The organism is Comamonas sp. 4034 (genome assembly GCF_050434545.1).
Lineage (GTDB): Bacteria > Pseudomonadota > Gammaproteobacteria > Burkholderiales > Burkholderiaceae_C > Comamonas > Comamonas odontotermitis.
Genome location: NZ_JBNDIT010000002.1, coordinates 281361 through 339031 on the forward strand (window position 1 = coordinate 281361; position 57671 = coordinate 339031).

Genomic DNA, 57671 nt, shown 5'->3' on the forward strand with positions numbered 1-57671 from the left:
CAGGCGCAACCAGTTTTCCGGCATGGGGGCAATGCCTTCGAGCACGGCAGCGATGGATTTGAGTGCGCTGGCCTCGCCTGCATAGCTGTCATCCTCACCCCAGACAACACCCAGCACTTCCCGTTTGCCCAGGGGCACACGCACCAGACTGCCGCGTGGCAGCAACTGTTCGCTGCGATAGCTCAGCAGTTCGCTGGCAGCGCTGATGGCGCTATGGGCAGGCGTATGGACGGCGACAAGAAGCAAGGGCACGGAATGCAGAGACAGGAGATGCGTGGGCGGAGCGGACCAAAGCACCAAGTGTAGGGCTTGGGACTTCTGATTTCAGGAGGACGCCAAGCGCGGTGCACCAGCCTAGGTATTTTTACCAGTTGTGCAACCCGGAGAAGGCATTGAGAAAATTGTAGGACAACTTACCCACAAGATAAATTTCAAGGTAAATCAACAATGGCCGATGCATTTGTGGATAACTTTGTTGACATACAAGCCGCCAACAGGTGCCCGAGTCACTAACACAGATTGTCACCCATGGCCTTTGCCTCGTTGACAAAATTTTTTATTTCTATTTTTCAATAAGTTATATACGCGCTCTAGGCATTTTCAAATTCACGCGCCTTGTTTTGTGCTAGTGGGTCTGCTTTCCACATTGTGTGCATAAGTGCTCGCTCACTGCACGGGTGGCGTGCAGCACGGCGCTGCTTCCAGCAGTCATTTATCCACAATTATTCTAGAAATAGCTGATTTATCCACCATAAATCATTGATATGTAAATAATTTATTGAGATTTTTCTCATTTTGATCAAGCTGTGTGCAAGCTTGTGGACACCTCCCTTCTTCTTGTGGGTAGTTGAATTTGTTTCTATAAAAATCAATGAGATATTTTGATTTTTCTTTAATCATGACGGTGGCCGAAATGTGTAGAGCCTGGCTGCTGCGCTGCCGCAGACTGCAGTTGTCGTTCTTCGGGCTGTGGTGGGGTGCTTCGTGGCCTCTGTGTTATCCCCGGTCAATGTGGGTTCGCTTCCGATATGATCATGCGTTGACGACCGCGTGCCCGGGCTACATCCGTTCATTGGCGGTTGGTTGCCGACCTGCGCACCTGGATAGATTTAGCACTCGCACATGGCACCTGTCATGTGCTGCTTTGCCACTTGACCCATGCCCCTGATTCGATCGATCTTGCATACGCTCTTCATGAGCCTGACGGTGATTCCGTTCACCCTGACCATTCTGCTGCTGCGCGTATGCGGTGCCAGCAGCATGGCGCGCTATACAGTGGCTCGGCGTTGGCTCAAGCTGTCGGCCGATAGCGCAGGCTGGTTCTGCGGTATCAAGGTGCGCATGCAGGGAATGGAGAATCTGCCGGTGCAGGGCCAGCCGGGGAGTGAAAAAGGCGTGGTGCTGCTGTGCAAGCACCAGTCCACGTTCGAGACTTTTCTGATGCCGGCCATCATGCCGGTACCGCTTGCCTATGTGTTCAAGAAAGAACTGCTGAAGATTCCGTTCTTCGGTTGGTCGATCGGCAGCCTGGACATGATCCACATTGACCGCAAGGACGGCAGCCGCGCCTTCCACAAGGTGGTGGAACAGGGCAAGCGCCTGCTGGGGCAGGGTATCTGGGTGATCATGTTTCCCGAAGGGACCCGCATTCCACGCGGCGAGACTGGCGACTACAAGACCGGCGCCACCCGCCTGGCCATCATGACGGGCGCGCAGGTGGTGCCGATTGCCGTGACCTCTGCCAAGTGCTGGCCGCGCAAGGCATTCGTGAAGAAACCGGGCACGGTGGATGTGTCGGTGGGCAAACCCATCGACAGCAAGGGCCGCAAGCATGACGAGTTGATGGCTGAGGTGGAATTCTGGATCGAGTCAGAAATGCGTCGCCTGGACCCGGAGGCCTATGTGGGCAAGCCGCCGTTGCCCGCGCGTGCGGAACGCGCCCCGGCTGCGTCTGCTGCCGATGCCTCTGCCGATTGATTTTTTACCGGAGAGAGTCCACTTGCCTGCCTGCGATACTTCAGTCTCGCTACAAAGAACTATAAAAACAATAGCTGCTAGCGCTTGTATTTCAAGCGCTGGTGGCTATTTTTTATCGCGATGCTGCTCCAGGAAAAAACGCGCGATGGTTCAAGACCTGCGGCTGGGCACTTCCAAGGGCGGAAAAGGGTATTTCTCACCGAAGTGGGCCAGGACAGCCGTGCAACGGAGGTGGGCATGATCGCGGATGTGCGCCGACTGGTGCAACTGGCGTTGGACCTGTGGGACCGCAGTGAGCCCAGGGCGCCTGCCGAGGCTGCGGCGGGGCAGGGCGGTACACGCCCATCCGTGCCTGTGGCGCCGCCGCCGGTGATCGACAGGTCTGTGGTGCCGTCACTGCAAAAAGTGCCCGATCTGGTGATTCCAGGTGTCCAGCCAGCGCCTGGTGCAGGTGTGGAGACGCCATCTGCGGTGTCTACGAAAACCGTGCCGCCCGAGCCTGAGCCAGAATCCTTATCACACACCCTGCTGCCACAGGCATTCGAGCACCCGGGGGCCAATCGCGCTGTGTTGTTGGGTGACACCCATATCGCCTACCTGCTCCAGCGCGCCAAGCGGCGCAGCATTGGCTTTCTGGTGGGGGAGGACGGCCTCGTGGTGCGTGCGCCGCGCTGGGTCACGCAGAATGGCATTGACGAAGCGCTGCAGGAGAAGGGGGCCTGGATTGTGCGCAAGCTGGGCGAAATGCAGCGCCGCCGCGCCCATAGCCTGAACGCCACCATCCGCTGGGAAGATGGTGCAACCCTGCCCTTTCTGGGGCAGCCGCTGCAACTGGTGATCGACAGCGAGCAGCGCGTGGCGCGTGCCGGTGCGGTATGGCGGGTGGAGAGCGAGCTACCCGGCAGTCCCTCGCGGCTGTACCTGGCCCTGCCGCGTGCAGCCGGGCGTGAGCAGATCCGGGATCTGGTGCAGGCCTGGTTCATGAAAAGTGCGCGCCAGCATTTTCTCTCGCGGCTCGCTCACTTTGCACCGCTTCTGCGTGTGCATTACACGAGCCTGCGGCTGTCGAGCGCTGAAACTCGCTGGGGCAGTGCCAAATCCGATGGCTCCATCCGGCTGAACTGGCGGCTGATGCACTACACGCCCGCCGTCATCGACTATGTGGTCGCGCACGAATTGGCCCATTTGCGTGTGATGGATCACAGCCCGCGCTTTTGGGACACTGTGGCCGAGGTAGTGCCCGATCACCGCGCACTGCGCGAGCAGCTCAAGTCGATTCCTGCGCCGCCCTGGGATCTGGCCGCATGAGCCAAATCTTGGCGAAGATTGGATGGAAAATAGTGATGAAGCGCAGCAGAAATGCGCAGATAGCTATCAAATTTGAAAATATTTTGCGCAAACAGCGGTGAACAATGCAGGCGGTGTATTCTCATCGGCAAGCATCTTGTTGAGACTTGGTTTGCGAGAACCGCATGGAGACCGTACCGCAATGACATTGACCACAGAGCAGCAAAAGATCCATCCCGCCAGCGGCTATGCTGGTGATATTGCGCCAGAGCTGGCATGGCAATGGGTGCAAAGCGGCGAAGCCGTGCTGGTGGATGTTCGCACCGATGCCGAGCGTGCCTGGGTGGGGCAGGTTCCAGGCGCCGTGCCCCTCGCCTGGAAGCAATGGCCAAGCATGGCGATGAACCCTGATTTTGACGCCCGGCTGCAGGAAGTGGCCGAGCAAGGCGCAGGTAAGAAAATCCTGTTACTGTGCCGCAGCGGCGTGCGCTCCGTTGCGGCTGCAAAGCGCGCTACCGAGCTGGGGTTCGCCGCATATAACATCCTTGAAGGCTTCGAGGGCGACGCAAACAGCCAAGGCCAACGGGGCGGGCTGGGCGGCTGGCGCCTGCATGGGCTGCCTTGGTTTCAGTAAAATCAAAGGCTTGGCTGATCAAGCGTGGCGAGGTGTAACCGCAGCACCAATAAAGGGCGTGCCGGCTTGTCTCGCCAGTAAACTTGGCCCCTCACCAATTAACGGAGTTTTACATTGACAGCTCGTGCTGGCAGCGCAGCTTCTGCTGCAGCCATGGTTGCCAGCGTTCGCACGCATTGGCCTTTGATCAGGAAGATGACGCGCCGCGATGTGAGCGAGCGCTATACGGGCTCGGTTGTGGGGTGGCTGTGGTCGCTCATCATTCCGCTGTGCATGCTGGTGATCTACACCTTTGTGTTCTCCGTGGTGTTCAAGGCGCGCTGGGGTGATCTGAACGAATCCAAGACGCAGTTTGCGATGGTGCTGTTTTCGGGCCTCATCGTGTATGGTTTTTTCTCCGACGTGTTCAACCGCGCCCCGCAGCTGATTCTGGGCAATGTCAACTACGTCAAGCGCGTGGTGTTTCCGCTTGAAATTCTGGTGATCGTGGCCGTGTGCTCGGCGCTGATCCAGTCGCTGGCCAGCCTGGTGGTACTGCTGCTGGCCTTGCTGGTGCTCAATGGCAGCGTGCCGCCCACGGCCTTGCTGCTGCCGCTGATCTGGCTGCCGCTGGTGTTGCTGACCCTGGGTGTGGGCTGGTTTTTTGCATCGCTGGGCGTTTTCGCGCGCGATCTCAAGCAGATCACCGGTGTGCTGACCACGATGCTGATGTTCATTTCTCCCATCTTTTTCCCCGTCAAGGCACTGCCGCCAGAGTTCCAGACCGTGATGTGGCTCAATCCGCTGACTTTTTTCATCGAGCAATCGCGCGAGGTGCTGATCTGGGGGCGTGCGCCGGATTGGGCCGCCTGGGCTGTCAGCGTGGTGGTCTGTGCCATTATGGCGTGGTTGGGCTTTGCCTGGTTCCAGAAGACGCGCAAAGGATTTGCCGATGTCCTCTGAAACGATGGCGCTGGAGATCGACGGCCTGGGCAAATGTTTCCACGTGTACGACAGGCCGGGCGATCGGCTGCGGCAGTTTGTGCTGCCACGCCTGTCGCGCATGGTGGGGCGTCCGGCGAAGGACTACTACCGCGAATTCTGGGCGCTGCACCACCTGGACCTGCGTGTGCGCAAGGGCGAGACGGTCGGCATCATTGGCCGCAATGGTTCCGGCAAGTCCACTTTGCTGCAGATGGTGTGCGGCACGCTGGAGCCAACTCGGGGCGAGGTGCGCACGCACGGCCGCATCGCGGCGCTGCTGGAGCTGGGCGCTGGCTTCAACCCCGAGTTTTCGGGCCGCGACAATGTCTACATGAATGCCGCGCTGCTGGGGCTGTCGGATGCGCAGATCACCGAGCGCTTCGATTCGATTGCGGCGTTTGCCGATATCGGTGAATTCATGGAGCAGCCGGTCAAGACCTATTCCAGCGGCATGTATGTGCGCCTCGCCTTTGCGGTGATCGCCCATGTGGATGCCGATATCCTGGTGGTGGACGAGGCGCTGGCGGTGGGCGATGCCGTGTTCACCCAGAAATGCATGCGCTTTCTGCGCAATTTCATGCAGCGCGGTACCTTGCTGTTCGTGAGCCACGACACGGCTGCAATCAAGAGCCTGTGCGACCGCGCGGTCTGGATCGACAAGGGCCGCGTGATGCAGGTAGGTCCGACCAAGGAAGTCTGCGACCGGTACATGCAGGCCTGCTATGAGGCAGAGCAGGGCGAGAGTGCCGCTGCAGGCGTGGCGGTGACGCGGGCCGAGGCGGTACAGCTGAGTTTTCATGACCAACGTCAAGATTTTTTCCGCAGCGAGCCCTTGCGCAACGATATCGAAGTGTTCCGCTTCAATCCCGAAGCCATGTCTTTCGGGTTGGGTGGTGCGCGCATCACTGATGTCTGGCTGATGGATGCGCAGCGCCGTCCCCTGCACTGGGTGGTGGGGGGCGAGCCTGTGACCTTGCGGGTGCAGGCGCAGTGCCTGCAGGCGTTGCAATCCCCGATCGTCGGTTTTGTCGTGAAGGACCGAACCGGCCAGGCTGTATTTGGCGACAACAGCTACCTCTCCTACCTGGGCCAGCCTGTGGCCTGCGCCGCAGGCCAGCAATTGCAGGCGGAATTCAGCTTTGACATGCCGCGCATGCCGGTGGGCCACTACGCCATCGATATTGCGCTGGCCGATGGCTCGCAGCACGACCACGTGCAGCACCACTGGATTCAGGATGCCGTGCACTTCAAATCCGAATCCACCAACGTGGCCACAGGCCTTTTGGGGATTCCGATGCGGAGCATCGCGCTGTGTGCAGGCGGCGACAACGAAAAGACTTCTTCGACATGAAACCAATGACCGATGTCCTGCGCGAGGACTCTGCGGATTACGACTGGCTGCTGCCCGCAGCCATGATGGAGCCCCATCACCTGACCCACCCCGCACCGTGGGCGGGCCATATTCCATTTGCGGCCTGGCTCATGGCGGTGGCCCGGCCAGATGTGCTGGTGGAGCTGGGTGCGTACTCCGGCATCTCGTACCTCGCCTTTTGCCAGGCCATTGCGGCGCAGCAATTGCCGACCCGTGCCTATGCGGTGGATACCTGGGAGGGCGACGCCCATGCGGGCGCCTATGGCGAGCACATCTATACCAGCCTGCGGCAGCACCACGACCCGCATTACCTGCGGTTTTCCACGCTGATGCGCATGCGCTTTGATGAGGCTCTGCGCAGCTTTGCCGATGGCAGTGTGGATCTGCTGCACATCGACGGCCTGCATACCTATGAAGCCGTTCGCCATGATTTCGAGAGCTGGTTGCCCAAGCTCAGCAAGCGCGGGGTTGTGCTTTTCCACGACAGCAATGTCTACCGGGATGACTTTGGCGTACACCAATTGTGGGCAGAGCTGAAGAATCGCTACCCCAGCCTGCACTTTCCGCACAGCAATGGCCTGGGGGTGTTGCTGGTGGGGCCCGAGCAACCCACGCTGCTGCGGTCACTCTGCAACCCGGCCCACACGGATCTCCAAAACCAGGTGCAGGCGGTGTTGGGCGCCCTTGGCGCGCGGTTTGAATGCCGGGCCGAGATGCAGGCGCTGAAGCACCAACTGGCCGGTGTCGAGCAGCAGGCGCAACAGTTGGAGGCAGCAGGCCAGCAGCGGCATGCCTGGATTGAAAAGCAGGACGGCGAGATCCGCACACTGGAGTTGGCACGCCAGCAGTGGCAAAGCCGAGCAGAGCAAGTGCAGGCGACGCTGGACGAGGCTGGCCGTCACATGCAGCAGCAGGTGCAGGCTCTGGAGCAGGATGCCGCACGCAAGCAGCAGCGTCTCGAGCAGCAGACCGCCCGGATGCGGGCCCTGGAGCTGGAGGGTGCCCAGAAGCAGTGGCAGATCGAGCAGCAAAGCCAGCAGATGCAGGCCATGGCGCGCCAGCTGACACCGCTGTGGCGGGTCAAGGATGTGCTGCGCTCGTTGAAAAGCGCGCTTTTCCGCCTCAAGCAGAAGCTCGCGCCATACGAGCCGGCCCTGGTGCGCAAGGTGCGGCACGCATTGCGCCGGCGCATTCAGCGCTCGCAAGGGGTGGTGCCACAAACGGTGCCGCTGCTGCCCGGTCGCAACAGACGGTACGGCGTGCTGGCCACCGCGCATACGCAGTTTGTTGCGCACGGCCTCGCGCAGGTGCTGCGCAAGGCGGGGTTCGAGGTGTCCGTGCTGCAGGAGGTTCCTCCCGAGGGCTATGTGCTGGACATGTACATCGTGGTGTGCCCGCAGATGTTCAGGCAATTGCCTCCGGGTGAAAAACGTATTGTGTTCCAGATGGAGCAGAGCGTCAGTCCGCGCTGGTTCACGCCAGAATACCTGTCGATCCTGGAGAACTCGCTGTCGGCCTGGGATTATGCGCCGGCCAACCTGGCCTTCCTGGAAGGCAAGGGCGTGCGCTACCCGCACACCTTCCTGGTGCCCATTGGCGGTGTGGCCGATTATTCGCTGGCATTGGAGGCCAGTGGCGAGCCTGCGCTGCAGCCTGCCGAGCCGGTGTGCGATGTGCTGTTCTACGGTGATGTCAATGCGCCGCGTCGCCAGGAGATGCTGCAGGAGCTGCAGCGCCATTTCACGGTCCGCATCGAAGGCAATCTGTTTGGTGACGCTTTGCGCCAGGCCGTGCGCCAGGCGCGCGTGGTGGTCAACATCCACTACTACGAAGGTGCATTGCTGGAGACCACGCGCATTTACGAGTGCCTGAGTCTGGGCACGCCGGTTGTGACGGAAAGCAGCGCCGACATTGACGTCTATCAGGAATTGGTAGGCAGCGGCGCGGTGTGTGTGGCGCCGGTTGGCGATGCGCAGGCGCTGGTGAAGGCGGTGGAACAACTGCTGCAGCAAATCACGATTGCACCGGCCGAGGTGCGCCAGGCCGTCGAGCAGGAGGTGCAGCGCAGCGCGCAGCAGTTCGAGTTCATGGCCTGCCGCGCCTTGTACGCGCTAGGCCGAATCGATACCGCCACTTGGGATGCCCTGACGCAGACCCAGCCGCTGCCGGGTGACTGCATGGTGCTGAGCATGCCCGAAACCCACCGCCGCCGCGCACATTTCGTGCAGGAGACCTTGCCCGGCCTCGCTCGCGATGTGGCGGTGTTTGATGGTGTGCGCCACAGCCCTGGATGGCTGGGCTGTGCCATGAGCTACCACTACCTTGCTCGCAAGGCGCTGCAGGCTGGCGTGCCACAAATTGAAGTGATGGAAGACGACGTGGAGATGCCGCCTGATTACGCGCTGCGCCGCGGCAAGGTCGATGCCTGGCTGCAGCAGCACGCTGGCGAATGGGACATTTTTGCGGGACTGATTGCCAAGATCCACCCCGACACCCAGGTGCTGGACGTTCAGCAGCGCGACGGTGAAACCTTTGTGGTGCTCGACCGCATGACCAGCATGGTGCACAACATCTACACCCAGCCGGCGCTGGAGGCATTGGCCCAGTGGGACGCCAACATCCGCGATCCGCACACCAACACCATTGATACCTATCTGCAGACCAAGGCGCAGATGCGTGTGGTGACGACCTTGCCTTTCCTGGTGGCGCACACGACCGAAATGGACTCGTCGCTGTGGGGCATCAACAACCAGGAGTATCTGGCGGTCATCTACAAGGCCGAACAGGACCTGCGCCAGTTGGTGGACCGGTTCCTGCAGTCCAGAGCCGCGTGACATCCATTCCAATAAAAAACCCGCGCAGGGGAAGCCCTGCGCGGGTTTTTTGATGGGCCTACCGGCTTTTACACTGCAGGGATGCGCAGCTTCTGGCCTGGGTAGATCTTGTTGGGGTCGCTCAACATCGGCTTGTTGGCTTCGAAGATCACCATGTACTTGTTGGCGTCGCCATACATCTTCTTGGAGATGCCCGAGAGAGTGTCGCCGGAGACCACGTCGTAGTACTTGGCTTCGGGTTCGGGGTTGGTGACGGTCATCTGGTTGTCCACATCGCTCACGCTCGAGACGTTGCCGCAGCACAGGGTCACCTTTTCCTTGGCGGCCTGGGTGGGGGCAGTGCCCGTCACGGTCACCTTGCCTGCGTCAAAGGCGACTTTCACGTCGGTCACGCCCAGATTCTGGGTACCGATGTACTTTTCGATGGCTGCGCCTGCGGTGGCGTTCAGGTCCTGAGGGGCGGCAGCGGCGTCCTTGCCTCCAAACAGTTTTTCACCGGCTTCCTTGATAAAGCTGAACAGTCCCATTGGTTGACTCCTTGAAGGTTGATTGCAGGAGCTGCCCAATATAAACGGCTTTGACGGCAACGCAATGTCAGCCAAGGGCGCTTGAAGAAAATTCACAGTACCCGCAGTGCTCACTACCGCTTGCAGCTGGGTATTTACCGTAGATGTTGCAAGTGCAACAAAGGATGAATGCAAAAAGGCTGATAATGCCGCCCATGCATTTTCTGGCCATTGACGTAGGGAACACGCGCCTCAAGTGGGCAATGTATGACGAGCCGAGCCCGGGTGCGGCCGTGCTCGCCCATGGCGTGGAGTTTTTGGACAACATCGAACGCCTGGCCGAAGGCAGCTGGGCGGAACTGCCCGAGCCCCGGCACATGCTGGGCTGCGTCGTGGCGGGCGATGTGGTGCGCCGCCGCGTTCAGGAGCAAATGGAAATCTGGGATGTCTCGCCCCATTGGGTGGTATCCACCACGCAAGAGGCGGGCCTGACCAATGGCTACGACCACCCGTCCCGGCTGGGAACAGACCGCTGGATTGCCATGATCGGCGCCTGGCACCACGTGTTGGCGCAGGGGCGGCAGCGGCCGGTGGTGGTGGTCATGGTGGGTACGGCCGTGACGGTGGAGGCCATCGATGCGAGCGGCAGGTTCCTGGGTGGCCTGATTCTGCCCGGCCACGGCATCATGCTGCGCGCGTTGGAAGCGGGTACCGCCGGCCTGCATGTGCCCACGGGCAATGTCTGCTCTTTCCCCACCAATACCAGCGATGCACTGACCAGCGGCGGCACTTACGCCATTGCGGGTGCCGTGGAGCGCATGGTGCAGCACGTGATTGCGCACTGCGGCGAAGAGCCGGCGTGTGTCATGACAGGCGGTGCGGGCTGGAAGATGATGCCCAGCATGACGCGCCCATTTGAACTGGTGGAAAACCTGATTTTCGATGGGTTGCTGCATATTGCGCAGAGCCGCTTCGGCTCCGCCTCCTGAGCGAAGAGCCGCAGAATCAAGGCTTTTGGGTCAGAAAACCATGTATAGCAAGCGCTGATTGCTGCAAAAATAGTAGCGATTTGCCGATTTGTAAGCCTGGTTACAACAGGGGCGCGGCTTTGCGGGCGCTGGCAGCCAGTCCATGGAGGGCGGTGCGATAATGGGCGGTTGTTGTTCACTACCCATATTGCCCATGATTCTCGTCACCGGAGGCGCCGGCTTTATCGGCTCGAATTTTGTGTTGGACTGGCTGGCAGGCTCCGAGGAGCCCGTGGTCAATCTCGACAAGCTGACATACGCAGGCAACCTGCACAATCTGCACAATCTGCAGGGTGATGACCGTCACATCTTCGTGCAAGGCGATATTGGCGATCGCGCGCTGCTGGACAAGCTGCTGGCCGAGCACAAGCCCCGCGCCATTGTGCACTTTGCAGCCGAAAGCCATGTGGACCGCTCGATCCACGGCCCTGAGGATTTCATCCAGACCAATGTGGTGGGAACCCTGCGCCTGCTGGAAGCTGCCCGTGCCTACTGGAATGGTCTGGAAGGCGATGCCAGGAGCGGTTTCCGCTTTCTGCACGTATCGACCGACGAAGTCTATGGCAGCCTGGAAAAGACCGACCCGGCCTTTACCGAGACCCACAATTTCGAGCCCAACAGCCCCTACAGTGCGAGCAAGGCCGCCAGCGACCACCTGGTGCGTGCCTGGTACCACACCTACGGCCTGCCGGTGCTCACCACCAACTGCTCCAATAACTACGGACCATATCATTTTCCGGAAAAGCTAATTCCGTTAATGATCGTGAATGCTCTGGCCGGTAAGAGCCTGCCGGTGTATGGCGATGGCATGCAGATCCGCGACTGGCTCTACGTGAAGGACCATTGCAGCGCGATCCGCCGCGTCCTGCAAGGCGGGCAGTTGGGCGAGACCTACAACGTCGGCGGCTGGAACGAAATGCCCAACATCGAAATCGTCCAGCGCGTGTGCAGCCTGCTCGACCAACTGCGTCCCCGCGCCGATGGCAAGCGCTACGCCGAACAGATCACCTACGTCAAGGATCGTCCGGGCCACGACCGCCGCTATGCCATCGACGCGCGCAAGCTCGAAAAGGAGCTGGGCTGGAAGCCTGCCGAAACCTTTGACAGCGGCATCCAGAAAACCGTGCAGTGGTACCTGGACAACCAGGCGTGGGTGCAGCAGGTGCAGTCTGGCGCCTATAAAGAGTGGGTCAACAAACAGTACGCTTGAGATTTGCTATGAAAACAGGACTGCTCGCGCTTGACAGCACTGTGCCAGCGGTTGTTTTTGTATTGATCAACAGCGAAAGGTAGTGGAATGAAGATTTTGTTGCTCGGCAAGAACGGTCAGGTCGGCTGGGAGCTGCAGCGCAGCCTGCAGCCCCTGGGCGAGCTGATCGCGCTGGATCGCAACAGCAGCCCGCTGTGCGGCGATCTGCTGCAGCCCGATGCGCTGGCCGAAGCCGTGCGGGTGATCAAGCCCGACGTCATCGTGAATGCTGCGGCCTATACCGCCGTCGACAAGGCGGAAAGCGACGTGGACGCAGCCCGCACCATCAATGCCGAAGCGTTGGGTGTGCTGGCGCGCGAGGCCAAGGCGCTGGGTGCCTGGCTGGTGCACTACAGCACCGACTATGTCTTTGACGGCAGCGGTACCAAACCTTGGCAGGAGAGCGATGCCACCGGCCCGCTTTCGGTCTATGGCCAGACTAAGCTGGAAGGCGAGCAGGCGATTGCCAAGAGCGGTGCCAAGCACCTTGTCTTCCGTACCAGCTGGGTCTACGCGGCGCGCGGCGGCAACTTTGCCAAGACCATGCTGCGCCTTGCGCAGGAGCGGGACAAGCTAGCGGTGATCGACGACCAATGGGGCGCGCCCACCGGGGCCGAGCTGATTGCCGATGTAACGGCCCATGCGCTGCGCACGGCCATGGCGGCCGGGCAGGACCTGAGCGGTATCTACCACCTGGTGGCAGGCGGCGAAACCACCTGGAACCGCTACGCCCAGTTTGTGCTGGCGCAGGCCCGGCAAATCAATCCGGCGCTTGGCATCACCGCGCGTGAGGTGCAGGCGGTGGCGACATCGGCTTTTCCGACGCCCGCCAAGCGTCCCAACAATTCTCGCTTGAATACCCAGAAATTGCAGCAGAGCTTTGGCTTGGCACTGCCTGACTGGCAGGTCGGCGTACAGCGCATGCTGCAGGAAATTTTGTAAATGACAACGCAACAACGCAAAGGCATCATCCTCGCGGGCGGCTCGGGCACCCGCCTGCACCCGGCAACTCTGGCTGTCAGCAAGCAATTGCTGCCGGTGTATGACAAGCCGATGATCTATTACCCGCTCACCACCTTGATGTTGGCCGGGATCAAGGAAATCCTGATCATCAGCACGCCGCAGGATACGCCACGCTTCGAGCAGTTGCTGGGCGACGGCAGCCAATGGGGCATCCGTCTGCAATACGCGGTGCAGCCCAGTCCCGATGGCCTGGCGCAGGCCTTCCTGATCGGTGAGTCGTTCCTGAATGGTGCGCCCAGCGCGCTGGTGCTGGGTGACAACATCTTCTACGGCCATGATTTCTACAAGCTGTTGGGCAGCGCCATGCAGCGCGGCAATGGCGCAAGTGTTTTTGCCTACCACGTGACCGACCCAGAGCGCTATGGCGTGGCCGAGTTCGACCAAGCGGGGCGGGTGTTGTCGCTGGAAGAAAAACCGGCCAAGCCCAAGAGCAATTACGCGGTCACCGGCCTGTATTTCTACGACGGCCAGGTGGTGGAACTGGCGAAAAGCCTCAAACCATCCCCGCGTGGCGAGCTGGAAATCACCGATCTGAACCGCCTGTACCTGGAAAAAGGCCAGCTCAGCGTCGAAATCATGGGCCGGGGCTATGCCTGGCTGGATACCGGCACGCACGACAGCCTGCTGGAGGCGGGCCAGTTCATTGCGACCCTGGAAAGCCGCCAGGGCCTGAAGATCGCCTGCCCGGAAGAGATTGCCTGGCGCAGCGGCTACATCAGCAGCGAGCAACTCGCGGCGCTTGCCAAGCCATTGGCCAAGAACGGCTACGGCCAGTACCTGAAGCGCCTGCTGCAAGAGGCGGGAGAGTGAGTGCGACATGCAAGTGATTGATACAAAGATTGCCGACGTCAAGATCATCGAGCCCAAGATTTTTGGTGATGCACGCGGTTTCTTCTATGAGAGCTTCAACCAGCAGGCTTTCGATGCGGCGGTGGGTGGGCACTACAATTTTGTGCAGGACAACCACAGCAAAAGCAGCCGTGGCGTGTTGCGCGGCCTGCACTACCAGTTACAGCAGGTACAGGGCAAGCTGGTACGGGTGACTCAAGGCTCCGTTCTGGATGTGGTGGTGGATATCCGCAAAAGCTCGCCAACCTTTGGCCAATGGGTGTCGGTAGAGTTGACGGAGGACAACAAACGTCAGCTGTGGGTGCCGCCGGGGCTGGCCCATGGATTTGTTGTATACAGCGAAACGGCAGAATTTCTCTATAAAACAACGGATTATTACGCGCCAGCGCACGAGCGCTGCATTGCATGGAATGATCCCGATCTGGCCATCGACTGGAATCTGGGTGATATCGTGCCGCAGCTGTCTGCCAAGGATCAGCAGGGCGTGGCCTTTGCCCGGGCTGAGGTTTTTGTCTGATCTTTGCAGTTCCTCCCAAATGTCTCCCATGCCTGCCTCCTACACTAGAGCGCCTATGGCATGGAGGGGCGGACCATTCGCCTGTGACAGGCCTTGAACAACGATAAGCATGACGACCAGCACTCTTCACGAGCCCACTTTTGCAACCGCCGCCGGCCAGGCTGATGCGGTGCGACCCCTGCTGGGCGAAATGCTGGTGCAGGCTGGCAAGCTCTCGCCGCGTGACCTAGAGCGAGCCTTGCAGGCGCAGCAGGAGATGGGCAGCCTCATCGGCCAGGTGCTGGTGCAACTGGGCCTGGTCTCAGAGATGGATCTGATGCAGACGCTGGCGCGCCAGCTGCAGATTCCCTTCACGCTCGGCGCGGACTTTCCGCCGGAATCCATCGAGGTGCCGGGCCTGCTGCCGGAGTTTCAGCATACCCAGCACGTGTTTCCTCTGAAACTGGAAAACGGCGTGCTGGATGTGGCCATGACGGCACCACAGGATCCGTTTGTCATCAAGGCGTTGCAGATGTCGACCGGGTTGGTGATCCAGCCCCATCTGGCGCTGGAAGCCGATATTGAAAAGGCATTGCAGGAGCCCGAGCCCGAAGTGGCCGAGGAGGACGATGACGGCCTGTTCGGCGACGGCGCGGATGTCGGCGATTTTGTCGAGCACCTGAAGGATCTGGCGAGCGAGGCGCCGGTAATTCGCCTGGTCAACAGCATCATCGGCAAGGTGACGGACCTGCGGGCTTCCGACATTCACCTGGAGCCCTTTGATGATGGCCTGCATGTGCGTTACCGCGTGGACGGCGTGATCCACCCGGGTGAGTTGGTGCCCCCACGCCTGTCGGCCGCCGTGGGGTCGCGCGTCAAGCTGATGGCGCATCTGGACATTGCCGAACGCCGCCTGCCGCAGGATGGCCGTATCAAGACCCGCGTCAAGGGTCGCGAGCTGGATTTGCGTGTCTCGACCGTGCCCACCGTGCATGGCGAAAGCATCGTGATGCGTGTGCTCGACCGCGCCAGCGTGCGCCTGCAGCTCGAAACCATGGGTTTTGCCAAGGACACCTTGGCCAAGTTCAACGATCTGCTGGCCCGCCCGCATGGCATCCTGCTGGTCACGGGGCCCACGGGCTCGGGCAAGACCACCACGTTGTATGCCGCCTTGTCCAAGATCGATGCCGAAGCCAACAAGATCATCACCGTGGAAGACCCGGTGGAGTACCAGCTCGAAGGCATCAACCAGATCCAGGTGCATTCGCAGATCAACCTGACCTTTGCCAACGCACTGCGCTCCATTCTGCGCCAGGATCCGGACATCATCATGATCGGTGAAATGCGTGACGGTGAAACCGCGCAGATTGCCGTGCAGTCCGCGCTGACCGGTCACCTGGTGCTGTCCACCCTGCACACCAATACTGCGGCGGGTGCCATCACCCGTATGCAAGACATGGGGGTGGAGAGCTACCTGATCACCTCTTCCGTCAACGGTGTGCTGGCGCAGCGCCTGGTGCGTACCCTGTGCAGCAACTGCAAGGAAGAATACGAGCCCGGCGAAGAAGTGCGCCAGCGATCCGGATTGGCGCGTTTCAGCCAGACTGGCCAGCCCATTTATCGCGCCGTTGGCTGCAACGTCTGCCGCCATACGGGCTACAAGGGGCGTACGGGCATTCACGAGCTGTTCGTGCTGGATGAGCCGATGCGAAACGCCATCAATGCGGGCAAGGATTCGAACGAGCTGTTTGCGCTGGCCTCCAAGGCCGGCATGCTCAGCCTGAATGAGGATGGCCTGCGCAAAGTGGCTGCAGGTATGACCACGCTGGACGAAATTGCCCGCGTCACCCAGGACCAGATCGATGGCTGATTTTGCCTGGCACGCCATCAGCGCCAGCGGCGAGCAAGTCCGCGGCACATTCCAGGCCTCCAGCGTGGCGGCGGTGCAAAAGCATTTGCGCGCGCAAAAGCTCACGCCGGTGCGCATTGTCGATGCGGCCGATGCGGCGGCCTTGATCCTTGCAGGCGGTAAGGCTGACAAGAAGGCCGAGGCCAGCAACGCCATCGTCAAAGCCAAGGCCACCAAGTCGCAGAAAGGTCCTGCCAAGGCGGCAGATGTGCTGGCGATGACCTCCGAGCTGTCCATCATGCTCAAAGCGGGTCTCGCACTCGACAATGCGCTGCGTGTGCTGATCGACATGGCCTACAAGGACAGCATGCGCGAGCTTCTGACCGGGGTGCTGGAAGCCGTCAAGGGCGGTGTTCCGCTGTCCAAGGCACTGATGCAGCACCAGGAGCTGTTTGGCGATTTCTACATCAACATGGTGCGCTCGGGCGAGGCCAGCGGCCAGATGTCGGCAGTGCTGGCCCGGCTGGTGGAACATCTGGAGCGCCAGCGTGCCCTGAAGGAAAGCGTCATCTCCGCCACCATCTACCCGATGATTCTGGTTGCGGTGGCCGTTCTGTCTCTGGTCGCCATGTTGGGCTTTGTCGTGCCGCAGTTCGAAAAGCTGTTCACTGACATGGGGGATGCACTGCCAACGCCGACCAAGATCGTGATGACGATCGGTCAGGCATTCCGCAAGAACGGCTGGGTGATTCTGATCGTGGTGGCGCTGGGCGTGTATGTGCTGCGCCGCTGGTTCCAGTCGCCCAAGGGGCGCATGTGGTGGCAGGGTGTTCTGTTGCGCATGCCGGTGCTGGGCCGCCTGGCGCTCAAGTACCAGCTGACCCTGTACTCCCGCTCGCTCGGTACTCTGCTGGGGAACGGCGTGCCGCTGCTGACGGCGCTGCACATTGCGACCGACACGGTCAGCAACCGCATCATCCAGACGGAGCTGGCCAAGATTCCGCCCATCGTCAAAGAGGGGGGAAAGATGGTGCAGGCCATGAACACGACGACCGTGTTCGAGCCTCTGGCCGTCAATCTGGTGCGGGTTGGCGAGGAAACGGGGCGGCTGGGCCAGATGATGCTGGAGCTGTCGAATATCTTGAACCGCGAGGTGGAAATCGGCATCAAACGCGCTCTGACCATGATTGAGCCGATTTTGATTCTGGTGCTGGGTATCCTGATCGCCTCGATCATTGTGTCGATCCTGATGGGCATTCTGTCCGTCAATGATCTGGCTGTCTAACGATTTGATTCAACAAGGAGTGCCTGCCATGAAGGCTTTATTTACCCAAAAACTGCAACGCAAAAGCCGCGGCTTTACGCTGATTGAACTGCTGGTCGTGCTGGCTATCCTGACCTTGCTGGCAGGCCTGGTCGGTCCCAAGGTGCTGAGCCAGTTGGGCGGCGCCAAGTCCAAGACTGCTGGTGTCCAGATTGCCGACCTGCAAAAGGCACTCGATATCTACAAACTGGACGTGGGTCGTTACCCCACCACGGAAGAAGGCCTGGAAGCCCTGGCCAAGCAGCCTGGCAATGTTCGCGGCTGGAATGGCCCCTATCTGACGGGCGGCGTGCCTTCCGATCCATGGGGCAATCCGTACCGCTATGGCTATGCGAACGGCAAGGTGGAATTGCTGTCTCTGGGCTCGGATGGCCAGCCTGGCGGCGAGGGCGAGGCCGCTGACATTCGCAACGCGCAGTAAGTACTAGCGCCTGACCGGACACCTCCGTGCCCATTCTTTCGCCATGGTTGCAACTTCCTGCGCGTGCTTCGGTGCGCAGAACATCGGCACATCGGGGATTTACCCTGATCGAGCTGATGGTGGTGTTCGCCATCATGGCTTTGGTGGTGGCCATGGCTCCGGTCGCCTATGACAGGCTCAAGGAAGGTGTGCAATACCGTGATACGGTGCGCAGTCTGATCACGCAACTGCGCTCCGCCAGATATGCGGCCGTCTCGGAAGGTGTGCCGGTGCGATTCACGGTGGATCTGAAAACCCGCGAATACGGCGTGCCCGGCGCTGTCAAGGAAATCCCGGAAAGCGTCGATCTGCGTACCATCGTCGCCGATCGGGAGTTTGTTCCGGGTGGCTCTGCCTCCATTGTGTTCCTGGCTTCCGGTGGATCGACCGGTGGTAGCGTGGAGATCGTGCGCAAGACGGGTACGGGCACACGGCTGCGTGTCGACTGGTTGTCGGGGCGCGTCACCCAGGAGCCGCTCCTGCAATGATGACGCGTGCCTTGTCCAACTCGGTCCATCGCCAGCGGCAGCGAGGGATGACCTTGCTCGAATTGCTTGTGGCCCTGGCCATCATGGCCATATCCCTTGGCATGATCTACCGTGCAACTGGCAGCAACGCGCGCAGCGTTGGGGACCTGGGGCACTACCAGTACGCGATACAGCTGGCCGAATCGTTGATGGACTCCCGGGATTCGGTGTATGAAAGTGGCTGGAACGAGTCTGGGGAAAGCAATGGTTTTCAATGGAGCATCCAAAGTGCCCCCTTCAAGACCGATGTGGGGGAGGCTCCCAATATTCCACCATTGCACGAAGTGCGCATTGTTGTCAGTTGGAGTGACGGCGACAAGCCCAAGAGTTTTGAGTTGAGCACTCTACGTGCCCAGCGTCGCCCGCCGGATCCGGCTGAAAGCGGTGGGGCGTCATGACCAAAGCGCGAAACTCCCTTGGCGTTGGCGGAAGCGTCAACAGCAACAGGCGCAACGCGTCGGGTGGATTTACCCTGGTGGAAATGCTGGTGGCGTTGTTGCTGCTATCGCTCATCATGTTGGGGCTTGCTGGTGCCATGGGCACGATGGGGCGAACGGAAACGAGTATCGACAACCGGCTCGACCGCATGGACGAAGCGCGCTCGAGTACAGATTTCCTGCGTTCCGTGCTTTCGCGCATTTCTGCAAAAAGGGTACAAGGTCTGCAAGAGCAGCGCATGGGGGAGGGGACCAAGCCGCAGTTCTTCTTCTCCGGCGCCGGACAGGTCATGACCTGGGTGGGGGTCATGCCGGCACGTTATGGTGTGGGCGGACGCTATCATTTTCGACTGGCCATGGGTGACTACCTGGGCGCTCCCGCCGTGGTTCTGAGCTATACCCCGTGGATTGATCAGCAGACCCAGCCCAACTGGGGGGCTGCAGAAAGCTACCCGGTGTTGCCGCATGCGACGGGGGTTTCCTTTCAGTACCTCAATGCGGCAGTTGATCCTCCACAATGGGGTAGCGACTGGGGCAGTCTGGATCAGCTCCCGCAAGCCGTGCAGATATCGATGGCCTCGGAGCAGGCAGTATTGCCTCCGCTCGTGGTGCAGATGAGAGTGATGCCCGCAGGAGATCCGCGCGGCGGTGGCGGCGGCGGTGCCTCGTTGGGAGGCAGTGCATCATGAGTTACGCAAGCAGGCACGCTTTTCAATGGCGTATCGCTGCACGCAGGCCCGGTGCGCAAGCTGGCATGGCGCTGATTGCGGTGTTGTGGCTGGTTGCCGCCCTGAGCCTGATGGTGACGGGGGTCAGCGGCGTCGTGCGACAAGAGACGCGAATGGTGGGTGTTGCCAAGGATCGCGTCTCGGCGCACGCCATGGGCGATGCGGCAGTCATGCTGGTGTTGCAGCAACTCGCGGCAGAGCGCAACCCGATCCGGCAATGGACCGATACCTCGGTGACCTACCAGGGGGCCGAAATTCCGGTGAACGTGATGCCCTTGAATGGCTTGATCAATATCAATGGTGCATCGCTGCCGCTGTTGACTGCATTGTTGACGATTGGCGGCGGAGTCCCCGAGGGAGCTGCGCAGGAGATTGCCATCGGCATTCTGGATCGGCGCGAGCGCTCCTCGTTGGAAGGGCGTCGGCCGGAACGTTTTGAAGCGATTGAGGATCTCATGCAGATCCCTGGAATCGATTATGACCTCTATGCTAGACTCGCGCCCCTGATCACAGCCTCCAATGCCGGTACGGGTGGATCGGGCGTCAATCCATTGGCGGCGCCGCCTGAAGTACTGCGCATTCTTGCAAACGGCAATGAGGGCATCGTCAACCAGATTACCTCCGCCCGCGCTTCTGGCGATACGACCGGTGTGGATACCTCCGGCCTCGACGGCAATCTGTCCCGCGCAGGAAGCGCTCAACGCCGCTACCGCGTGACGGCCAAGGTTCCCATGGCCGACGGTCGATTTTTTCTGGTGGATCGCAGCGTGTATTTTGGCTCTCGTACCCGTGATGGGTTGCCTTGGTACACGTTCGAAGCACGTCAGATGTTGCAGCCCGCGTCCTGATTCAAACAAAGAAACGGTATGGCACTTTCCACAGACTCGCGCTTTTTTGGACTGGATTTGAACCAGTTGAAAGCCGATGTATTCAAAACTTGGCAAAAGGCTCCGCAATGGCCGCCATTGAGCTGGCTGCGTCCAGAGCAGGCGCTGACGCTGGTGCCAACGCAAGGCGATCCATCCGTTGTTTGGGAGAGCGGCGCACCAGCGCCCGTCGGCAAACGCAGTCCCGAGTTCTGGGCTGTCGAAATCCCGGAAGGCATGGTGTTGCGCAAGACCTTGCAACTGCCTGCACTGGATCCGCAGGACTGTGCCAGCGCGGCACAGTTGGAGGTGCAAGCCATCAGCCCATTTTCGGCAGCAGATGTGCTCTGGGGATATGCGGAGCTCTCGCGAAGCAGCCAGGCGGTGCGTTTGCAACTGGTACTGGCATCCCGAACCCAGGTGGAGCCTTATATACAGAGCAAGATCTCTGAGCGCCAACTGACGCTGGCTGAAAACGCTGCGCCGCTGTTGCAGCCGGAGGTCTGGGTTTTTGCTCCGCAGCGGCAGCCGATTGTGATCCACGGGTTTGGCGAAGCCGCCCGTGCTGTTGCCGGCCGAAAGAAGCTGATGCTCAATGCCGCGGGCGTTGGAGTAGCAGGCCTGTTGTGTGCTGCCATTGCCATCACGCCGACGGCACAGCTGCGCCTGCGTGCGATCGAGGCAGTTCACGCCTATGAAGGCATGACTGTCAAAACGACGGACGTGGTGGGCAAGCGTGAACAATTGATGCAGAGCGCCGACAAGGTTGCAGGGCTATCGGAGCTGCTTTCCGAGCGCGTGGATAGTGTCAAGGTGCTGAGCATGCTGACCAAAGTGCTTCCTGATGACACGGCGTTGCAATCGGCGCGTGTTCAGGGCAACAAGGTCACGCTGGTGGGACTGACGGAAAACTCCTCGACACTCATGCAAAAGCTCAGCAACGAGGAAGGCGTCAAGGATGTTCGCGCGCCAAGCGCAGCAACCCGCCTGGCAGGTGCCAACCGGGAGTCGTTCACGATTGAGTTGACACTGGACAACAAGGTGTTTGGCCCTTCCCTCAAGGCGGAGGAGCTCCCGCCAGCAACCAGCCCCTCCGAGGCGAGTGAAGCCGGTGCACACCCGGCTGCACCGAGCCAGGAGGCAAGTGCAACGCCAGCGGTGCCGAATGCGGCTCCTGTACCTGCACAGACCCCTCCGGCCCAGTCTCCACCACCTGCCAACGCAAACCAACACAAGGGACCGACCCTTGGTGGATCAAAATCCGGGCCCAGCCTTGGGGGCTCCAAGCCGGCACAGTCGCGGGAGGAGCGCAAATGACAGATCACATCAAACCCAATCGCAAGGAATGGCTGATATTGCTGGGTACCGTGGTGTTGGCACTCACACCGTTGGTGGTTCTTGGTGGATATATCGCCAACAAGCACCACTGGGCCCAATCCAAGCTCGCGGAGCTGGAGCCGCGCTATGCACGTCTCAAAGGTCTGGATATGCAGCGCGAAGAAATTGACCAGGCTCTGGAGCGTGCATTGCGCATCCGCGCAGAGTATGTCTATCCATCCTCCCAGGATGTGGCCCAGACGGGCAATGCCGTGCAGCAAAAGTTGCGAGACTTGCTGACGCAGGCAGGCTTGACGGTGGTCAGCAGCCAGGTGTTGCAGGCCAAGGAAGAAAAGGGTTTTGATCGCATCCCGCTTACCGTGCGTGCGGAAGGCGAGTTGCTGGCCGTGGATAGTGCCCTGGCGGTGTTGGTCGAACAGTTTCCAGTGATGCTGCTTGGCGATGTGGAGGTCCGTAACCAGGGGAACCTGCAGATCATGAATGAAAAAATAGCGCCGCGGTTGACTCTGCAACTGAATCTGAGCGTACTGCGGGAGCGTACATGAAGCGCTATCTAGGCTGGGCGCTGGCCGCCCTCAACATTGTGTTGGCACTTGTGCTGGCTTGGTTATGGTTCAAGCCCAATGGGGAATTGCGAAATGCCCATTGGGAGGCTCCACGGGCACAGAAATCAAATTTTGACGATGTGGTTCCTCGTCTCGGCAAGCCTCAACCGATGGACCAAAGCCAATTTCTGGCCATGCTGGACCGCCCGCTCTTTTCGTCCACGCGGCGCCCACCTCCGCCGCCACCTCCACCTCCAGTCGAGGCGCCGCCTCCGCCGCCCGACTACTTGGCAGATGCCGTCTTGACGGGTGTGTACGTCAGCGAACAGGGCAAATCAGGCGGAATCATCATTCGCTTCCAGGGCAAAGACAAGTCCCTGCCATTGCGTGGTGTGCTGGACGGATGGACTCTGAACTCGGTGGCAGAGAACCGGGTGTATTTCACACGGAATGGCGTCACCAAGGAAATCACCTTGCAAAAGGCCAAGCTGCAGACCGGATATGGGCCGTCAGCCGAGACGCCCGAGGTGCCGAGAAGTGCCCCACCAGTACCAGGTGGTGACGGACAGGAGGCGAAGCCACAACGCAGAGGTCCAACCCTGGGGGGCTCTCGCTCCCCAGCCAGATCTTGACACAGGCCCAGACAGGCCGGCACCGACGTATTGATCGATTTTTGGGTTTTAAATTATGACGACTTCCACTTTGCGCCGCACCGCACTCTTCCTGGCACTTGGGCAAGCGCTCATATTGCAATCAGCGTATGCGCAGACTCCTGCAACCGGGACGGCCGCTACACCCGCCCTGGCAGGACAGGCTGGACAGGTGCCGGTGCTGCAAGCGCCAGGCATCCTGATCAACGGAAAGCAGGCTTCGGGAGGCGATGACGAGCAATCCACCGAGCCCCGCATCATGCGCGGCACCGACAAGGTGCTCAACATAGACAAATCGGAGCCCATTCCCAAGGGCGCGCCGGTGACGTTCCGCTTTGAAGAGGCCCCTGTGGCGGAGGTGGTGCGAACCATCCTGGGTGACATGCTGAAGCTGGATTTCGTCATGCATCCGCCCCTGCAGGGGACGGTCACATTGACAACCCGCAATGCCATTGATCCGGATACCGCAGTGTTTCTGCTGGAAGCTGCGTTGCAGGCCAATGGGCTGGCCATGGTGCGTGATGCGCGCGGTGTATACCAGGTGGGCAAGCCAGAGGTACTGCGTAGCCTGGTGGGTGCGGTGCGCGTGGCAGGCGCCCCTGGCTCGATGGCCCCAGGCTATGGCGTGATCGTCATTCCTCTTCAGTATATTGGCGCCAATGAAATGGCCAACATCCTGAAGCCGATCGCGCCACCTGAGGCGGTGGTCAAGGTGGACGCCGTTCGCAACGTCATCATCATGCAGGGAAACCGTACCCAGTCCGAAGGCTGGATGGAGATGGTGAAGACCTTCGACGTCGATCTGCTCAAGGGCATGTCGGTCGGCATTTATCCGCTCAAGCATGCATCCATAGAAGAGGTTTCTGCGGCCTTGCAAATGGTCAATAGTGGTGGGCAGGCAGCTGGGGCCGGCCAACAATCGATCAACGTCAGCGGCGGCGCTGCGGGGAATTCAGCCAGCGTTGTTGCGGGGCGGCGCCCTGGCCAGGCGGCATCTCCAACGGGTGCAGCCGGGGCGAACACTACGCAACTGAGCGGCAATGCCGCTGCTGCTGCGGCCTTGCTGTCCTCTTTGGGGGAGTCCAATCCACTGTATGGAGCGCTGCGCGTCCTGCCCATTCCACGATTGAATGCGCTCATGGTCATCACGCCGCGTGCGGCCTATCTGGATGAAGCGGAAAAGTGGATTCGCCGTCTGGATGTTCCCGGTTACGGGGGCAGCGAGCCAGAGTTGTACGTCTACCGTGTTCAAAACGGCAATGCAAAGTACCTGGCGCAGGTGCTGAATGGCATCTTTGGTGGGCAGCAGCCAGGCGCAGCGGGCAACATGACCTCTGGTGTTGCCCCTGGATTGAACAATAGCGTGAACCGCACGCCCGGATCTTTCAACAATCTGGGCACTTCTTCTGGCCTTGGGTTCAACAGCGGCAATCGGTTTGGCCTGAACCAGAATACCCAGCAGCAGGCGAATGCTCCTACCATCACGGCCACCGCAATTGGTGACATCCGTGTAGTGGCTGACGAATTCAACAACACCATTCTGGTCTGGAGCACCGGCTCTCAGTACCGCAAGATCGAGGCCTCGCTCAAGCGGCTTGACGTGGCTCCTATCCAGGTGTTGATCGAGGCGAGCATCATTGAAGTCACCTTGAATGACAACTTGCAATATGGTGTGGAATGGCTGTTCAAAAACCGCCATCTGGGGGGCTCGTCACGCGACTACACAGGCATTGGCAACTTTGGCGGATTGGCTGACTCCAATGCCGGCGCCAATAGTGGCGCGTTGGGGTCCACCGCTGCGCCTACCTTTACCTACTCTATCTTCAACGGCTCTAATATTGCGGCTCGCCTGAGCGCCGTTGCCGGCCAGGGGCAGGTCAAGATGCTTTCGAGTCCGTCGGTGATGGTGATGGACAACCATCCAGCCACTATTTCCGTTGGCGAGCAGATCCCGGTGAGAACTGCGGATTACATCAACAATACTGGCAGCAACTACATCACGCAAAATTACCAGCTGAAGGACACCGGCGTGATTCTGAATGTCACGCCTTCCGTCAACTCCGGCAATATGGTCAGCTTGCAGATTGATCAGTCCGTCATCGACAGCGCAGGTATTGATGCAGCCTCCAACCAAACCAAGTTCTCGAACCGGCAACTCACGAGCAAGCTGGCCGTGCGATCCGGCGAATCAATCGTGATGGGTGGACTCATCAAGGACCGAGCGGAAGATTCCGACAGCGGCGTTCCACTGCTCAAGGACATTCCAATCATTGGAAAAGCATTCAGCAGTACCAAAAAGAGCACGGCCCGCACGGAACTATTGCTGGTCATGACGCCTCGTGTAGTGCGTACGGATGTAGACGTGCGGGAAGTCAGCGAAGAGTTGCGTGACCGCCTGCGCGGTTTGAATGATGATGATTTGCTCGGTAGCCTCAAAAAGGCGGAGCCTCGGCGTCCGGCTTCCACGGTTCAGCCACTGGTGACTCAGTAAATCAATCAGCTAATTCATTTTATGAAAGAAATTGTAATGAAGACTTGGTTCCCCAAAAAAGGCGTAGTGCGTGCTGGCGCCATGATCATGGCTGCACTGTCGTTGACTGCATGTGCCACCATGGACTCCGGCACGCCCGAGCAAATTGTCACCAAACGCGCGCAGGCCTACTGGGATGCGCGACTGAAGGGCGATGCCTCTGCGACGTATGGGTTTGCCAATGATGCTTTCAAGCAGGCCGTGGACGAAGACAAGTTCAAGCGCGGCCACATGGCTACTTTTGCGGTTGGTGCCGAAGTGCAAAAGGTGGAGTGCGATGCGCAAAAATGCGACGTCGGTATCAATTTAAAGGTCAATCCACCGCTGCCTGGCAAAAAGATCGGTACCATTGATATGTATTCGAAGCAAACTTGGTTGCTCGAAGACGGTCAGTGGAAGCTGTACCTTGAGCCTTGAGACAGGCTCTGCATGGCAAGTTGGTTCAGGATTGTTGTAATTAGTCTACAGCCACCCCCAAAAAACAGCGAACTTGCTTTGCATCTGGTCGGAGCGCTATGCTATTATTTCTTAGCGTAAACAATCGTGGTAGTTGCGCTGACTAACTTTTTTTAACTGGAGTGTGTTTATGAAGAAAAATGTTCTGGCCCTGAGCATTGCTGCCATGATTGGCGGCTTTGCTGGCTCCGCTTCTGCTGCTATGACGGCTGCTAACGCAACCGCATTCGAGCAGAACGACGGTGGCGCAGGTCACATTTTGGTGGTGCCTTACTTCACCACGCAAAACAACAACATGTCTGTGATTCACGTGGTGAACACCGACACGCAGAACGGCAAGGCTGTGAAGGTTCGCTTCCGCGGCGCTGCTAACTCTGACGATATCTTGGACTTTACCGTGTTCCTGTCGCCATTCGACGTGTGGACCGGTTCCGTTCAAGCTGATGCCAACGGTTCGTACTTCATGACGGCTGATACCAGCTGCATGTACCCAGACATCCGTGGTCAAAAGCAGTCGTTCATTCAAGACCGTCTGGATGACAGCTGGTCTGCTGAAAAGCGTGTGAACAACACCAAGGAAGGTTACATTGAAATCCTGAACATGGCTGACGTGAAGCCTGCTTCGGATCTGTTCAAGACCATCAAGCACAGCGCTGGCAAGCCAACTTGCGCAGAAACCGTTCTGTCGCAAACCCTGTCCATCAACCCAGAAACCCTGGCTGCTGCTGAAGCACTGGGCTATGACACTCCTTCGGGCGGTCTGACTGGTGACTGGTACATCCTGAACGTGAACCAAACCACCACGTTCTCGGGTGCTGCTACCGCCATCAAGGCAGTGGACGCTGCTGGTGCTAACGCACGTGGTAACTTCGTTGCCTTCCCTCAGGACAGCAACTCGCCAGCTGTTAGCGATACCGACAAGTACACGGCTGATCCACTGCTGATCTCGAGCGCTGTGGACAAGGGTGGTGTGAATCGTCCTAAGCTCATCCAGATCGCTAACTACGACCTGCCTGACCTGTCGACTCCATACCTGACCAGCAACGTTGGTGTTCCAGCTAGCCAAGCTTCGAGCCTGACCGCTGCCGTGGCAAACAATGGCGTGTCCAACCAGTTCGCAAACGATACCCTCATCGATGCGAAGACTGACTGGGTGCTGTCCATGCCTCTGCGTCGTTACAGCGTTGGTGCAAACTACGCTGCAGACAAGACCACGGACAACGCTTACCAAGTGTTCAACCCAGCAGTGGTGAACCCAGCTACGAACCAGCCTTTCTTCGCTGGCAGCTTCACCTCTGTTGACGCTGATGGCAACATCTGCGTGGACACCGCAAGCAACACGTTCTACGACCGTGAAGAATCGTCGAAGACCGATGGCGCAGTGGTGTCTCCAGGTACCGCCAAGAAGATCCGTCTGTGCGGTGAAGTGAACGTGCTGGCATTCAAGGATCCAGGTACTTCGGTTCTGGGTGCTACGGTTGCTCGTCAAACTGCTACCGTGAACTACGAAAACGGCTGGGGCAAGGTTAACTACGGTGCTAACCGTGCATTCCCAGTGGTTGGCTCCTCGTTCATCAAGCTGATGAACAGCGGTGGCGCTGCTAACGGCTTCAGCGGTACCTACGGTATCACCTGGCCTCACCGTTTCTCTAAGTAATTTGCCCAGCAGGTCGTAAGACCTGTTAGGTAAGTGCTTAGGAAACTAGCCAAAGGGCAGAGAGCAATCTCTGCCCTTTTTTGTTTTCTCTTTGTTTCCAGCCGCTATGAGGGTAATGCCGTGGCGGTTGGCACTTTTTTGCTATCCTTGCAGTTTTGGCAGAAGGACAAGGCTCATGCGTAATTGGTTGAAGTCGGTAGGTATGGTTGTGGCATTGGGAGGCATGAGTGTTGCGGCCGTTGCCCAGGGCAGCAGCAACGCCGTATTGTTGCAAGGACCATCCACTGCGGTGTATGAAAGCGATGTGCTCAATGATGCCAAGCGCATGCCGGAAGAGATGCGAAGCAGCTTTTTGGCCAAGCCTGAAAGCGTAGCGCAGATGGTGGAGGCGCTGTATGTGCGCAGAGCGATTGCGGAAACCGCTCGCTCCAGTGGCTTGGCAGAGCAGCCGGAAATCGCCGCCGCGATCAAAATTGCGACCGACAAGGTGCTGTCGGATGCCTATCTGCAAAAGTTCAACGCCGAACACAAGCCTGATACCAAGCTGGCGGAGGCGCAGGCGAAAGCGGCGTATGCAGCCAAGAAGGAAACTTTCAAGGCTCCGGAGCAGGTGCATATTGCACATATTCTGGTGATGAACAAGGATGACGATGCAGAAGCCAAGGCCAAGGCCGAAAAGCTGCTGGCGGAGGCGCAGGCAGGCGCGGATTTTGCGCAATTGGCCAAGGACAATTCATCCGATGCTTCAAGTGCCGTCAAGGGCGGGGACCTGGGCATGGTTTCGCGTGGCAGAATGGTGCCTGAATTCGAGACTGCAGCCTTTGCTCTGGACAAGCCCAACCAGTTGAGCCCGGTCATCAAGAGTCAGTTCGGCTACCACATCATCAAGCTGTTCGAGAAGAAGCCCGCTCGCACCATGTCCTTTGACGAAGTGCGCCCGGATCTGGAGAAGCAGTATGTGCAGCAGTCCCTGCAGACCGCGCGCCAGGCCGAGGTGGAAAAAGTGCTGAAGGCCGCTACTTGGGACAAGGCCAACATGGAGGCATTTTCTGCCCGTTTTGCCAACAAGAAATAAGCTGCGCTCTTCGCTGAGCCGGTACGGATTTCGATCCCAGTGAGAAGGAGAGGGCTTGGCCTTCTCCTTTTTTGTATACCGGCTCCGGCCACACGGAAGGGCCTTGGAAACCATATGCGTTCGCTTTTGCAGAATATTCGTGAGTTGGTCGCCAGCCGCCAGTTGATTGGTGTGATGACGCGGCGAGAGGTTGCGGCCCGCCACGCGGGAACAGCTCTTGGGGTTCTGTGGCCCTATCTGCAGCCGCTGCTGTCGGTGGCTGCCTATTACCTGGTATTTGACATCGTGTTCTCCATGCGTCTTGGCGATGGAGCCAAAACCCATGCCGTGGGAACATTCCTGATTGTCGGGGCTTTGCCCTGGATGGCCTTTTGCGATGCTGTGGCGCGTGGAATGGGCAGCCTTCTGGAGGCGGGTGCCATGCTGCAGAAGAATCCGTTGCCACCGGTTCTCTTTCCTGTGCGGTCGGTGCTGGCCAGTTCCATCATCTTCGGGCCATTGATGCTGCTGGTCGCGCTTTGCTATACGCCGCTGCACCACATGCAGTGGGGTGTGCTGGCCCTGCTGCCGCTGATGGCAATGCAGTTGCTGATGACGGTGCTGCTCGCCTACGCCCTGGCGATTTTTGCTGCAGCCTTGCGCGATACCGTGCAGGTGGTGGGTTTTGCGCTGTCGGTAGGCATCTATCTGACACCGATTCTGTTTCCCGTTTCCATGTTCCCAGCGCAGTGGCGCTGGCTGTTGTGGCTCAATCCCATGGCTTCATACGTGCAAGGGTACCAGTCGATCCTGCTGCAGGGCCAATGGCCGGATTGGCCTGTATGGCTGGGCGGGCTGGTATGGATCGTGCTCCTTGCCGTGGTCGTGAATCTGCTGGTGCGCAGAAGCCGGGATCAGCTGGTGGATTGGTTATGACAACAAAAGAGACGACAGCCCAGCCTGTACTGGTGATCAAGAACCTGGGCAAGGAATACAAGCTCTATGACTCGCCTCGGCAGCGCGTGAAGGCATTGCTGACGGGGCGGGCCACCCATCGCAGCCACTGGGCTCTGCGCGATGTGAGCTTTACTTTGCAGCGTGGCCAATGCATTGGCGTGATTGGCGACAATGGCGCAGGCAAGAGCTCGCTGCTGAAGCTGCTTGCCGGCACGATGCAACCCTCTACCGGCACCATTGAGCGCACAGGGCGGATTACCGCGATTCTGGAGCTGGGTGCGGGGTTTCATGGCGATTTCACCGGGCGTGAGAATCTGTACTTTGCCGGCAGCTTGATTGGCATCAATCAGCAAGAGATGCGCCAACTGGAGCCGGAGATCATCGCTTTCTCCGAGCTGCACGATGCCATCGACCGGCCGGTGAAGACCTATTCCTCCGGGATGAATGTGCGCCTCGCGTTCGCACTGGTGACCGCCGTGCAGCCGGATGTGCTGATTGTCGACGAGGCGCTGGCCGTGGGTGACCAGAGCTTTCAGAAAAAGTGCATCGAGCGGATTCTCGACTTCCGCAAGAAGGGATGCACGATCCTGTTCTGTTCCCACAGCCCCTACCATATCCGCCATCTGTGCGATGCTGCCCTGTGGCTGGAAAAGGGCCAGGTGCAGATGTTCGGAGAAACCGAGGCGGCACTTGCTGCCTACGATGTGCGCACCCGACAGCTAAAGGAAGAAAAGGACCGGCTGCAATGGGGTGACGATGCGCCCGCAGGCGTTGCAGATCTTGGCTTGCCGCCCATGGACCAGACTGCCGAGCTGGCGGATACGGCCATCCCCGAGGGCTCCGTCAAGGAGGCAGAGCCTTACGTCGTTCGGCGGCCCAATGCACCGCAGGCAGAAGAAACAGGCAATGCCTGCCTCTTGTCCGTCGAGATCGCCAACCTGAGCGGCGATCAGCCTCCGGTGCTGCAGGGCAATGACCTGGTTGTCACCATCCGTGCGCGTGGCAACGGGGCGGAGTGTCCCCACATCGGGTTCATGATCGAGCAGAACAAGGGCGTGGGCATTGCCTGCCTGGCTACCCATGAAGACGGCGCGCTGCCGGTGCTGCAGCCTGATGGCACCTGGCAATCGGTCCTCACCTTCCCCGATCTGCCGCTGCACAGTGGCGACTATGTGGTGAGCGCGTTCCTGTTCGACGGGTCTGGTCTCGCCGTGTATGACCAATGGTTCCAGTACACGGTGTTTCGCTTCATCTACCCCAAGCCGCTTCCCGGACTGGTACGATTGCCGCACGAATGGCGCTGATGCTTCAGATAAGAATGGCCACTGGCATCCACCCAGCATGCGCCTGATGCTATAAAAATCATAGATATGACGACCACCACATCCCCCTCTGCCAGCACCGGGCAGCACCTGCTGGAGCAAGCCCGGCAATTGCTGGCGGCTGGCGATCCCGTAGCGGCTTCGCCTCTGCTGCTGAGCGCGCGGGCCGAAAATGACACCATGCTTGCAGCGCATGCGCTGATCGAGCAGCATGGTCTGAGCGGCTCGTTCCGCAACATGACGGGCCTGGACTGCACCATTTCGGGTTCGGACGATATCTTCGGCTTCTTTGCCGGACACCCGAGCAGCATCAACCCGCTGCGCGATTACTTTGCCGACGGTTGGCGCACCCTGGCCGAGCTGATGACCGTGATGGAGCGTGTGGGCCAACCCCTGGTGCAAAGCCAGCACTTTCTGGAGTTTGCGAGTGGCCACGGCCGTTTTACCCGCCACCTGGTCAAGCTGCTGGGGGCCGACAAGGTGACGGTATCTGATGTGGTGCCGGATGCCGTGGAGTTTGCAACCCGCACCTTTGGCGTAGACGGCTTTCTGTCTGCCAGCGTTCCCGAAGACCTCGCGGCTCCGCGCAGCTACGACACGGTGTTCGTCCTCTCGCTGTTCAGCCATCTGCCACGCAGCACCTGGGCGCGCTGGCTGAAGGCCTTGTACGAGGTCGTCGCCCCCGGCGGCGTGCTGGTGTTCAGCACCCACGGCATCAAGGCCGCCAATTTTGACCGCGTGCCTCTCGATGACGAGGGCTTTTTCTTTGCACCGTCCAGCGAATCGCATGCGATCGATGCCAACGAATACGGCACCGCCTTCACGACCGAGGCCTTTGTGCGCGCCCGCATTGCAGAGACCGTGGGCGCCGACAAGCTCGAATACTTCGCACCCGTGCAGTTCTGGAACCACCAGGACGTGTACGTGCTGCGCAAACCGCTATGAACCGCGGAAGCCGCATGCGCCGGCTGGCCCAGCTGCACGAGCGGCGGTTTGGCCTGCCTGCCTACAACGATGGCCTCATCACCGATGAATGGTTTCGTTCCCACTTCCACTATGCGGCCGATGTGGTGCAGCAGTGGCTGGGGGGCGTGCTGGATCTGAGAACTTCTCGGCTGCTGCAGTTTGGCTGCGGAGACGGTATCACCGATCTCGCGCTGGTGCTTCGGCACGGTGCCGATGCCATTCATGGCATTGATGTGAGGCAGGAATACACCAAGCTGCCGCGCATTGCGCATGAGCAGTTGGGCATGCAAGCCATCCCCAAGGCACTGAGCTTTCAGACCATCGCGCCTGGCGCGCCGCTGGCCGGGCAGGCGCCCCTGTACGACGGCATCATGAGCTGGTCCACATTCGAGCACGTGCAGCGCGACCAGCTGCTGCCCATCCTGAAGGATCTGCGTGCCTGCCTCAAGCCCGGCGGCTACTTCTTCCTGCAGATCGAGCCGCTGTTTTACTCGGCCTATGGCTCGCACCTGCGCCGCTATGACGAAATCCCCTGGCACCACCTGCAGGTGGATGAAGAGGTGCTGTGGCAGGTGATTGACGCCTATGACGGCCAGCTCAGCCCGGATGAAGTTGATTTTGGTTTTGCCGATTTTGGCCCGGCCGGCTACAAGCGCTTCGTGTTCAAGGAATACCAGGAGCTCAACCGCCTGACGGCCGATGAGCTGGTGGCGATTGCGGTGGATGCCGGTTTTGGCGTGGCGCGTGAGGAGCGCCGCCACTATGAGCCAGCTCCGGTGCCGGAGGCGCTGCTGCAGCACTACCCGCGCGAAGTTCTGACCAACAACGAAATCTTCCTGCTGCTGCAAAGGCCCGTTTGAGCCAGTTTTTCAGTGATTTTGATAGCTATCGGCGCTTACTCCGTATGGATAAGCGCCGATTTCTATTCAGATCAACGATTTTCAGGTCGCTTCAGCGGTGGATGTTGATTCGCTCAAGCTGTAGCCCAGATGCTGCATGCGCTGGCCCAGGCCGCTGCGGTTGAAGAGGCGGCGGTTGATCGATGGCTCGCAGCGCATGGGTGTGCGTACCAGCCAGCAGGTATGGCGCACCTCGAACGCGGGATGGTGGTAGGGGTCGCCCGCATCGAGAAAATCGCGCCAGCGGCTGGCGAACAGGGCCGAGTCCTCGGGGTGGGGATCGTAGCCCTCGGCCTTGCCACGGGTGATGGATTCATGGTGGATCAGCGTGGCCTGCGGGCAGTAGAGCACGCGCCAGCCCAGCTGCAGGGTGCGCAGGCACAGGTCCACGTCGCCAAAGCCCACTGCCAGCTTTTCATCGTAGCCGTCAATGGCATCGAAGGCTTCCTTGCGCATCAGCAGGCAGGCTGCGGTAACGGCCGAGACCTCGTGCGTGCAGACCAGGCGGCCCATGAAGGCGATGTCCACGCGGTCCGGCGGCAGCTTGAGGAACTTGCCGTAGTGCTCGGCAATGCCGAAAGCGCCCACGCAGACGCCTGCGTGCTGGATGGAAGTGCGGTCGGGGTAGAGAAGCTGGGCGCCCACCATGCCTACGCTCGGATCCTGGCACTGGGACAGCATCTGCTCCAGCCAGCCTTCATGCAGGGCTTCGATATCGTTGTTGCAAAACAGGTAGTGCGTATAGCTGCGCGTGAGCTGGTGCACCGCCCAGTTGTTGATCGCCGAGAAGTTGAACGACCCTTTGTAGCGCAGCACCGTGGCCGTGCCGTCCTGGGCGAGCTGTGCAAAGTAGTCAAGGCTGGCCGCGTCGGTCGATTCGTGATCGATGACGATCAGGTCATACTGCGCCTGCTTGACGGTGGTGCGGATGCTGTCCACGCACTGGCGCACCAGATGGCCGTAGTTCTTGGTGGGAATGATGATGGCAACGCGCTGGTCTGCAGCAATCCGGTGGCGGGTTTCGAAGAAATTGAACGACACGCCGGGAACCGAGGTAGCCTGCTGGCCGGTGCGGTCCAGGTGGCGCTGCAGCACGGCGGTGGAGGTGGTCATCACCTGCGCCATCTTTTCATGCCCGGCAGACCCGGTGTGGGTGCGCCACTGGTACAGGATTTCGGGGATGTGGGCGATGCGGCTGGCGGCTTCGCTCACGCGCAGGATCAGATCATAATCCTGCGAAATCGTCAGGGCTTCGTCAAAGCCGCCCAACTGGCGCAGCAAGGCGGTACGAAAGCCCACCATGTGCACGATATAGGGGTGGCTGCGCAGGTATTCGGGCGAAAAGGCCGGGCGGTGAAAGTACTGCAGCACCTGGCTGCCATCGGGGCTGACCAGTACTTCGTCCGAATACAGCATGTCCGGATCGTCTGCCAGCACGCACTGCGCCACCCGGTAGATGGCCTGGGGCTGGAGCAGGTCGTCATGGTCGAGCAGCACGACGAATGGCGAGCTGGCCAGCGCCAGCGCCTGGTTGGTGGCGTGCGAGACGCCGCGGTTGGTCTCTCCCAGGTGCAGCTTGATGCGCGGCTCCTGCGTGGCCAGCTCCTGCAGCATCTGGCGCACATGCGGCTTGGGCGATGCGTCATCGGCAATGCACAGCTCCCAGTGCGGGTAGATCTGGCTGCGCACCGATTCCACCATCGCAGTCAGCATGGCGGGATCGGTGTTGTAGGTGGGCACCAGGATGGAGATGGTGACCGGCTGCGCCATGGCCGCAACCTCGGCGCGCAGCACGGGCAGCACGTCTTCGTTCAGTCGCTGCTGGTAATCCTGCCAGGCGTCGGTGGGTGCCACGGGGACGGTGGGCGCATCCGGGTGGCCCAGCGACAGCAGTTGGTGCTTGAGCATCTGCGTGCCGCCAGCGCGCCAGGCGCGCCACAGCTTGCGGCTATTGCTGCCCAACTGGCGTGGATCGGCGGCCAGCAGGTACAGGCTGCGGCCAAGTTGGCGCAGCTTGTGGGGCAGCCTGCGCAAGGTGGAAAGTGGAGAAGACAAGATGATTGCTCTTTATTTTATAGCTAACGGCGCTTTATACGTCAGCGCCAGAGGCATATTTTATTGAAAATCAAGGGGCTGCAATACCTGTCAGGTAATCGTGCGGGTAGCTCCAGGGCTGCAGGCGTGGGCCCAAGAGTTCGGCAGGCGCAGCGGGCGCAGGCAATGGCGGCGTTCCTTGCACGAAGTGGCGTTCGCGGATGCTCTGGAACAGGGCCAGCCATTCGTCGGCCGAAGTGCTCCAGGGCTGCACCCAGGTCCAGGGGCGGTTGGCCAGGCGCTCGGGGAAGGCGCCGATGTCGGGGGCGATCACCGGTACGCCCGCTTGCAGGCAGGCGCTCAGGGTGTAGCTGTAGGTTTCGGGCCAGAGGGCGGGGAACCAGACCACATCGGGCTGCAGGCGCGCCAGCAGCGCGGGCAGGTCGGCATCGTCGTACGGGCCGTGGATGGTGAGGCTTGCCTGCGGCTGCGTGCGCATGCGGCGGTGCGGATAGCCCAGCAGGTGCAGCTCCACCGGCGCGTTTGCGCGTGCGGCTGCCAGCGCCACGGCTTCCATCACATCGCCGCCCTTGGCGAGGCTGACGCCGCCCAGGATGAAGACGCGCAGATGGCTGTGTGCGGCCAGCGGCTTGCCCTGTGGCACGGGCAGCGCGGCCGGGTCGGCAATGTCGTGGTGGGTGACGTAGCGCACGGGCGCGTCGGGAAAGTACTGCAACATGCGTTCTGCGGCGTCGCGGGTGGGTGCCAGAACATAGCGTGCCTGGTTGAGGAACAGGCGGTGGCGCATGCGCCAGGCGTCGATGTACTCGCCCGTCGGCGCGGGGTGCTCGCCCGAGCATTGCGGACACTGCGCCACGCCCAGCGCGGCATAGCGTGCGTTGTGCGTAGGCATCATCAGGTTGATCTGCGGGCAGATGGCGTAGTAGTCGTGGGCGGTAAAGTCGTAGCGAACGCCCAGCAGCTGCGGCAGGCGCATGATTTCAAGATTGAGCCCCATCAAGTGGTGGAAGTGGACATGGCGCACGCCCAGCTCGCGCAGCAGCGCCACCACTTCCTGCGACTGGGTGGGCCAGTGGAACTCCTCGTCATAGCCCTCGGCGGCATCCAGCCACTGCAGGCGGATGTAGTTGTCTTCGAGCGGCGTCAAGGCCAGCGAGACGGCCTGCTCGCGCAGGCTGTGCGCCAGTTCGTGCACATGGCGCAAGGTGCCGCCACCTGCGTTGTGCAGCACCATCAGAATGCGGGGCAGCGGGTGCTGGCGCAGGCGGGCCTTGTCGATGGCATTGCGCGCAGCCTGGGCGGGGTTGGCTTTGAGGTGCGCCTGCACCTGCGCGTCGTATTCGGGATGCAACTGCAGCAGCGTCTGGTAAGCGGCCTGCTCGCGGGGCGTCTTGCTTTCGCCAAAGCTGACTCCGCCGGTGTGCAGGACGAAGGTGTCCAGCGCCAGCAGGTGGCGCCAGCCCAGATGGTGGGCGCGCATGCAGAAATCGTTCTCTTCGCCGTAGCCCTTGCCGAAGTGCTCGACATCGAACAGACCGGTCTGCGTGAGGCAGTCGCGCCGGATGTACATGCAAAAGCCCACGCCGGTCGGAATATCGACAGTGCGGCCTGCATTGGCCGCAGCACTGAGGTGGTTGAGGCGCACCAGGTCGGCGTCTGCAGGCAGGGCGTTCTTCTCGCAGAAACGGGGGTAGCTGCAGATCGTGGCGTTGTTGGACAGTGGCGTGACGCTGCCGATGGCAGGCTGGCTGTAGGCTGCGGTACGCAGGCGGTCCAGCCACTCATGGGACACCTCGGTGTCGCTGTTGAGCAGTACGACGTCATGGTCGGGGTGCAGCGCCATGCCTCGGTTGACTGTGGCCACGAAGCCGAGATTGCTGTCGTTTTCGAGCAGGGTGACGCGGCTGTCCTGCGCCGCCAGCGCACGCAGCCACTCGCTCAAGGAGGGTTCGGGGCTGGCGTCGTTGATGACGATCAACTGGCAATTGGTTTGCGTGGCTGCCTGCAGCACCGATTGCAGGCAGCGTTGGGTGTCCGCAAGTCCCCGGTAGACGGGAACGATGATGTCCACAGCGCTGGCTGGCTGGCTGGCCTCTGCCGCAACAGGGCGTGCCGCGTCGGGCAGCAGGGCTTCAGGCGCCAATTCCGGTACTGGTTTGGCCACAGTGACTGTCTTGGTCTCGGCTTCGGTCTTGGCTTGCACTGCGTCGCCAGCGACCACCTCATCAGCCTGAACAGCAGGAGCGGCTGCCGCGGGAATGGACACGACGGCTGCCGGAGGCGGCGTTCTGCCGCGCAGCCTTGCCTTGGCGCGGGCGAGTTTCTGGCCAATGCGATAGGCCTCGGAGCCTTCAATATTGTTCAGGTGCGTCTGCAGGTTGCCAATGTGGGTCTGCTGCGCCTGAATGTGCTCCTGCTGCTGCCCGATGCTCGCTTCCAGGTTGTGTCGCTGGTCCTGGATATGGGCCTGCAGCTCGCGCATGTGTTCGTGCGCCCTGCCTTCGGCGTGCTGGGCGCGAATCACCTCCGTATCGGCGTGGCGCAGTCGGGTTTCCAACTGCTGCGCGCTGTCTGCCAGCACGGCGTAGTCGGCAGACATGGGCCAGCCTACGGTCACTTCCAGCACGGCGCCTTCGGTTTGCAGGCATTGGCGCAGCACATCGGCTGGGATCGGCAGGCGCAGGTAAGGGTCGTCGCCAGTCAACAGGGCAAGGGCAGAGCCTGGAGCGCTCGCTGGCGCGGGCTGCCAGACCATTTCGCTGTGCGGGGCCTGGGCGAGGCTCTGGTCGCCAGCGCCAAGCCAACGCCAGCGCAGGTCAGCACTGGCGTCGAACAAGCGGATATCGTGGATGTGCAGAAAACCCGGGCGGTCTGCCGGATCCCAGCGCAGGGTGGGCGTGGGCGCGTCGTACCGGGGCAGCGTGAAGCGAATGCTTTGCTGCAGCTTGCCGATATGGCCCTTTTGAATGAGCTTGCGGTCTTCGCTGTAGCCATCCGCATCGGCCCAGTACAGGTTGGTGGTAAAGCTCGCTTGCGCTGCGTTGTTCTGGTTGCCAATGGCCAGCAGTGCATGCGACTGGGCGGCGGCGGGGTCGCCTGCAGGGCGTACGCTGGCGACAAACTGGTAGGCCAGTGCATCGGGCTGCGAGAGCAGGTAGTGCATGACTGCCGGTGGCAGGCCGTCGGCGGTGGTGCGTGCGAACTCCGATTCATCGAGTGGGCGGTCGATGGTTTCCAGCGACTCCACGCACCATTGCCCGGCATTGAGCAGGCGCAGCAGCGACTGGCGGGTGAAAAACCGCAGGTGCGTGGCATCCAGCAGCCCTTCCTCGCGGTAGCGCAACTCGCCCTGCATGAGTTCCATCACCAGGCCGCAGTACCCGGCATTGGGGATCGAGACCAGAATCTGGCCGTCTTCTGCCAGCAACGCACGGCAATCGGCCAGAATCTGCTCGGGGTGGCGCAGGTGCTCCAGAACGTCCGCGCAGACGATATAGTCGTACTGGCGCAGCAGGAAAGCCTCTGCAAGATTGATTTGTTCCAAATCCGCCACAGCGACATCGCGATAATGGGGCCTGGCCAGCTCAGCCTCTTCTGCGCTGAAGGTCACGCCGTCGACAGTGCAGCCCAGACGCTGGTGCAGGTGCTGGCCCAGCACACCCGGGCCGCAGCCCAGATCGAGCACACGTGAGCCCGGACGTATTTTGCCGGCCAGCACAGACAGCGAGGTTCGCTCCTGCGGGTCGATGTGGCGTGTGTAGACGTGGTGTTCGCGGGTCATGGATAGGAAATGGCTGGAAATTCTGCCGAAGTAGGCCTGCCAGGCAGGTAGGGATGAATGACTGACAAGAAAAATCGAGTGGCAATTCTATTGTCTACATTCAATGGCGAGCAGTTTCTGTCAGCGCAACTGGATTCACTGCTGGTGCAAACCCATGCAGCGTGCGATCTCTGGGTGCGCGACGATGGCTCGTCGGATGCGACGCTTGCCATTGTCCACCGATATGCAGCGGCACACCCCAACATCCGTGTGACTGCGGGCGCCAATCTTGGTTTTGTCGGTAGTTTTCATGAGTTGTTGCAAATTGCAGGCAATGGCTACGATTTTTATTTCTTTTGCGACCAGGACGATGTCTGGCTTCCGGGCAAGGTCGCCAGTGCCGTGGCCTTGCTTGCGCCGCAGACCGGCGCCGCGCTGTACTGCTCACGCACCCAGTACACCGATATGGCGCTGGAGGCGATCGGCCCGTCGCCAGACTATCCGGCTGACAAGATTGGCTGGGGCAACGCCCTGGTGCAGAACATCGCCACAGGCTGCACCGTAGCACTGAATGCCTCTGCACGCCAGTTGGTGCTCTCGTCGCTGCCCCGGTATTGTCTGGCGCATGACTGGTGGGCCTATCTCGTCGTATCTGCCTTTGGCACGGTGGTATTCGATACGCAAAGCCATATTCTTTACCGTCAGCATGGGCGCAATACCATTGGAATGCAGCAGCAGGGCCTGCTGGGCCAGTGGGCGCGCGTGCAGCGCTTTGCGCGCCGCCTGCGCCAGGCCGGACCGGGCTGGCTGGACCAGCTGGCGGAGTTCGATCGCACGCACGGCGCGCGCCTGAAAGACGGGCAGCGTGCCCAATTGCAAATGCTGCTGCAATCGCGCAGGCGCTGGCTGGCCGCCTTTCGTGTGGCGATTCAGGGCTTCTATTGGCGCATGAGCGCCGTGGACACCCTGATTTTGCGGGTGCTGCTGGCGCTGCGCCTGTATTGAGGCCAGTCACGGCCGCGGCCCCTGCGTTGGCAGGGGATAATAGAAGGCCATGCTCCCACCGCCACACCCGTACCCCGCCATTGTCCTGTCCGTCGTCAGCCACGGGCACCGGGACATGGTGCAGCGTCTGCTGGAAGATCTGGCCCGCCTGGGCGACGCTGGCGTGAGCCGCGTCGTGCTGACGCTGAACCAGCCGGAGCCACCGTTGCAGATCCCCGAAGGCGGCTGGCCATTTGTGCTGGAGATTCGGCACAACCCCGCGCCCCTGGGCTTTTCGGCCAACCACAATGCGGCCCTGGCAGATGCCAGCGAGCCCTTTGTCTGCATCGTCAACCCGGATGTGGTGCTGCGCAAGGGCAACCCTTTCCCCGCCCTTGTTGAGGCGGCGCGCCGCCCTGGCGTCGGCCTGGCCTATCCCACGCAGCTGGACGAAACAGGTGCCGTGCAGGACAGCGAGCGCGAGGTACCCACGCCTTGGTCGCTGCTGCTGCGCTACACGTTGCGCCGGCGGGAAACACGGGCGGAATGGGTCAACGGCGCCATGTGGATGCTGCCTGCCGAGGCATGGCGGAGGATTGGCGGGCTGAACCCTGCCTACTTCATGTACTGCGAGGATGTGGACCTCTGCCTGCGCCTGCGCCTGGCCGGCTTTACGCTGGCACGTGCAGACGCCGTGGTGGAGCATGCAGGCCAGAGGGCCAGCCATCGGCGCATGCGCCATGCTTTGTGGCATATTCGCAGCCTGCTGCAGTTGTGGACTTCGGCAGTGTTCTGGCGTTCGCGCCCTTTGTTGCGGCGCCTGCCGGCTGCGGCACTCACGATGACGAAACAATGATTCTCTTGGCAGTGGTGGCTTTTCTGTTCGCGCTGATCGGTGCGGGCTTCATCGTGCGCCGCATGCGCGGGCACGCCAGGCGCTATGGCAAAGACCTGCCCCAGCGCTTTCACATGGGCCACATTCCCCGCCTGGGCGGCCTGGCCATGTTTGTCAGCATGGTGTTGACGGTGGGCGTGGCAGGTGTGCAGAACTGGTGGGGCTACTACAGCAATGCACTGCAGTGGAACACCTGGGTGCTCTACTTTTTCATAGCAATGCTGCCCGCAGTGGCGGGCGGTATTGCTGAGGACATGACCCAGCGCATGACGGTGCGCTACCGCCTGGTGCTGACCCTGGCCACCGGCTTGCTGGCCGTCTACCTGCTGGGAATGACCGTGCCGCGCCTGGGCCTGGGCTGGCTCGATGCCTTGTTGAGCACCGCCCCCTGGCTGGGCATGGCGCTGGCGGTGCTGGCGATAGCGGGTCTGCCCCATGCCTTCAACATCATCGATGGCTACAACGGCTTGGCCGGCATGGTGGCGCTCATCATCTGTGCGGCGCTCACCCATGTGGCGCTGCAGCTGGGCGACCGCGAACTGGCCGCCATTCTGGTGATCACTGCCGCGGCCACACTGGGCTTCATGTTCTGGAACTACCCCATGGGCCAGTTGTTCGCAGGCGACGGCGGCGCCTATGTCTGGGGCATCGTGATCGCGTTCTGCAGCATCACCTTGGTGCAGCGCCACCCCATCGTCTCGCCCTGGTTTCCGATGCTGCTGCTCATCTATCCGGTGTGGGAGACCATGTTCTCCATTTATCGCAAGCTGGCGCGGGGTGATTCGCCGGGCATGGCAGATGCCCTGCACCTGCACCAGTTGATCTATCGCCGCATTGTGCGCAGCGTGCTGGACGAGAATGCTGCCCGTCAGATGCTGCGCCGCAACAATCGCACCGCGCCCTACCTCTGGGCCTTCACCTTGCTGACAGTGGTGCCTGCCGTGCTGTTCTGGCGCAACACCTATGTGCTGATCGCGTTCTGTGCGCTGTTCTGTGTCTCTTATGTGGCCGCGTACCTGGTGATTGTTCGCTTCAAGCTGCCGGGCTGGATTCGCTAATTGACGGCCATGGCGCAGATTGGGGCACAATGCGCGTTTTGAACCTTCCCGTCCTGCTGTAAAGGCCTGCATCCATGACGACCCAACCTCTTTCCATTGCTCCACGCGACAAGGCAGAAATCCTGGCGCAGGCGCTGCCGTACATTCGCAAGTTCCATGGCAAGACCATGGTCATCAAGTACGGCGGCAATGCCATGACGGACCCTGAGCTGCAGGCCGACTTTGCCGAAGACGTGGTGCTGCTCAAGCTCGTGGGCATCAACCCCGTGGTGGTGCACGGTGGCGGTCCGCAGATTGAAAACGCCTTGAAGCGCCTGGGCAAGGAAGGCCGCTTCGTGCAAGGCATGCGCGTGACCGATGCCGAAACCATGGAAGTGGTGGAATGGGTGCTGGCTGGCGAGGTGCAGCAGGACATCGTAGGCCTGATCAACCAGGCAGGCGGCAAGGCGGTGGGCCTGACCGGGCGCGACGGAGGCCTGATCCGCGCGCAGAAACTCAAGCTCAAGGACAACAAGGACCCATCGGTCGAGCACGATGTGGGCCAGGTCGGTGATATCCTCCAGATCGACCCGAGTGTGGTCAAGGCGCTGCAGGATGATGCATTCATTCCGGTGGTCAGCCCCATCGGCTTTGGCGAAAGCAATGAAAGCTACAACATCAACGCCGATGTGGTGGCCAGCAAGCTGGCCACGGTGCTGCAGGCCGAAAAACTGATGCTGCTGACGAACATTCCCGGTGTTCTGGACAAGCAAGGCCAGTTGCTCACCGAATTGACCTCGCGCCAGATCGACGATCTGATCACAGATGGCACGATTTCGGGTGGTATGCTGCCCAAGCTGGCGGGCGCCATCGACGCGGCCAAGAGTGGAGTGAACGCCGTGCACATTGTGGACGGTCGCGTCCCCCACGCCATGCTGCTGGAGATTCTGACCGACACGGCTTACGGCACAATGATTCGTAGTTATTGATACATTTGATTGCGTAATTCATGGGTTTATCCAGTGATAAGCCCGGTTTGAGCCATGATTTTGCAGATTTTCTGCAGTAAGATGTTACAGGCTCCACAGGCTGAAACATCAGTCTCCGAGAGCACAAAAGCATGATTGCTGCCTAGAAAAATAGCCTGGCGATGTTGGGAGACTACGCCGGGCACACGCCTCAAACAACGCATGTCCGATCAAGAATCTTCATTCGCCGCCGACGTCATTGATGCGCCGGTAGACGCTGCTGCACCGGCACCTACCCGTAAACGCCCAAAACCCGGAGAGCGCCGGATCCAGATTCTGCAAACCCTGGCTGCCATGCTGGAGCAGCCGGGCGCTGACCGCATCACCACGGCGGCCCTGGCGGCGCAGATGTCGATCAGCGAAGCGGCGCTCTATCGCCACTTTGCCAGCAAGGCGCAGATGTACGAAGGGTTGATCGATTTCATCGAACAGTCCGTATTCACCCTGGCGGTGCAGATCACAGGCCGTGATGTGCCCGACCCGGCGAAAACCGTAGAGCAGGGCGTAGCCCAGGCGCAGCGCGTGGTGGCCATGGTGCTGCAGTTCGGCGAGCGCAACCCAGGCATGGTGCGGGTGATGATGGGTGATGCCCTCCAATCCGAGCACCCACGCCTGCAGCAGCGCATGCAGCAGTTTTTTGAGCGCATCGAAACCACCTTGCGCCAGTGCCTGCGTACCGTGCCGGGGGCAGATGGCTCGGCCACGCCTACCGTGGATGCGAACGTGCGCGCCAGCGTCCATATGTCTTTCCTGATCGGCCGCCTGCAGCGCTTTGCGCGGTCGGATTTCCGCAAGCTGCCCACCGAGCAGCTCGATGCCTGCCTGGGACTGATGGCACATTGACCGGGCCCGTTCAACGGGTTGCTTCAAAAAACATAGCTGCCAGCGCTTGATGAAAAAGCGCTGGCAGCTTTTTTTATTGCGTCTCCGGCATGAGGGGCTGGTGAGCTGCAGCCTTGTCTGGGAGTCTGGCCTGTGGTTTACCCTTGCTTTGCACAACAGGCATTGGCAAGGGGCGGGGATTGTGCAAAAATCAAAAAATAGAACGACCGTGCTATTTTTGATGTATGTCCAGAATCACCACTGAAAACAACGAAACCACGAAGCTGGCCAAAGGTGCCCAAACCCGTGCCGCCATTCTGGATGCGGCGCTCGCGCTGTCTGCACAGGAAGGGCTTGATGGCCTGTCGCTGGGGATGTTGGCCCTGGCCATGGGCATGAGCAAATCGGGCGTCTTTGCCCATTTTGGCTCACTGGAAGAGCTGCAGTGCTCGGTCGTGCGTGAATACCACACCCGTTTCGAGCGCGAGATCTTCGGCCCCGCCCTGGCGGCACCGCGCGGCCTGCCCCGCCTGCTGCACATGGTGGCGGGCTGGATGGGCAGCACCGCCCAGCAGGGCGAAGCCAGCCGCCTCTATGGCAGCTTGTATATCAGTGGCGCGGTGGAGTTCGACGATCGCCCGGGCGATGTGCGCGATGCGCTCGCCGAATCGGTCAGCATCTGGATGGATGCCATGCGCCGCGCAATCGCCCAGTCTCAGCAGGAGGGCCAGTTGCAGTCCGAGGTCGAGCCTGACCAGGTGCTGTTCGAGCTGCACGGCATCATCCTCTCGCTGCACTACGAAACCCGTTTTCTGCACGGCCCGCAGGCCTTGCTGCATGCCACGCGTGCATTGCGCAGCGTGCTCCATCGCTATGCGGTGGACAGCGGGCGCGATGCACCGCTGATCGACGCCGCACTGGCGCCCCTGCTATCCGTTTCCCCTCCGATCCCTCCGGTACCGCACGCATCCTCTGCCGTAGCGGCTTCCGAATCTGCGTTGATTTCGTAAAACCCCAAAGGATATTCCATGCCTCAGTACACCCCACCACTGCGCGACATGCAGTTCCTCATGCAAGAAGTGCTGGGTCTGCCCGCCCGTTTTGCCCAGTTGCCCGCCTATGCCGATGTCGATACCGGCACCATGGATGCCATCCTGGAAGAGGCTGGCAAGTTCGCAGCCGAAGTCATACAGCCGCTCAATCTGTCCGGCGACGTTGAAGGTTGCACCCGCAACCCGGCGGATTCGAGCGTGGCCACGCCCAAGGGGTTCAGGGAGGCCTACGCCAAGTATGTGGAAGGCGGCTGGGCGGCCCTGTCGTGCGACACTGCCTACGGCGGCCAGGGCCTGCCCTTTGTGCTGAACCAGTGCCTGTATGAAATGCTCAACAGCGCCAATCAGGCCTGGGCCATGTACCCTGGCCTGTCGCACGGCGCCTATGAGGCGCTCCATGTCTATGGCTCGGACGAGCAGAAGAAGCTTTACCTGCCCAAGCTCACCAGCGGCGAGTGGACCGGCACCATGTGCCTGACCGAGCCCCACTGCGGCACCGACCTGGGCCTGCTGCGCACCAAGGCCGAGCCCCAGGCCGACGGCACCTACAAGATCACCGGCAACAAGATTTTCATCAGCGCCGGTGAGCACGACATGACGGACAACATCGTGCACCTGGTGCTGGCCCGCCTGCCCGATGCGCCCAAGGGCAGCAAGGGCATCAGCCTGTTCCTGGTGCCCAAGTTCCTCGTCAATGCCGATGGCTCGCTTGGTGGGCGCAACCCCATCAGCTGCTCCGGCCTGGAGCACAAGATGGGCATCCACGGCAACGCCACCGCGCAGATCGCCATCGATGGCGCCATGGGCACCCTGGTGGGCCAGCCCAACAAGGGCCTGCAAGCCATGTTCGTGATGATGAACGCGGCCCGCCTAGGCGTGGCCAACCAGTCGCTGGGTCTGATGACCGTGGCCTACCAGAATGCGCTGGCCTATGCCAAGGATCGCGTGCAGATGCGCAGCCTCTCGGGCACCAAGGCCAAGGACCTGCCCGCCGATCCAATCATCGTGCACCCTGATGTGCGCCGCATGCTGCTGACCGCCAAGGCCTACAGCGAAGGCGGCCGCGCCATGATGGTGGCCACCTCGGCCCTGGTCGATGAAGAGCTGAACCACCCCGACGAAGCCGTGCGCAAGGCCAATGCCGCGCAGGTGGCCCTGCTCACGCCCATTCTCAAGGCCTTCCTGACGGACAAGGGCTTCGATGTGACCGTACAGTGCCAGCAGGTGTTCGGCGGCCACGGCTACATCCACGAAACCGGCATGGAGCAGTTCGTGCGCGATGCGCGCATCAACATGATCTACGAAGGCACCAACGGCATCCAGGCACTTGACCTGCTGGGCCGCAAGGTGCTGGGCGACCAGGGCGCGGCGCTCAAGGCGTTGGGCAAACTGGTGCAGGGCCTGGTCGAGGAAGAAGGCGTGAACGAGCGCATGGCCGATTTCATCAACCCGCTGGCGCAACTGGCCGGCCAGATGACGGGCATCACCACCGAGCTGGGCCTCAAGGCACTGCAGAACCCCGACGAAGTGGGCGCAGCCTCGGTCGACTACCTCTGCGTCATGGGCCATCTGGTGATGGGCTACTGGTGGGTGCGCATGGCGCAGACGGCGCTGCGCGCACTGGCAGAAGGCGACGCGGCTGACAAGACCTTCTACGAAGGCAAGCTGCAGACGGCGCGCTTTTACTTTGCGCGCCTCTTCCCCGAGGCAGGCCTGCGCGTGCGCACCATGCGTACCGGCAGCAAGCTTTTGATGAACACCGACGCTGCGCTGGCTTAACACCCGCAATGCTGCCGAAAAGACCTAAGGAGACCGTGATGCAAACCTTGCTGAAACCTTTGCTGATGGTGGCTGGCAGCTTGGCGGTGGCACTGCCAGCGCTCGCTGCCGAAATTTCGCCGGTGGGCCTGTGGCGCACCTTCGACGAGAAAAGCGGCGAGCCCAAATCCGAGGTGCGCATCAGCGACAGCGGCGGCGTGCTCAGCGGCAAGGTGGAAAAGCTGCTGCGCAAGGGCGCCGACCCCAAGGCGGTCTGCGACCGTTGCACCGACGACCGCAAGGGCCAGCCGCTGGTGGGGCTAGAGATCATTCGCGGTGCCAAGAAGGCAGAAGGCAAGGCCGTGTGGGAAGACGGCAGGATTCTTGACCCGGAAAACGGCAGCACCTACAGCTTGAAGCTCACGCCTGCCGACAACGGCAGCAAGCTCGATGTGCGCGGATCAATCGGCCCGTTCGGCCGCACGCAAACCTGGTCGCGCGTCGAATAGGTTTTGAATGAAATTGGCTTTTAGCGGTTAACCAGAAAGCGCTGATAGCTATCAAAAATGGAGTATCCATGTCTCGATTTGTGGTGAAGAAAGTGGCGGTGCTCGGCGCCGGGGTGATGGGGGCGCAGATTGCGGCCCACCTCGTCAATGTGCGCGTGCCGGTGGTGTTGTTTGACCTTCCGGCAAAGGAAGGCCCCAAGAGTGCGATTGCCCAGAAGGCGATTGCCAACCTGAAAAAGCTCAAGCCTTCGCCGCTGGGCGTATCGGCAGAAGCGGATCTCATAGCGGCAGCCAACTACGAAGAGCACTTGGAGCTGCTCAAGGACTGCGACCTGGTGATCGAGGCGATTGCCGAGCGCATGGACTGGAAGCGCGACCTGTACCACAAGATCGCGCCGTTCGTCGCACCCCATGCGATCCTGGCATCCAACACCTCGGGCCTGTCGATCACGGCACTCTCGGAAGCCCTGCCCGAGCAATTGCGCCACCGCTTCTGCGGCATCCATTTCTTCAATCCGCCGCGCTACATGCAACTGGTGGAACTGATCCCCACTGCCGCGACCGAGCCGCAGGTGCTCGATCAGCTGGAAACCTTTGCCACCACCCAGCTGGGCAAGGGCGTGGTCCGCGCCAAGGACACGCCCAACTTCGTGGCCAACCGCGTGGGTGTGGCGGGCATGTTGTCCACCATTGCCGAGGCCGATCGCTTTGGCCTGACCTATGACGTGGTGGACGACCTGACCGGCAAGAAGCTTGGCCGTGCCAGCTCGGGCACCTTCCGCACCGCCGATGTGGTGGGCCTGGATACCCTGGCCCACGTCATCGGCACGATGCAAACCCAGCTGAGCGCGCAGACCGATTCGTTCTACGCCAGCTACGCGACCCCTGCCGTCATTACCAAATTGATAGCGGATGGCGCGCTGGGGCAAAAGACCAAGGCAGGCTTTTACCGCAAGACCAAGTTGGGCATCGAGCGCTTCGATCCCGAGCACCAGGCCTATGTGCCTTCGGGCGAGAAGTGCAACGACGTCTACGCCCGCATGCTGAAAAAGCCAGCGGGCGAGCGCCTGCAACTGCTGCGGGGCAGCGAGGGCGCGCAGGGCCAGTTCCTGTGGGCCATTCTGCGCAACAGCTTTCACTACGCTGCCGTGCACCTGAAGGACATTGCAGACAATGCACGCGATGTGGATCTGGCCATGCGCTGGGGCTTCGGCATGCAGCAGGGCCCGTTCGAGCTGTGGCAGGAAGCGGGCTGGCTGCAGGTCGCCAAGATGGTGCAGGAAGACATCGACGCTGGCAAGGCGCTCAGCACCGAGCCCCTGCCGCAATGGGTGTTCGAAGGCCCGGTGGCCGATGCCGGTGGCGTGCACACGCCCCAGGGATCGTGGAGCGCTGCCGAAAACCGCTTCGTGCCACGCCGCGATCTGCCGGTGTATGCGCGCCAGCTGTTCCCCGAGCGCGTGCTGGGCGAGGCGGGCGACGCCGCGCAGGATTGGCGCACGGCAGGCCGAACCTTGACTGAGAGCAAGGCTTCGCGCACCTGGACGCTGGATGACCAGGTGCTGGTCTTCAGCATCAAGACCAAGATGCACGCCATCAGCCCCGATGTGATGGAAGACCTGCAGGCCGCGCTGGCGCTTGCCGAGAAGGACTTTGACGCCCTGGTCGTCTGGTCGGGCGACGCACCGTTCAGTGTGGGTGCCGATCTGCAGGCCATGATGCCCGGCTTTGCACTGCAAGGCCCCATGGCCATCGACCAGATCGAGCAGGTGATGCAGCAGCTCTTCCTGGCCGTGCGCTACGCGCAGATACCGGTGGTGGGGGCCGTGCACGGCATGGCGCTGGGCGGCGGCTGCGAGCTGCTGCTGCACTGCGCACGCCGCGTGGCGCACATGGAAAGCTACATCGGCCTGGTGGAAATGGGCGTGGGCCTGGTGCCGGGTGCTGGCGGTCTCACCAACGTGGCCTACCAGGCCGCGCGCCATGCCCAGTATTCGACCGGCAACGACCTGCTGCCCTTCCTGGCCAACGGTTTTACGGCTGCCGCCAAGGCCACGGTCGGCACCAGCGCGCTGGAATCGCAGACCCTGGGCTACCTGCAGGCAGACGATGTGATCGTGCCGCACCGTGACGAGCTGCTGTTTGTGGCGCTGACCCAGGCCAAGGCCATGGCGCAGTCGGGCTGGCGCCCGCCGCAGCGCAAGCCTTTCCCGGTGGCGGGCCGCAGCGGTGCTGCCACCCTGCGCAGCACTCTGGTCAACATGCGCGAGGGCGGTTTCATCACCGAACACGACATGCTGATCGCCAGCCATATGGCCAATGTGGTGTGCGGCGGCGATGTGGACGCAGGCACGCTGGTGAACGAGGAATACCTGATGGCACTGGAGCGCAAGGCCTTCACCGACCTGATCGTGAAGGAAAAGACCCAGGAGCGCATTCTGGGCATGTTGAGCACCGGCAAACCGGTTCGTAACTGAGGCAGCTCGTGGAAAAGCACACCTTCGCCGCCAACCCCCTCTCCCGCGTGCGGGAGAGGGCTGGGGTGAGGGTGCAGCGCGCACGCGCATTGCGGCAATCGGCCACGGATGCGGAGCAGGTGCTTTGGCGCCATTTGCGCAACCGGCAACTGGCGGACGCCAAGTTCCGCAGGCAGCATCCGCTGGGGCCGTATGTGCTGGATTTTGTCTGTCTGGAGCATGGCCTGGTGGTTGAGCTCGATGGCGGCCAGCATGCCAAGGCCCCACAGCAACTGCGTGATCAGCAGCGAACCGCCTGGTTGCAGCAGGAAGGCTTGCGCGTGCTGCGATTCTGGAACCACGACGTATTGCAACAAACCAACGAGGTGCTTGCACAGGTGCTGCAGGCCCTCACCCCCGGCCCTCTCCCGCACGCGGAAGAGGGAGGAAACCCCGAGGACAAGTCATCATGAGCAAACAAGTACAAGACGCCTACATTGTTGCTGCCACGCGCACGCCAATTGGCAAGTCGCACAAAGGCTATCTGCGCAACATGCGCCCCGACGATCTGCTGGCCACCACGATGAAAGCCGTGCTGGCGCAGGCGCCCGGGCTCGATCCGCAGGCCATTGAAGATGTGGTGTGCGGCTGCGCCATCCCCGAGGCGCAGCAAGGGCTGAATGTGGCCCGCATCAGCGCGGTGCTGGCGGGCCTGCCGGTAGGCGTGGGTGGCGTTACCGTCAACCGCTTCTGCGCATCGGGCCTCACAGCGCTTCAGATGGCGGCAGACCGCATCCGTGTGGGCGAGGCCGACGTGATGATCGCCGCCGGTGTCGAGAGCATGAGCATGGTGCCCATGATGGGCAATTCGCCATCGCTGTCGCCCTCGATCTTTGAGCGCGAAGGCGACGTGGGCATTGCCTACGGCATGGGTCTCACGGCAGAGAAGGTGGCGCAACGCTGGAAGGTGAGCCGTGACGCCCAGGATGCGTTTGCGCTGCAATCGCACCAGCGTGCGCTGGCTGCGCAGCAGGCGGGCGATTTCACCGCAGAAATCACGCCCATCACCGTGACCGACCGGGGCGTGGACATCGCCAGGGGCGAAGCGGTGAGCAACTCGCGCACGGTCAGCCTGGACGAAGGGCCGCGCACTGATACCTCCATTGAAGGCCTGGCCAAGCTCCGCACCGTGTTTGCGGCCCGTGGCTCGGTCACCGCCGGCAACAGCTCGCAGACCAGCGATGGCGCAGGTGCGCTGCTGGTGGTGAGCGAGGCGGCTCTCAAGCGCTTCAACCTCACGCCGCTGGCGCGCTTTGTCAGCTACGCCAGCAAGGGCGTGCCGCCCGAGATCATGGGCATCGGCCCGATCGAGGCAATTCCTGTTGCGCTGCGCAACGCAGGCCTGTCGCTGCAGGACATGGACTGGATCGAGCTGAACGAGGCTTTTGCTGCGCAGTCGCTCGCCGTCATGGAGCAACTGGGCATGGACCCGGCCAAGGTCAACCCCATGGGCGGCGCGATTGCGCTGGGCCACCCGTTGGGCGCGACCGGTGCCATCCGCGCGGCCACGGTGGTGCATGCACTGCAGCGCAACAAACTCAAGTACGGCATGGTGACCATGTGCGTGGGGATGGGGCAGGGAGCCGCCGGCATCCTGGAACGCGTGTAATCCCAAGTTCATATATTGGAACAAAGGCGCGAACAGGTTTCTGTGCAGGCGTGCTGTCCCGCAGACGGCACGCCTGGCGGGGTGGGAGTGGTACAAATCAGGTGTTGCTGAAAGTGGCAGAAAATGCAACTTCCAACTGCCTCAATCAAGCAGCTGGCGCGCGATGGGTGCGCGCAAGGCTCTGGAGCCTTTCTTCACTTTTCATGCGAAAACTGTCCCAATGAGCAACCTTTTCACTTCTGCAGGCGGCCATCCCTTTGACCGGGCGATGGCAATGGAGCCTGCTGGCGCCAACCAGTTCGCCACACGCGCCAGCAAGGATTACTGGAACATGGTCGGACCCTACGGCGGCATCACCGCGGCGCAGATGGCGCAGGCGGTGCTGCAGCACCCGGATCGCCTGGGCGAGCTGGTGGCGATCACGGTGAATTTTGCGGGGGCCGTGGGTGAGGGCGAGGTGGTGATCGAAGCCATTCCTGCGCGCACCAACCGCTCCACGCAGCACTGGATCATCACCATGCGCGAAAAGGACGCGGAAGGCCATTGGTCCACAACCACGACTGCTACCGCGATGACGGCGCTGGCGCGCAAGACCTGGTCGGACGACGAATGCGCCATGCCGCAGGTGCCGCCGTCTGGCGAAGTGGCGCGCTACGTCACCGATTTTCGTGTGGAATGGCTCTCGCGCTACAACGTGCGCCCGCTTCTGGGCAGCTATCCGGAGCAGTGGGACGGTGCCATCAGCCCGAGCCTGACCCGCATGTGGGTCAGCGACGAGCCGCCGCGCCCCTTGGATGTGCAGGCACTGACGGCGCTGTGCGACGTGTTCTTTCCGCGCATCTGGCTGCGCCGAGCCAAACGGGTGCCGATTGGCACGGTCACATTCAGCGTGTACTTCCACGCCAGCGAGGACGAGTTGCGGCAGATCGGCAGCGAGCCGGTGCTGGCGCAGGCGCAGGGCCAGGGCTTTCGTGACGGCTTCTTCGACCAGACGGCACAGATCTGGGCGCCGGGCGGCACCTTGCTCGCGACCAGCCACCAATTGGTCTATTACAAAGAGTAAATGGAGGGCGCCGGATCGGTTAGCATCGGCGCCCGAACGGAAGCAAGCACGCGGCGTGCTTGCTTCCCAGATATTGGAGAGATAACTGTGAGCATTCAATCCACCTGCGACGACATCCTGGTGCTGGCCGAAAATGGCATCTGCACCATCACCTTCAACCGCGTCGCCAAGAAGAATTCCATCACCGGCGCCATGTACCTGGCCATGGCCAGCGTGCTGCAGCAGGCCGCCACCAGCGGCGACGTGCGCGTGGTGCTGTTCCAGGGCGATGCCACGGTATTTACCGCAGGCAATGACCTGGGCGATTTTCTGAACGGTCCCAAACCGGACGAGAATGCGCCGCCCTTTCAGTTTCTGCAGGCACTGGCCGCCTGCCCCAAACCCATCGTGGCGGCGGTCTGTGGCCCGGCGGTCGGCATCGGGACGACCATGCTGCTGCACTGTGATCTGGTCTATGCGGGCGACAACGCGATGTTCTCGCTGCCGTTCGTGAACCTGGGCTTCTGCCCCGAAGGCGCATCGAGCCTGCTGCTGCCCCAGCTGATGGGCCACCAGCGCGCCAGCGAGGCCTTGTTGCTGGGCGATCCGTTCATGGCCGAGGCGGCACTGGAAGTGGGCCTGGTCAACCGCGTGGTGCCCCCCACCGAATGCAACACCATCGCCCAGGCCCAGGCAGCCAAACTGGCCGCCAAGCCCATGGGCTCACTGCTGGCGAGCAAAAAACTGCTCAAGAGCGGCCAGATGGCAGCGGTGCAGGCGCGCATTGCCGAAGAAGGCAAGCTGTTTGCCGATCTGCTGCAGCAGCCCGCAGCCAAAGAGGCAATGAGCGCTTTCCTCGAGAAAAGAAAGCCGGATTTCAGCAAATGCTGAAAGCCATGGCGCCGCGCAGCGGTGCCAATGCACGTAGTGCAGGCGGCCTCTTTCGCTAAAAGAAAGCCGGATTTCAGCAAATGCTGAGAGCAATGACGCCGCGCAAGCGATAAATTGCTCATAAAAAGATAGCTGCTGGCGCTTGATGAAAGGGCGTCTGCAGCTATTTTTTTATTAAATTTTGCGATTCGCCTGCCAGATGCTGCAGTTCTGCGCTGCCAGCGCATCGGCAAACGCTGGCGATTGAAGGTACGCAAACTCCACTGGCCGCTGCCCGCCGATGGCATCGCCCTCCACCTGGGCATTGGCGGGGTGGCACATGAGCAGACTGCCGTCGTCGCAGGCGGCCAGCCATTGCGCCATGTGCGCGCCATACGCGGCAGGCGTGGGCGCATCAAAACCATAGACGCCGCCAAAGCCCCGGTTCATCTGCCAGCGCCGTGCATGCAACTGGCGCGTGAGCGTGTAGCCACCCAACAGCGCAATCACGGCGGCCTTGGGCTGCCAGCGCAGGCGGCCTGGGGGTGCCGTGGAGCGAATCCAGAGCTGTTGCCCGGCGTCTGTGCCATAGCGGCGCTGCAGCTCCCCCACCATGGCTGCGCGCACACCCGGCAACTGGTGCACATGCTGGTGGCCGTCGACATAGTCGGGCGGCATGCCCAGGGCATCTTCAAAGGCATCGAGCTGTTCGCGCCAGGCATCGCGCAGGCGGGCTGCGGGCAGGCGATGGGTGTAGGCCTGTGCGATGACGCTGCCGATGGTGGCGCATGGCTGCACGCCATGGCCTTCGGTCAGGTTGAAGTGCAGCCCCACGTTCAGCCTGCCGCGCAGGGCGGGCAGGGCCCGCGCCGCTTCGCGCCAGCGCGGCGCAGTGGTCATGCAGCTGGTGGCGGACAGGCGGCCCTGCTCGGCCAGCTGCTGCACGGCGGCGTCGACAGCGGGGTGCAGCGCATAGTCGTCTGCGCACAGCACAATGGAGCGGCTCATGCGGCGCTCCTGGCAAAGGCCCAGAACTTGGCGGCCACAAAGGTGACGACGGCCACGATCAGCAGCACGGCAAACAGGCTCCACAGGTAGTGCAGGTGCCACTGGTGCAGTGCGATGTAGTACAGCACTTCATTCAGTGCAAACGAGCAGCAGGCCACCAGAAAAAAACGCGGAAGCGCTTGTCTATGTGGCGCTTGATGCTCCGAAAAGGTGAGCAATGCATGGCCACCATAACTCACGCAGAATGCCACCAGAAAACCCAGCACGTTGGCTGCCAGCGGCGCCAGGGCCAGGCCCTGCACCAGCAGGGCCACCACCAGCAGATGGGTGGCCGCTGCTGCACCGCCCACGCAGACAAACTGCAGGCCCTGGGGCAGGCGGCGCAGCAGGGAGAGCAAGGCCGCCATCATGCCTGCGGTGGCTGCGAGGCGGCTGGCATCGCGGGGGCAGCGACGCTTTCACCGCCAGCACCCGGCGCCAAAACTGGCAGCGCATGGGTGGCCACATGCTGGTCCACCACATACAGTGGCCGACGCTTGACTTCGTCGTAGATGCGGCCGATGTATTCGCCCAGCATGCCGATTGACAACAACTGCACGCCGGAGAACAGCATCAGGCTGGCTGCCAGCGTGGGCCAACCGTCGGTAGGATTGTCGAAAATCAAGGTTTCGACGGTGATGTAGACGCCGTAGAAAATGGCTGCAACCGAGATGCAGAAGCCGATGAAGCTCCAGACCTTGAGCGGAATGGTCGTGAACGAGGTCAGCCCCTCGAACGCCAGCGCCCCCAGCCGGTGCAGGTTGAAGGTGGATTGCCCACTGCGGCGCGCATCGGGCACAAAGGGCAGGGCCGCGCTCTTGAAGCCGACCCAGGCATACAGCCCCTTCATGAAGCGGTTGCGCTCGGGCAGCTGGCGCAGCACATCTACCACCTTGCGGTCCATCAAGCGGAAGTCGCCCGCATTTTCAGGAATGCGGAACCGGCTGTCCCGGTTCATCAGGTAGTAGAACAGCTGGGTGCCGCGGCGCTTGGCGGCGCCCTCGGCAGTCCGGTCGGCGATCACGCCGTACACCATGTCGTAGCCGCTGTTCCACAACTGCACCATCTCGGCGATCAAGGGCAGCGGGTGCTGGAAATCAGCGTCGATCAACAGCACGGCATTGCCGCGCGCGTAGTCAAGCCCCGCACTCATAGCCGCTTCCTTGCCAAAGTTGCGCGACAGTTGCACGTACTGCAGCGGCAGGCGATCGGCCATGCGCAATGCCAGTGCCGACGTCTCGTCCTTGCTGCCATCATCGACCAGCACGATCTCGCACTCTGCCGAGAGCAGGCGCACCGCTTCATGCAGGGCGGGCAAAAAGGTTTCCAGATTGGCTGCCTCGTTGTAGGCGGGCACGACACAGCTCAGCCGCAATGGCGGGCGCTGCACGGCAAGAGGGGCAGGGGAGGCGGGAGGTAATGGCATGGCAAGTCTGCGGAATGGCTGGCAGTCTAGCGCAAGGCGGGGCGGGGTGGACGATGAAGCACCGCTTGCGCAGTGGATTCCTCTGTCTACATCAGTGCGTTTGGCGGGTCTCCTGGGTGAAAACCAGAGCGAATGCACATTGCCCGGCAGCGCCGTTTGTATGCATACTCGCTCAAGGACCTTTTGCCTTTTCAACCACGGAGATGTATGACCGCTGCCGCTTCGCCTGCCCACTTACCGGCCCATTCCCCCGGCCCCGCCTACGTATCGATGCAGGGGCTGGATGAGCCCTACATCGCCGGCCTGCGCGAAATCTTTGAAGAGCGCATTGTGTTCAACCAGTTGCTCGGGCTCAAGCTCGTGGGCGTCCATGATGATGCGTTGCTGGCATCGCTGGAGATGCGGCATGAGCTGATCGGCCACTTCGGGCTCAAGCGCATCCATGGCGGCGTGATCAGTGCCAGCCTGGATGCACTGGGCGGTATTGCGGTCATGGCCGCATCGGGCGCCAAGCACGTGGGCGAGCCGGTCATGCAGCGGCTGATGCGCTTTGGCAAGCTGGGCACCATCGATCTGCGCGTGGACTACCTGCGCCCCGGCACGCACGGCCCGTTTGCGATGCAGGCGCGCGTGCTGCGCCTGGGCTCGCGCGTGGCGACGACGCGCTCGGATTTCTGCGACAGCACGGGCCAGGTGCTGGCCACGGCAACGGCGGCCTACATCGTTTCCTGACGACTATTTGCAGAGCCTAGGTGTTTGTTGGGAATTGTGAAATCTGTCGATGCTATGAAAATATTGATAGCAAACGACGCAGTACAGCGGCCTTGTTACGACTAGTGTCAAATTTTGTTAACACGACAGCTATAAATTGAATAGCATAGTTCTGTTTTTTCATCGCAGGGTCGCACCAGGGTGAAAAACGCCCCTCGCAGAGGGGCCGCGAGCCGCACGCCGTGGGAAGCGTGGGGTGTCATTTTCTACAAGGAGATCCGATGGCTGTACAAAACCCTTTCTTCGGCGGGCGCCGTGACAACGACAATTCCGCATCCAAGTTCATGGGCGGCTCGTCATCGAGCTCCTCCGGAAGCACTTTGCCCAGTACGGCGGCTGGTTCGGCCAGCTCGGTGCTGGGGGGCAATCTCTCCAACAAGAGCGAAGACCTCAGCAGTGCTTCTTCATCCACTTCTTCTTACTCCAGCGCAGTGACCTCCAACGATACCAATGCCGGCACCGGCAGCAAACTGACCGTCGGCCCCAATATCAAGCTCAAGGGCGTCGAAATTACCGATTGCGACACCCTGGTGGTGGAAGGCACGGTCGAGGCCACCATGGACTCGCGCGTGATCCAGATCACTGCCGACGGCGCGTTCCGCGGCTCGGCCGAGATCGACATTGCCGAAATTCACGGTGAATTCGAAGGCAACCTGACGGTGCGCGACAAGCTGGTGATCTTTGGCAGCGGCCGGGTGCATGGCAAGATTCGCTACGGCAAGGTCATCATCGAAGAAGGTGGCCAGCTGACGGGCGAGATCGAATGCTCGGGCAGCACGCGCAAGCCTGCTGCAAGCACAGGCAGCACCACCAAGACTGAAAAGGCCGCCGAGAGCGTGGCCTGACAGGATTCAGGCAAGAAACAGGTTGTGGCGCGCGTCCATTGCGCGTCAATAGCTCCTGATTCAGTAGCAATAAAAAAGCGCTGCCCTGGCAGCGCTTTTGTTTGGGAGCCGCTCTGGTGCTCTGGTGTTTAAGCAGATAGCGGCGGCACCTTGCGAGGCTGTCCTTCCTCGTCGATTGCCACATAGGTCAAGGTCGCTTCGGTCACCTTGATGAACTGGCCCTGCTTGGACAGGCGCTCGGCCACCACTTCCACGGCCACTGTCATCGACGTGGTGCCGACGCGGGTGAGCTTGGCGTAGAACGACAGAATGTCGCCCACGCGCACGGGTTGTTTGAAGATGAATTCATTGACGGCCACGGTCACCGTGCGGCCGCGTGAGTGGCGCAGCGGCAGCACCGAGCCCGCCAGATCGACCTGCGACATCACCCAGCCGCCAAAGATATCGCCATTGGCGTTGCAATCGGCAGGCATGGGAATGACGCGCAGCACCAGCTCCTTGTCGGTGGGCAAATCGGAGGAAGTGGTGCGGACGGTATTCATGGGCACAATCAGGGGATACAACAATCCCACAATTGTCCTCCATGCGCCGTTTTCAGGAAGCCTCTCTCCCCGCAAGCCCTAGCGAAACCAAGGGTAAACCCGAATCTCGTGATGGAGAAACCCTGAAGCGCCTGCTGCCCTATCTGTGGGCCTACAAATGGCGCGTGATGGCTGCACTGCTGCTCATGGTGGGTGCCAAGGTCGCCAACGTCGGCGTGCCGGTGCTGCTCAAGCACGTGGTGGATGCGCTTGGCATTCAACCGGGCAGTGCACAGGCGCTGCTGGTGGTGCCGGTTGGCCTGCTGCTGGCCTATGGCGGC

Annotated in this window: 53 protein-coding genes (2 of these 53 cut by a window edge); 45 read left to right on the forward strand and 8 right to left on the reverse strand. The window is 61.2% G+C overall.

The genetic code is table 11. From position 1 onward, the window contains the following. Positions 1 to 252, reverse strand: the beginning of a protein-coding gene (priA, locus tag ABIE32_RS03860; RefSeq protein WP_429014093.1) for a replication restart helicase PriA. It extends 1929 nt beyond the left edge of the window; the window shows 252 of its 2181 coding nt (coding positions 1-252); it begins with the start codon at positions 250 to 252; the stop codon falls past the left edge of the window. Positions 253 to 1158: 906 nt separating this feature from the next. On the opposite strand from priA, the gene ABIE32_RS03865 reads away from it, so the two are divergent. The 6 genes from ABIE32_RS03865 to ABIE32_RS03890 all read left to right on the forward strand — a co-directional run bounded on the left by ABIE32_RS03865 (position 1159) and on the right by ABIE32_RS03890 (position 9067). Beyond that, positions 1159 to 1977 (forward strand): lysophospholipid acyltransferase family protein, encoded by an 819-nt coding sequence (locus ABIE32_RS03865; RefSeq protein WP_429014095.1) that lies wholly within the window; start codon positions 1159 to 1161, stop codon positions 1975 to 1977. 237 nt (positions 1978 to 2214) lie between these two features. Then, positions 2215 to 3285: a M48 family metallopeptidase gene (locus ABIE32_RS03870; RefSeq protein ID WP_429014098.1), complete on the forward strand. Its 1071-nt coding sequence runs from the start codon at positions 2215 to 2217 to the stop codon at positions 3283 to 3285. A 181-nt stretch (positions 3286 to 3466) separates the two neighbouring features. After that, positions 3467 to 3898, forward strand: a complete 432-nt coding sequence (locus tag ABIE32_RS03875) for a rhodanese-like domain-containing protein (RefSeq protein ID WP_429014100.1) — start codon at positions 3467 to 3469, stop codon at positions 3896 to 3898. Between the two features lie 114 nt (positions 3899 to 4012). Beyond that, positions 4013 to 4840, forward strand: a complete 828-nt coding sequence (locus ABIE32_RS03880) for an ABC transporter permease (protein WP_429014103.1) — start codon at positions 4013 to 4015, stop codon at positions 4838 to 4840. Next, positions 4830 to 6212 carry an ABC transporter ATP-binding protein gene (locus tag ABIE32_RS03885; protein WP_429014106.1) on the forward strand — a complete coding sequence of 461 codons (1383 nt, stop codon included), beginning with the start codon at positions 4830 to 4832 and terminating at the stop codon, positions 6210 to 6212. Before ABIE32_RS03880 ends, ABIE32_RS03885 begins: the two co-directional genes overlap by 11 nt. Then, on the forward strand, positions 6209 to 9067 hold the full coding sequence (locus tag ABIE32_RS03890; protein ID WP_429014108.1) for a class I SAM-dependent methyltransferase: 2859 nt from the start codon (positions 6209 to 6211) through the stop codon (positions 9065 to 9067). Before ABIE32_RS03885 ends, ABIE32_RS03890 begins: the two co-directional genes overlap by 4 nt. A 68-nt stretch (positions 9068 to 9135) precedes the next feature. Here the strand turns inward: ABIE32_RS03890 and lysM are convergent, their stop codons facing one another. Further along, a complete protein-coding gene (lysM, locus tag ABIE32_RS03895; protein ID WP_224153003.1) occupies positions 9136 to 9594 on the reverse strand; it encodes a peptidoglycan-binding protein LysM in 459 nt (152 codons plus the stop codon). Between the two features lie 194 nt (positions 9595 to 9788). On the opposite strand from lysM, the gene ABIE32_RS03900 reads away from it, so the two are divergent. From ABIE32_RS03900 to ABIE32_RS04010, 23 genes are all read left to right on the forward strand, one after another. After that, on the forward strand, positions 9789 to 10562 hold the full coding sequence (locus ABIE32_RS03900; RefSeq protein ID WP_429014110.1) for a type III pantothenate kinase: 774 nt from the start codon (positions 9789 to 9791) through the stop codon (positions 10560 to 10562). Positions 10563 to 10755: 193 nt separating this feature from the next. Then, on the forward strand, positions 10756 to 11811 hold the full coding sequence (gene rfbB / locus ABIE32_RS03905) for a dTDP-glucose 4,6-dehydratase (RefSeq protein ID WP_429014113.1): 1056 nt from the start codon (positions 10756 to 10758) through the stop codon (positions 11809 to 11811). Positions 11812 to 11898: 87 nt separating this feature from the next. Next, positions 11899 to 12792, forward strand: coding sequence for a dTDP-4-dehydrorhamnose reductase (gene rfbD, locus ABIE32_RS03910; RefSeq protein ID WP_224153005.1), 894 nt, complete (start codon positions 11899 to 11901; stop codon positions 12790 to 12792). Further along, the gene (gene rfbA / locus ABIE32_RS03915) at positions 12793 to 13683 is read left to right on the forward strand and encodes a glucose-1-phosphate thymidylyltransferase RfbA (RefSeq protein WP_429014116.1); all 891 of its coding nucleotides are present in this window, start codon (positions 12793 to 12795) and stop codon (positions 13681 to 13683) included. Positions 13684 to 13690: 7 nt separating this feature from the next. Next, positions 13691 to 14239 (forward strand): dTDP-4-dehydrorhamnose 3,5-epimerase, encoded by a 549-nt coding sequence (gene rfbC, locus ABIE32_RS03920; protein ID WP_429014119.1) that lies wholly within the window; start codon positions 13691 to 13693, stop codon positions 14237 to 14239. Between the two features lie 109 nt (positions 14240 to 14348). After that, positions 14349 to 16088 carry a type II secretion system ATPase GspE gene (gspE, locus tag ABIE32_RS03925; protein ID WP_224153008.1) on the forward strand — a complete coding sequence of 580 codons (1740 nt, stop codon included), beginning with the start codon at positions 14349 to 14351 and terminating at the stop codon, positions 16086 to 16088. Next, the gene (locus tag ABIE32_RS03930; protein WP_429014123.1) at positions 16081 to 17352 is read left to right on the forward strand and encodes a type II secretion system F family protein; all 1272 of its coding nucleotides are present in this window, start codon (positions 16081 to 16083) and stop codon (positions 17350 to 17352) included. Before gspE ends, ABIE32_RS03930 begins: the two co-directional genes overlap by 8 nt. Before the next feature lie 28 nt (positions 17353 to 17380). Continuing rightward, positions 17381 to 17812: a type II secretion system major pseudopilin GspG gene (gspG, locus tag ABIE32_RS03935; RefSeq protein ID WP_184705608.1), complete on the forward strand. Its 432-nt coding sequence runs from the start codon at positions 17381 to 17383 to the stop codon at positions 17810 to 17812. Positions 17813 to 17838: 26 nt separating this feature from the next. Then, complete coding sequence (locus ABIE32_RS03940) at positions 17839 to 18339, forward strand: pilus assembly FimT family protein (protein ID WP_429014126.1); 501 nt, start codon at positions 17839 to 17841, stop codon at positions 18337 to 18339. Further along, entirely contained in the window at positions 18339 to 18776 is a 438-nt protein-coding gene (locus tag ABIE32_RS03945; protein WP_429014274.1) for a type IV pilus modification PilV family protein, read from the forward strand. The genes ABIE32_RS03940 and ABIE32_RS03945 overlap by 1 nt, the downstream gene beginning before the upstream one ends. Beyond that, positions 18773 to 19504 carry a prepilin-type N-terminal cleavage/methylation domain-containing protein gene (locus tag ABIE32_RS03950; protein ID WP_429014128.1) on the forward strand — a complete coding sequence of 244 codons (732 nt, stop codon included), beginning with the start codon at positions 18773 to 18775 and terminating at the stop codon, positions 19502 to 19504. The genes ABIE32_RS03945 and ABIE32_RS03950 overlap by 4 nt, the downstream gene beginning before the upstream one ends. Continuing rightward, the gene (locus ABIE32_RS03955) at positions 19501 to 20391 is read left to right on the forward strand and encodes a general secretion pathway protein GspK (protein ID WP_224153013.1); all 891 of its coding nucleotides are present in this window, start codon (positions 19501 to 19503) and stop codon (positions 20389 to 20391) included. Before ABIE32_RS03950 ends, ABIE32_RS03955 begins: the two co-directional genes overlap by 4 nt. 18 nt (positions 20392 to 20409) lie before the next feature. Next, positions 20410 to 21726 (forward strand): PilN domain-containing protein, encoded by a 1317-nt coding sequence (locus ABIE32_RS03960; protein ID WP_429014131.1) that lies wholly within the window; start codon positions 20410 to 20412, stop codon positions 21724 to 21726. Beyond that, positions 21723 to 22292 (forward strand): type II secretion system protein GspM, encoded by a 570-nt coding sequence (gene gspM, locus ABIE32_RS03965; protein WP_429014134.1) that lies wholly within the window; start codon positions 21723 to 21725, stop codon positions 22290 to 22292. Before ABIE32_RS03960 ends, gspM begins: the two co-directional genes overlap by 4 nt. 170 nt (positions 22293 to 22462) lie before the next feature. Next, positions 22463 to 22924 (forward strand): hypothetical protein, encoded by a 462-nt coding sequence (locus ABIE32_RS03970; protein ID WP_429014137.1) that lies wholly within the window; start codon positions 22463 to 22465, stop codon positions 22922 to 22924. A 55-nt stretch (positions 22925 to 22979) separates the two neighbouring features. Then, on the forward strand, positions 22980 to 25433 hold the full coding sequence (gene gspD / locus ABIE32_RS03975) for a type II secretion system secretin GspD (RefSeq protein ID WP_429014139.1): 2454 nt from the start codon (positions 22980 to 22982) through the stop codon (positions 25431 to 25433). Between the two features lie 87 nt (positions 25434 to 25520). Continuing rightward, complete coding sequence (locus ABIE32_RS03980) at positions 25521 to 25889, forward strand: hypothetical protein (RefSeq protein ID WP_429014141.1); 369 nt, start codon at positions 25521 to 25523, stop codon at positions 25887 to 25889. Between the two features lie 169 nt (positions 25890 to 26058). Then, on the forward strand, positions 26059 to 27585 hold the full coding sequence (locus ABIE32_RS03985; RefSeq protein WP_429014144.1) for a cell surface protein: 1527 nt from the start codon (positions 26059 to 26061) through the stop codon (positions 27583 to 27585). 175 nt (positions 27586 to 27760) lie between these two features. Continuing rightward, positions 27761 to 28660, forward strand: a complete 900-nt coding sequence (locus ABIE32_RS03990) for a peptidylprolyl isomerase (RefSeq protein ID WP_429014147.1) — start codon at positions 27761 to 27763, stop codon at positions 28658 to 28660. A 114-nt stretch (positions 28661 to 28774) separates the two neighbouring features. Beyond that, entirely contained in the window at positions 28775 to 29575 is an 801-nt protein-coding gene (locus tag ABIE32_RS03995; protein WP_429014149.1) for an ABC transporter permease, read from the forward strand. Further along, the gene (locus ABIE32_RS04000; RefSeq protein WP_429014152.1) at positions 29572 to 30900 is read left to right on the forward strand and encodes an ABC transporter ATP-binding protein; all 1329 of its coding nucleotides are present in this window, start codon (positions 29572 to 29574) and stop codon (positions 30898 to 30900) included. Before ABIE32_RS03995 ends, ABIE32_RS04000 begins: the two co-directional genes overlap by 4 nt. Before the next feature lie 66 nt (positions 30901 to 30966). Further along, positions 30967 to 31863, forward strand: coding sequence for a class I SAM-dependent methyltransferase (locus ABIE32_RS04005; protein WP_429014155.1), 897 nt, complete (start codon positions 30967 to 30969; stop codon positions 31861 to 31863). Positions 31864 to 31877: 14 nt separating this feature from the next. Continuing rightward, positions 31878 to 32744 (forward strand): class I SAM-dependent methyltransferase, encoded by an 867-nt coding sequence (locus ABIE32_RS04010; protein ID WP_429014276.1) that lies wholly within the window; start codon positions 31878 to 31880, stop codon positions 32742 to 32744. 81 nt (positions 32745 to 32825) lie between these two features. Here ABIE32_RS04010 and ABIE32_RS04015 read toward each other — a convergent pair whose 3' ends face one another. Then, positions 32826 to 34838, reverse strand: coding sequence for a glycosyltransferase family 2 protein (locus tag ABIE32_RS04015; RefSeq protein ID WP_429014157.1), 2013 nt, complete (start codon positions 34836 to 34838; stop codon positions 32826 to 32828). Between the two features lie 70 nt (positions 34839 to 34908). Next, a complete protein-coding gene (locus tag ABIE32_RS04020) occupies positions 34909 to 38619 on the reverse strand; it encodes a methyltransferase domain-containing protein (protein WP_429014159.1) in 3711 nt (1236 codons plus the stop codon). 90 nt (positions 38620 to 38709) lie between these two features. On the opposite strand from ABIE32_RS04020, the gene ABIE32_RS04025 reads away from it, so the two are divergent. The 13 genes from ABIE32_RS04025 to ABIE32_RS04085 all read left to right on the forward strand — a co-directional run bounded on the left by ABIE32_RS04025 (position 38710) and on the right by ABIE32_RS04085 (position 52741). Next, positions 38710 to 39603: a glycosyltransferase family 2 protein gene (locus ABIE32_RS04025; RefSeq protein WP_429014161.1), complete on the forward strand. Its 894-nt coding sequence runs from the start codon at positions 38710 to 38712 to the stop codon at positions 39601 to 39603. Between the two features lie 49 nt (positions 39604 to 39652). Then, the gene (locus tag ABIE32_RS04030) at positions 39653 to 40438 is read left to right on the forward strand and encodes a glycosyltransferase (RefSeq protein ID WP_429014163.1); all 786 of its coding nucleotides are present in this window, start codon (positions 39653 to 39655) and stop codon (positions 40436 to 40438) included. Beyond that, positions 40435 to 41535, forward strand: a complete 1101-nt coding sequence (locus ABIE32_RS04035; protein ID WP_224153028.1) for a glycosyltransferase family 4 protein — start codon at positions 40435 to 40437, stop codon at positions 41533 to 41535. Before ABIE32_RS04030 ends, ABIE32_RS04035 begins: the two co-directional genes overlap by 4 nt. 74 nt (positions 41536 to 41609) lie before the next feature. Beyond that, positions 41610 to 42503: an acetylglutamate kinase gene (gene argB / locus ABIE32_RS04040; RefSeq protein ID WP_429014166.1), complete on the forward strand. Its 894-nt coding sequence runs from the start codon at positions 41610 to 41612 to the stop codon at positions 42501 to 42503. Between the two features lie 201 nt (positions 42504 to 42704). Beyond that, positions 42705 to 43385 carry a nucleoid occlusion factor SlmA gene (gene slmA, locus ABIE32_RS04045; protein ID WP_224153030.1) on the forward strand — a complete coding sequence of 227 codons (681 nt, stop codon included), beginning with the start codon at positions 42705 to 42707 and terminating at the stop codon, positions 43383 to 43385. A gap of 224 nt (positions 43386 to 43609) precedes the next feature. Next, positions 43610 to 44374, forward strand: a complete 765-nt coding sequence (locus ABIE32_RS04050) for a TetR/AcrR family transcriptional regulator (protein ID WP_429014169.1) — start codon at positions 43610 to 43612, stop codon at positions 44372 to 44374. A gap of 18 nt (positions 44375 to 44392) precedes the next feature. Next, entirely contained in the window at positions 44393 to 46195 is a 1803-nt protein-coding gene (locus ABIE32_RS04055) for an acyl-CoA dehydrogenase C-terminal domain-containing protein (RefSeq protein WP_429014172.1), read from the forward strand. Between the two features lie 38 nt (positions 46196 to 46233). Further along, positions 46234 to 46683 (forward strand): DUF2147 domain-containing protein, encoded by a 450-nt coding sequence (locus tag ABIE32_RS04060; protein ID WP_429014174.1) that lies wholly within the window; start codon positions 46234 to 46236, stop codon positions 46681 to 46683. Positions 46684 to 46751: 68 nt separating this feature from the next. Continuing rightward, positions 46752 to 49160 (forward strand): 3-hydroxyacyl-CoA dehydrogenase/enoyl-CoA hydratase family protein, encoded by a 2409-nt coding sequence (locus ABIE32_RS04065; RefSeq protein WP_429014177.1) that lies wholly within the window; start codon positions 46752 to 46754, stop codon positions 49158 to 49160. 8 nt (positions 49161 to 49168) lie between these two features. Next, positions 49169 to 49612 (forward strand): endonuclease domain-containing protein, encoded by a 444-nt coding sequence (locus ABIE32_RS04070; RefSeq protein WP_429014180.1) that lies wholly within the window; start codon positions 49169 to 49171, stop codon positions 49610 to 49612. After that, on the forward strand, positions 49609 to 50808 hold the full coding sequence (locus ABIE32_RS04075; protein ID WP_429014183.1) for an acetyl-CoA C-acyltransferase: 1200 nt from the start codon (positions 49609 to 49611) through the stop codon (positions 50806 to 50808). The genes ABIE32_RS04070 and ABIE32_RS04075 overlap by 4 nt, the downstream gene beginning before the upstream one ends. A 220-nt stretch (positions 50809 to 51028) precedes the next feature. Beyond that, positions 51029 to 51871, forward strand: a complete 843-nt coding sequence (locus ABIE32_RS04080; protein ID WP_429014185.1) for an acyl-CoA thioesterase — start codon at positions 51029 to 51031, stop codon at positions 51869 to 51871. Positions 51872 to 51958: 87 nt separating this feature from the next. Further along, positions 51959 to 52741 (forward strand): enoyl-CoA hydratase, encoded by a 783-nt coding sequence (locus ABIE32_RS04085; protein ID WP_377779274.1) that lies wholly within the window; start codon positions 51959 to 51961, stop codon positions 52739 to 52741. Between the two features lie 174 nt (positions 52742 to 52915). Here ABIE32_RS04085 and ABIE32_RS04090 read toward each other — a convergent pair whose 3' ends face one another. From ABIE32_RS04090 to ABIE32_RS04100, 3 genes are read right to left on the reverse strand one after another with little or no spacing between them, the layout of a single operon-like run. Continuing rightward, entirely contained in the window at positions 52916 to 53728 is an 813-nt protein-coding gene (locus ABIE32_RS04090; protein ID WP_429014187.1) for a ChbG/HpnK family deacetylase, read from the reverse strand. Then, positions 53725 to 54135 (reverse strand): GtrA family protein, encoded by a 411-nt coding sequence (locus ABIE32_RS04095; protein ID WP_395026774.1) that lies wholly within the window; start codon positions 54133 to 54135, stop codon positions 53725 to 53727. Before ABIE32_RS04095 ends, ABIE32_RS04090 begins: the two co-directional genes overlap by 4 nt. After that, entirely contained in the window at positions 54135 to 55193 is a 1059-nt protein-coding gene (locus ABIE32_RS04100; RefSeq protein ID WP_429014191.1) for a glycosyltransferase family 2 protein, read from the reverse strand. Before ABIE32_RS04100 ends, ABIE32_RS04095 begins: the two co-directional genes overlap by 1 nt. A 270-nt stretch (positions 55194 to 55463) precedes the next feature. Here ABIE32_RS04100 and ABIE32_RS04105 point away from each other — a divergent pair, with 270 nt between their 5' ends. After that, entirely contained in the window at positions 55464 to 55925 is a 462-nt protein-coding gene (locus ABIE32_RS04105) for a thioesterase family protein (RefSeq protein WP_429014279.1), read from the forward strand. Positions 55926 to 56185: 260 nt separating this feature from the next. After that, positions 56186 to 56809: a bactofilin family protein gene (locus tag ABIE32_RS04110; protein ID WP_429014193.1), complete on the forward strand. Its 624-nt coding sequence runs from the start codon at positions 56186 to 56188 to the stop codon at positions 56807 to 56809. A 128-nt stretch (positions 56810 to 56937) separates the two neighbouring features. Here the strand turns inward: ABIE32_RS04110 and ABIE32_RS04115 are convergent, their stop codons facing one another. Next, positions 56938 to 57351 (reverse strand): acyl-CoA thioesterase, encoded by a 414-nt coding sequence (locus ABIE32_RS04115; RefSeq protein ID WP_377779273.1) that lies wholly within the window; start codon positions 57349 to 57351, stop codon positions 56938 to 56940. A gap of 41 nt (positions 57352 to 57392) precedes the next feature. Here ABIE32_RS04115 and ABIE32_RS04120 point away from each other — a divergent pair, with 41 nt between their 5' ends. Further along, positions 57393 to 57671: the 5' portion of an ABCB family ABC transporter ATP-binding protein/permease gene (locus tag ABIE32_RS04120; RefSeq protein ID WP_429014196.1), read on the forward strand. It continues 1602 nt past the right edge of the window; only the first 279 of its 1881 coding nucleotides appear in the window; its start codon is at positions 57393 to 57395; its stop codon lies off the right edge, out of view.

Coding starts and splice junctions, on each gene's coding strand:
- ABIE32_RS03865 (WP_429014095.1), top strand. CDS start 1,159: ATGCCCCTGATTCGATCGATCTTGCATACGCTCTTCATGAGCCTGACG.
- ABIE32_RS03870 (WP_429014098.1), top strand. CDS start 2,215: ATGATCGCGGATGTGCGCCGACTGGTGCAACTGGCGTTGGACCTGTGG.
- ABIE32_RS03875 (WP_429014100.1), top strand. CDS start 3,467: ATGACATTGACCACAGAGCAGCAAAAGATCCATCCCGCCAGCGGCTAT.
- ABIE32_RS03885 (WP_429014106.1), top strand. CDS start 4,830: ATGTCCTCTGAAACGATGGCGCTGGAGATCGACGGCCTGGGCAAATGT.
- ABIE32_RS03890 (WP_429014108.1), top strand. CDS start 6,209: ATGAAACCAATGACCGATGTCCTGCGCGAGGACTCTGCGGATTACGAC.
- lysM (WP_224153003.1), bottom strand. CDS start 9,594: ATGGGACTGTTCAGCTTTATCAAGGAAGCCGGTGAAAAACTGTTTGGA.
- ABIE32_RS03900 (WP_429014110.1), top strand. CDS start 9,789: ATGCATTTTCTGGCCATTGACGTAGGGAACACGCGCCTCAAGTGGGCA.
- rfbB (WP_429014113.1), top strand. CDS start 10,756: ATGATTCTCGTCACCGGAGGCGCCGGCTTTATCGGCTCGAATTTTGTG.
- rfbD (WP_224153005.1), top strand. CDS start 11,899: ATGAAGATTTTGTTGCTCGGCAAGAACGGTCAGGTCGGCTGGGAGCTG.
- rfbA (WP_429014116.1), top strand. CDS start 12,793: ATGACAACGCAACAACGCAAAGGCATCATCCTCGCGGGCGGCTCGGGC.
- rfbC (WP_429014119.1), top strand. CDS start 13,691: ATGCAAGTGATTGATACAAAGATTGCCGACGTCAAGATCATCGAGCCC.
- gspE (WP_224153008.1), top strand. CDS start 14,349: ATGACGACCAGCACTCTTCACGAGCCCACTTTTGCAACCGCCGCCGGC.
- ABIE32_RS03930 (WP_429014123.1), top strand. CDS start 16,081: ATGGCTGATTTTGCCTGGCACGCCATCAGCGCCAGCGGCGAGCAAGTC.
- gspG (WP_184705608.1), top strand. CDS start 17,381: ATGAAGGCTTTATTTACCCAAAAACTGCAACGCAAAAGCCGCGGCTTT.
- ABIE32_RS03945 (WP_429014274.1), top strand. CDS start 18,339: ATGACGCGTGCCTTGTCCAACTCGGTCCATCGCCAGCGGCAGCGAGGG.
- ABIE32_RS03950 (WP_429014128.1), top strand. CDS start 18,773: ATGACCAAAGCGCGAAACTCCCTTGGCGTTGGCGGAAGCGTCAACAGC.
- ABIE32_RS03955 (WP_224153013.1), top strand. CDS start 19,501: ATGAGTTACGCAAGCAGGCACGCTTTTCAATGGCGTATCGCTGCACGC.
- ABIE32_RS03960 (WP_429014131.1), top strand. CDS start 20,410: ATGGCACTTTCCACAGACTCGCGCTTTTTTGGACTGGATTTGAACCAG.
- gspM (WP_429014134.1), top strand. CDS start 21,723: ATGACAGATCACATCAAACCCAATCGCAAGGAATGGCTGATATTGCTG.
- ABIE32_RS03970 (WP_429014137.1), top strand. CDS start 22,463: ATGGACCAAAGCCAATTTCTGGCCATGCTGGACCGCCCGCTCTTTTCG.
- gspD (WP_429014139.1), top strand. CDS start 22,980: ATGACGACTTCCACTTTGCGCCGCACCGCACTCTTCCTGGCACTTGGG.
- ABIE32_RS03980 (WP_429014141.1), top strand. CDS start 25,521: ATGGCTGCACTGTCGTTGACTGCATGTGCCACCATGGACTCCGGCACG.
- ABIE32_RS03985 (WP_429014144.1), top strand. CDS start 26,059: ATGAAGAAAAATGTTCTGGCCCTGAGCATTGCTGCCATGATTGGCGGC.
- ABIE32_RS03990 (WP_429014147.1), top strand. CDS start 27,761: ATGCGTAATTGGTTGAAGTCGGTAGGTATGGTTGTGGCATTGGGAGGC.
- ABIE32_RS03995 (WP_429014149.1), top strand. CDS start 28,775: ATGCGTTCGCTTTTGCAGAATATTCGTGAGTTGGTCGCCAGCCGCCAG.
- ABIE32_RS04000 (WP_429014152.1), top strand. CDS start 29,572: ATGACAACAAAAGAGACGACAGCCCAGCCTGTACTGGTGATCAAGAAC.
- ABIE32_RS04005 (WP_429014155.1), top strand. CDS start 30,967: ATGACGACCACCACATCCCCCTCTGCCAGCACCGGGCAGCACCTGCTG.
- ABIE32_RS04010 (WP_429014276.1), top strand. CDS start 31,878: ATGCGCCGGCTGGCCCAGCTGCACGAGCGGCGGTTTGGCCTGCCTGCC.
- ABIE32_RS04020 (WP_429014159.1), bottom strand. CDS start 38,619: ATGACCCGCGAACACCACGTCTACACACGCCACATCGACCCGCAGGAG.
- ABIE32_RS04030 (WP_429014163.1), top strand. CDS start 39,653: ATGCTCCCACCGCCACACCCGTACCCCGCCATTGTCCTGTCCGTCGTC.
- ABIE32_RS04035 (WP_224153028.1), top strand. CDS start 40,435: ATGATTCTCTTGGCAGTGGTGGCTTTTCTGTTCGCGCTGATCGGTGCG.
- argB (WP_429014166.1), top strand. CDS start 41,610: ATGACGACCCAACCTCTTTCCATTGCTCCACGCGACAAGGCAGAAATC.
- slmA (WP_224153030.1), top strand. CDS start 42,705: ATGTCCGATCAAGAATCTTCATTCGCCGCCGACGTCATTGATGCGCCG.
- ABIE32_RS04050 (WP_429014169.1), top strand. CDS start 43,610: ATGTCCAGAATCACCACTGAAAACAACGAAACCACGAAGCTGGCCAAA.
- ABIE32_RS04055 (WP_429014172.1), top strand. CDS start 44,393: ATGCCTCAGTACACCCCACCACTGCGCGACATGCAGTTCCTCATGCAA.
- ABIE32_RS04060 (WP_429014174.1), top strand. CDS start 46,234: ATGCAAACCTTGCTGAAACCTTTGCTGATGGTGGCTGGCAGCTTGGCG.
- ABIE32_RS04065 (WP_429014177.1), top strand. CDS start 46,752: ATGTCTCGATTTGTGGTGAAGAAAGTGGCGGTGCTCGGCGCCGGGGTG.
- ABIE32_RS04075 (WP_429014183.1), top strand. CDS start 49,609: ATGAGCAAACAAGTACAAGACGCCTACATTGTTGCTGCCACGCGCACG.
- ABIE32_RS04080 (WP_429014185.1), top strand. CDS start 51,029: ATGAGCAACCTTTTCACTTCTGCAGGCGGCCATCCCTTTGACCGGGCG.
- ABIE32_RS04090 (WP_429014187.1), bottom strand. CDS start 53,728: ATGAGCCGCTCCATTGTGCTGTGCGCAGACGACTATGCGCTGCACCCC.
- ABIE32_RS04095 (WP_395026774.1), bottom strand. CDS start 54,135: ATGGCGGCCTTGCTCTCCCTGCTGCGCCGCCTGCCCCAGGGCCTGCAG.
- ABIE32_RS04100 (WP_429014191.1), bottom strand. CDS start 55,193: ATGCCATTACCTCCCGCCTCCCCTGCCCCTCTTGCCGTGCAGCGCCCG.
- ABIE32_RS04105 (WP_429014279.1), top strand. CDS start 55,464: ATGCAGGGGCTGGATGAGCCCTACATCGCCGGCCTGCGCGAAATCTTT.
- ABIE32_RS04110 (WP_429014193.1), top strand. CDS start 56,186: ATGGCTGTACAAAACCCTTTCTTCGGCGGGCGCCGTGACAACGACAAT.
- ABIE32_RS04115 (WP_377779273.1), bottom strand. CDS start 57,351: ATGAATACCGTCCGCACCACTTCCTCCGATTTGCCCACCGACAAGGAG.